Genomic DNA, 54,336 nt, shown 5'->3' with positions numbered 1-54,336 from the left:
CCAACGCACCGCGGACTCTTCGCGCCTCCATCGATACCACGTGACATGGCACACATCACATGAGATGATCCCCGGGTGATCCTGCACGAGAAGGCGCAGCGCTTCTGGAGCGCGCTCGGCGCTGCCTTCTGCGACGGCCTCTACCAGTCGATCCCTGCGCCCTTCCCGCAGGACCCCCAGGAACTCCCTCCAAGCACCCCGGCCGAGGACTCCCTCAGCCACTCCTGACCCACCTCATGGCCCGTTCTCCCCACGGCCCTTGACGCCCACTTTGTGCCATGTAACATTGCACTGAGCGTGATGCCGGACACAGCAGATGCTGGACGGCAGCCCGGTTTCCATCTTCATCCACCAGGGAAGACGACCATGACTCTCTCTCAACCAGCTGGCGCCAAGCTTGTGCCGCACCTCGGCATCTCGCTGGACAACATCTCGAAGCGGTACGGCGACCACGTGGTGCTGGACGACGTCTCGCTCCACGTCGAGCCGGGCACGGTGACGGCGCTGATCGGGCCCTCGGGGGCGGGCAAGAGCACGTTCCTGCGCTGCATCAACCTGCTCGAGCGCCCGGACTCCGGCACCATCCGCGTGGCCGGGCACACCATCGAGACCGGCCGGACCGTCGGGGCGAGGGACCTCGCCGCGCTGCGCAGCACGGTGGGCATGGTCTTCCAGTCCTTCAACCTCTTCCCGCACATGAGCGCGCTCAAGAACATCAGCTACCCCCAGCAGAAGGTCCTTGGCCGCAGCCGGGAGGAGGCCGACGCCCGCTCGATGCAGCTCCTCGAGCGCGTCGGGCTCAGGGACAAGGCCAACCAGCACCCCGGCCGCTGCTCGGGCGGCCAGCAGCAGCGCATCGCCATCGCCCGGGCCCTGGCCCTGAACCCGAGCATCATGCTCTTCGACGAGCCCACTTCCGCCCTCGACCCCGAGGTCGGCCTCGAGGTCCTGGCCGTCATGCGCGAGCTGGCCGCCGACGGCATGACCATGATCGTGGTCACCCACGAGATGCACTTCGCCCGGGACGTCTCGGACACCCTCGTCGTCATGGCCGACTGCCGGATCATCGAGCAGGGCGACCCCCGGGCGATCATGAGCGACCCCCAGCAGGAGCGCACCCGCCGCTTCCTGCGCGCCGTCCTGGAGCGCTGAGATGGACGCCCTCACCGCCGTCCTGCAGGGCCTGCCGATGACCCTGACCCTGACGCTCTCGGCCTTCGCCATCGGCATCGTCGGCGCCGTCCCGCTCGCCCTGGCCCTGTCCTCCCCCGTCGCGCCGGTGCTCTGGGCCGCGCGCCTGTTCGTCGACCTCGTGCGCGGGGTGCCGATCATCGTCTGGCTCTTCCTGCTCAAGTTCGGCATCCAGATCGGGACCTTCAAGTTCAACCCGGTCAGCGCCGCGATCGTCGGGCTCGGCGTCGTCTCGATCGCCTACCTCGCCGAGATCTACCGCGGCGGCCTCCAGGCCGTCCCCCGCGGGCAGATCGAGGCCTCCAGCGCCCTGGGCCTCGCCAACCGCACGGCGTTCTTCGGCGTCGTCGTCCCCCAGGCCTTCCGGATCGTCTCGCCGTCGATCGCGACCTACCTCGTCGGCCTGCTCAAGGACTCCTCGATCGCCTCGACCATCATCGTCGCCGAGATGGTCTTCCAGTCCCAGTCCTTCGCACGCCAGCACCCCACCGTGGAGGGCATCCTGCCCTACATCATCGTCGGCGTGCTCTACATCGCCCTGAGCCTGCCGGTGGCCTACCTGTCCCGCAGCCTCGATGCCCGCATGAGGAAGGCGGTCCACGCATGAACTGGCTCGCAGAATGGGCCGCCTACCTGCCCCAGATGATGTCCGGCCTCGGCGTGAGCCTCACCATCGCCGGCGTCTCGATCGCGGCCGGCTACCCCCTCGGCCTCGCCCTGAGCCTCATGGTCTCCGCCAGGAGCCTCGCCCTGCGCTCCATCGGCCTGGCCGTCGTCGAGATCGGCCGCGGCGCCCCCGCGCTCGTGATCCTCTACCTCTTCTACTACGGCCTGCCCAAATTCGGCATCGCCTTCGAGAGCATCACGGCCGCCTGCCTCGCCCTGACGTGGAACGCAGCTGCCTACTCCTCCGAGATCATCCGCGCCGGCCTCCAGTCCGTAGCCCGCGGCCAGCACGAGGCCTCGAGCTCCCTGGGCCTGTCCTGGCGCGACACCTTCTTCGGCGTCATCATGCCCCAGGGCATGCGCTCCGCGATCCCCGGCCTCATGGGGGTGGCCATCCAGATGTTCCAGGGCACCTCGCTCGCCTACGCCATCGCCGTTCCCGAACTCATGAAGTCCGCCTACAACATCGGCTCCCAGGACTTCAACTACCTCCAGATCTTCACCCTCGCCGGCCTCTGCTACGCCGCCATCTCCATGCCCGCCACGTGGATCACGGTCCACTTCGAAAAGCGCCTCTCCCGCCACGCCTGACCCCCACCACCCCCACACGGAGGAACGATGAAGAAGCAGCACCTCAAGCCCGCGGGCGCCCTCGCCGCGGCGGCCCTCGCCGTCGGACTCGGAGCGAGCGCCTGCGGCAGCCCGTCGACGGCCGCCCCGTCCGACTGCACGCCCAAACATCCCGGCGTCGAGACCATCACCCCCGGCAAGCTCACCGTCGGCGTCATCGACATCCCGCCCTTCAGCAGCTACAACAGCGGCACGCCCGCCGGCATTGACATATCCATCCTCGAGAAGATCGCCAAGGACGAGTGCCTCGAGCCCGTCTACCAGCAGGCCACCTACGCCGATGCCGTCCAGTCGATCTCCGGGCGCAGCATCGACCTCGCCCTCGGGACGATCGACGCCACGGAGAAGCGCCTCAAGGCCGTCGACTTCTCCGCCTCGACCTACCTCGACGGCATGGGCATCGCCTCGAAGACCGGCGCCACGACCGTGGCTGACCTCGAGAAGATGACCAAGGTCGGCACGATCGACGGCTACCTCTGGGTCGAGGACCTCAGGAAGATCCTCGGCGACAAGCTCGTGACCTACCCGAGCAGCGTCGAGCTCAAGGCCGACTTCGACGCCGGCCGCCTCCAGGCCGATGTCGATGCCTACGGCGTCCAGGTGCTGCAGTTCAAGGGCGCCGAAGGCGTGACCGTCGCGCTCGCCAATGAGAAGCCGGACCAGCGCGTTGGCGCCATCACCCAGGCGCCCGAGGCCGCGTTCCCCCTCACCAAGGGCAACACCAGCCTCAAGCAGGCGCTCGACGACGGCATCGAGGCCCAGCGCGAGGACGGCACGATCGCCAAGCTGCTCACCGAAGCGGGCCTCTCCGAGGGCCTCGGCAAGGTGGCCCCGCAGCAGTACGTCGTCCCCGCCTCCTGACCCGGCGCGAGGCCCCCTCGCGACCGTCCACCCTCATGTGCAATGTCACATGGTAGGATCAACCAGTGACGCCGGTCACAGGCTCCGCCCCGGGCCGGCCTTCTCGAAAGGAATGAACATGACCGCCAACAACAAGCCCTGGCACGGTGTCCTCGTCGCGACGGCGCTCCCCTTCACGGAGGACCTGAGCGTCGACTACGACGCGTTCGCGGAGCACGTCCGCTTCCTCGCGGGGGCCGGCTGCGACGGCGTGGCCCCGAACGGGTCCCTCGGCGAGTACCAGACGCTCAGCGACGAGGAGCGGGCACGCGTCATCACGACGGCGGTCGAGGCCGCTCCCGCGGGCTTCTCGGTCATGGCCGGCGTCGGGGCCTACGGCGGCCTGCAGACGCAGAAGTGGGCCGAGCAGGCGGCCGAGGCAGGCGCCCACGCGCTCATGCTCCTGCCGCCGAACACCTACCGTGCCAACGACGACGAGGTCGTGGACCACTTCCGCCGCGCCGCCGCCGTCGGCCTGCCGATCGTGGCGTACAACAACCCGATCGACACGAAGGTGGACCTGACCCCGCAGATGATCGCGCGCCTGCACGGCGAGGGCCTGATCGTGGGCGTCAAGGAGTTCAGCGGGGACGTCCGTCGGGCCTACGAGATCAAGGAGCTTGCCCCCGAGGTGGACCTGCTCATCGGCACCGACGACACCGTCGTCGAGATGGGCCTCGCCGGCGCGGTCGGCTGGGTCTCGGGCTACCCCAACGCCCTCCCGGAGTCCACCCTCGAGCTCTACCGCCTCTCGACCTCGGGCGACGTGGCGGACCTCGAGCGGGCCCGCGAGATCTACCGGGACCTGCACTCGCTCCTGCGCTGGGACTCCAAGACCGAGTTCGTCCAGGCCATCAAGCTGTCGATGGACATCGTGGGCCTGCGAGGCGGCGCGTGCCGCCCCCCGCGAGGCCCGCTCTCGGCCGAGGCCCGCGAGGAGATCATCCGCGCCACCGAGGCGGCCGTCGCCAAGGGCTACAAGTAGGCCCTGTCTCCCCTGCTGGCCGGGGTCCCGGCCCCGGCCAGCGCCAGCATCCTGCATCAGAAAGGTCCGCGAGCCATGCGCACGAGCCGCATCTTCCACGCCGTCGACTCCCACACCGAGGGCATGCCGACGCGCGTCATCACCGGCGGCGTGGGCACGATCCCCGGCACGTCCATGGCGGAGCGCCGCCTGTGGTTCATGGAGCACAGCGACTGGATCCGCACGCTGCTCATGTACGAGCCGCGCGGGCACGCCTCGATGAGCGGGGCGATCCTGCAGCCGCCCACCCGCCCGGACGCGGACTTCGGCGTCCTCTACATCGAGGTCTCCGGGCTCCTGCCCATGTGCGGCCACGGGACGATCGGCGTCGCGACGGTGCTCGTCGAGACGGGCATGGTCGAGGTCGTCGAGCCCGTCACGACCGTCCGGCTCGACACCCCCGCCGGGCTCGTGATCGCCGAGGTCGCCGTGAAGGACGGCCATGCCGAGTCCGTCACGATCCGCAACGTGCCCTCCTTCGTGGACCGCCTCGACGCCGTCGTCGACGTCCCCGGCCGCGGGGCGGTCCGGTACGACCTCGCCTTCGGCGGGAACTTCTACGCAATCGTCGACCTCGACGGGCTCGGCCTCCCCTTCGAGCGCTCCCGCAAGGACGACCTGCTCAGGGCGGGGCTCGAGATCATGGACGCGATCAACGCGGCCGGCGAGCCCGTGCATCCCGAGCGCGGAGACATCCGCGGCTGCCACCACGTCTACCTCACGGCGCCCGGCTCGACGGCGCGGCACTCCCGCCACGCGATGGCGATCCACCCCGGGTGGTTCGACCGGTCGCCCTGCGGGACCGGAACGAGCGCGCGCATGGCGCAGCTCCACGCGAGGGGAGAGCTGCCGCTCGGGACGGACTTCGTCAACGAGTCCTACATCGGCTCCCGCTTCGTCGGCCGCCTCGTCGAGGAGACCGAGGTCGCCGGCCGGACCGCCGTCGTCCCCACGGTCACGGGCCGCGCCTGGCTGACCGGCACGGCCCAGTACTTCCTCGACCCGACGGACCCCTTCCCGCGGGGGTTCCTGCTGTGACGTCTTCAACCCCGGGCCTTCCGTTCTTCGATGCCACGGCCGTGCGCGGCGCCGCACCGTGGACGACGGCGGTCGCGGCCCTCGAGCGCGCCCTCCTTGACGGGGTGGACCCTGAGGAGGACAGCCCACGCCTCTTCAGCCCCGCGCCCGGCGGCGACTTCCTGATCATGCCCGCAACCGGGCGCCGCTACAGCGGCGTCAAGGTCCTCACCGTCGCGCCCGGCAATCCCACGCGGAACCTCGAGAAGATCCAAGGGCTCTACCTCCTCATCGACTCGGACACCCTCGCCCCCGTCGCCGTCCTCGACGGCACGGCGCTCACCGCGGTGCGCACGCCCGCGACGACGCTCCTCGCCGTGACCCACATGCTCAGGGCCTCCCCGGGCGGAGCGCCCGCTTCCCCAGAGATCCTCGTCTTCGGCACGGGAGTCCAGGCCCTCAACCACCTCCGGGCCGCCCACGCGGTCATGCCGGCGGCGCGGCTCGCGGTCGTGGGACGCCGCGCCGAGCGCGTCCGCGAGCTCGTCGCGACGCTCGCCGCCGAAGGGATCGACGTCCGCGAGGGGACGACCGCCGAGGTGGCGGACGCCGACGTCGTCCTCTGCACGACGTCCTCCGTCTCACCGCTGTTCGACGGCGGGCTCGTCGCCGACGGCGCGGTGGTCGCCGCCGTCGGCCAGCACGGGCTGGACGCGCGGGAGGTCGACGCGGCGCTCGTGCTGCGCAGCGACGTCGTCGTCGAGGGCAGGGCCTCGGCGCTGCGCGAGGCCGGAGACCTCATCCCGGCGCGCAGCCGCGACGAGTGGGAGGCCATCCGCCCGGCGAACCTGCGGGACCTCGTGCTGGGAGACCTCCATCGGGTCCCCGGCCGGCCGTGCCTCTTCGCGGGTGTGGGCATGGCCTGGGAGGACCTCGTCATGGCCGCGCTGGTGTATGAAGGGGGCACCAGAGAATGACGCCCGTCCTAGGAGTGTCCGCCGTGCCAACGAGCCACAACCTTCCGATCGCCCCGCTCAGCCCCCAGCGGAGCCTGCGCGAGTCCGTGACCGAGTCCCTCCGGACTGCGATCATCGCCGGGACCCTGCAGGAGGGGACTCTGTACTCGGCGCCCGCGCTGGGGGCGGCCTTCGGCGTCTCGGCGACGCCGGTGCGGGAGGCCATGATGGACCTGGCCCGCGAAGGACTGGTCGAGACGGTGAAGAACAAGGGCTTCCGCATCACGCGCATGAGCGAGCGGGAGCTCGACGAGCTGGCCGCGATCCGCATCCTGCTCGAGCCGCCCGTCGTCGCCGAGGTCGCCGGGACCATCCCTCCTGCCGGCCTGCGCAGGCTGCGCTCGATGGCGGACGCGATCGTCGAGGCCGCCCGCGCGGGGGACCTCGCCGCCTACCTGATCGCCGACCGCGACTTCCACGCCGAGCTCCTCCGCCACAGCGGCAATGAGCAGCTCGTCGACCTCGCGACGAGCCTGCGCATGAAGACGCGCATGTACGGCCTCAAGAGCCTCAGCGAGTCCAACCAGCTCGCCACGTCAGCCCAGGAGCACCACGAGCTGCTCGACCTGGTCGAGGCCGGCGACGGGCCCGGCGCCCTCGACCTCATGCGCCGCCACATCGGCCACGCCCGCGGCCTGTGGGCCACCGGCAAGCAAGAGCCACCACCTCAGGAGAACCCATGACCTCTCGCAGCGACGTCGTCGTGATCGGGGCCGGCGTCGTCGGTGCCGCTACGGCCTACTTCGCCGCCCAGCAGGGACTCAGCGTCACGGTGCTCGACAAGGGCCTCCCCGCCGGCGGCACCTCCTCAGCGTGCGAGGGGAACATCCTCGTCTCGGACAAGGAGCTGGGGCCCGAGCTCGAGCTGACCCGGTACTCGCTCGGCGTCTGGCACCGCGACCTGGCCGAGCACCAGCGCCTCTGGGAGTTCGAGTCCAAGGGCGGCATCATCGTCGCCTCCCGCGAGTCGAGCCTCGCGTCGCTCCAGCGTGTCATGGCCGTCCAGCGGGACTTCGGGGTCAGAGTCGAGGAGCTCGACCGGCAGGCCCTGCGGGAGGCGGAGCCCCATATCTCGCCGGAGGCCCTCGGCGGCGCGACGTATCCCGAGGACTGCCAGGTCCAGCCGATGCTCGTCGCGGCCCACCTCCTCCGGCTCGCCGCCCGGGCAGGGGCCCGCTTCCACGCGGACACGGCCGTGACCGGGATGCTCCGCTCCGGGGACCGCGTCACGGGCGTGCGGACCACGCGCGGGGACTTCTCGGCGTCCGCCGTCGTCAACTGCGCCGGCACTTGGGCGGGCGATGTCGCCGGCCTGGCCGGCGTGAGCGTTCCCGTGATGCCCCGCCGCGGCTTCGTCATGGTCACGGAGCCGCTCCCGCCGATGGTGCACCACAAGGTCTACGCCGCCGAGTACATCGACAACGTGGGCAGCTCCGACGCGGGCCTGCAGGCCTCACCCGTCGTCGAGGGGACGCCCAGCGGGACGATCCTCATCGGCTCGACCCGCGAGCGCGTCGGCTTCGACCGCCGCGTGAGCACCGAGGCCCTGGGCACCCTGGCGCGCAACGCCGTCGGCCTCTTCCCGTTCCTTGGGGACGTCAAGGCCATGAGGCACTACCACGGCTTCCGCCCCTACTGCCCGGACCACCTGCCCGTCATCGGGCACGACGAGCGCGCCCCCGGCCTCTGGCACGCCGCGGGCCACGAGGGCGCCGGGATCGGACTGTCCGCGGGCACCGGCAAGCTGCTGGCCCAGGCGCTCGCGGGCCTCACGCCCGAGCTCGACCTCTCCCCCTTCACTCCGGCCCGCTTCGGCACGGCCCAGACCCCACCGCCAGCCGCCGTGCGGCGGGAGGAGGCGACAGCATGACCAGCCCCGGCAGGGACGGCGACGAGGCCGTCCCGTTCACCTTCAACGCCGCGCAGTTCACCGCCCGGCCGGGCCAGAGCGTCGGCGCGGCCCTCGTCGGCAACGGGATCACGGCCTGGCGTGCGACCCGCAGGGACCAGCGCCCGCGCGGGCTGTTCTGCGGCATCGGCGTGTGCTTCGAGTGCCTCGTGACGGTCGACGGCGCGCCCAGCCAGCGCGCGTGCCTCGTCGAGGTGCGGGCGGGCATGCGCGTCGAAGGGGACCGATTCGAAGGCGACCGCTTCGAAGGGGAGACAGTATGACCGGCCCCAGCACGCCCCTCGCGTGGGCCGCAGACGCGGCCGTCGTCGGCGCCGGGCCCGCGGGCCTGGCCGCGGCGGTGGCCGCCGCCGAGGCGGGGGCGAGCGTCGTCGTCGTCGACGCCGCCGCGCAGCCGGGCGGCCAGTACTGGCGGCACCGCCCCGAGACGGCCGCCCCCGAGCCCGACGGCCGGGGCCACCACGACTGGGGCGTCTACCTGGACCTGCGGGCCCGGTTCGACGCCGCCGCGCGCCGGGGCCTGCTCAGCTATGCGCCGGGCCGGCAGGTCTGGATGGCGCAGCAGGACGACGCCGGCTTCACGCTGCGCACGACGCCCGCCGTCGACGTCGCGGCCTCCCGGGCACCCGCCGGAGGGACCGTGACCGCTGCGCGCCTCGTGCTGTGCCCGGGCGGGTACGACCGCCAGCTCCCGGTTCCCGGGTGGGACCTGCCCGGGGTCATGGCGGCCGGCGGGATCCAGGCGTTCATCAAGGCCAACGGCGTCCTGCCGGGCCGGCGTTTCATCCTGGCCGGGACCGGGCCCTTCCTCCTGCCCGTCGCCGCGAACATCGCGGAGGCCGGGGGGCGCGTCGTCGCGGTGCTCGAGTCGTCGTCGCCCGCCGCGTGGCTCCCCCACCTGCCGGCCGCCGCGGGCGTCCCGGGGAAGGCCCTCGAGGGGGCCGGGTACGCCGCCGTCTTCGCCCGGCACGGGATCCCGTACCGGACCCGCAGCGTGGTCACCGAGGTGCTCGGCGGCGACCGGGCTGCGGCCGTGCGGACGGCCCGCGTCGACGCGCGGGGCCGCGTGCGCCCCGGGACCGAACGCCTCTACGACTCGGTGGACGTCGTCGGATTCGGCTGGGGGTTCACCCCCCAGCTCGAGCTGCCGCTCTCCCTCGGCGCCCGGACGCGCCTCGACGCGGACGGGTCGCTCGTGGCGACCGTCGATGATCGGCAGGAGTCCAGCGTCCCGGGACTGTTCCTCGCGGGCGAGGTGACCGGGGTCGGCGGAGCCGGCCTCGCGGTCCTCGAGGGCCTCGCCGCGGGGGCCGCGGCCGCCGGCGTCCCGGGCCCGCCGCTCCCGCACCGCGATGCAGCCCGGGCCGCCCGCTACCGGCGCTTCGCGCAGGCCATGCACCGCGCCCACCCGATCCCCGCGGCGTGGGCGGACTGGCTCACCCCGGAGACCACGGTCTGCCGGTGCGAGGAGGTCAGCGCCGGGCAGATCGCCGAGGCGCGGGAATCGCTCGGGGCCGCCGACTCCCGCAGCGTCAAGTCCTTCACCCGTGCAGGGATGGGGTGGTGCCAGGGCCGCGTCTGCGGCTTCGCCGCCTCCTGCCTGTCCACCGGGGGCGGCGCGCAGCCGTCCGAGGCATCGCTCGCCGCCTCGGCCAAGCGGCCGCTCGCCGCGCCGGTGAGCCTCGGCGAGCTCAGCGAGCTCCCCGCGCTCGAGTCCCCCGGCCACTGACCATCCACGACGTCATCCCCTGCTCAAGGAACGAGACCATGACCTCTGTACTCCCCGCCGCGCCCGCCGAGCCGACCACCGAGTCCGAGCTCGAGTCCCTCCTGGCGGCGGCCCACGCCGCGTCCGCCCCGCTCGCCGCCCTGAGGCCCTCGGAGCGGGCCATCCTCCTCGAGGCGGTGGCGGACGCCCTCGACGCCGCCGCCCCGGACCTCGTCCCCATCGCCCAGACGGAGACCCACCTCCCGGAGGCGCGCCTGAGGGCGGAGCTCACGCGGACCACCTTCCAGCTCCGCCTGTTCGCGGACGCGCTCCGCGACGGGGGCTACCTCGATGCGCGCATCGACCACGCCGATCCCGAGTGGCCCATGGGGGCGCCGCGGCCGGACCTGCGCCGGGTCCGCGTCCCGCTCGGCCCGGTCGTCGTCTTCGCCGCGAGCAACTTCCCGTTCGCCTTCTCCGTGGCAGGGGGCGATACCGCCTCGGCCCTCGCGGCCGGCTGTCCCGTGCTGCTCAAGGCACACTCCGGGCACCTCGGGCTGTCCCGGAGAACCTCCGAGGTCGTGGCTGCTGCCCTGGCCGAGGCGGGGGCGCCCTCCGGCACCTTCGGGCTCCTCGTCGGGACCGCGGCCGGCGCCGCCGCACTGCAGGATCCCCGGATTGCCGCCGGCGCCTTCACCGGGTCCATCCCGGGCGGGCGTGCCCTCTTCGACATCGCGAGCTCGCGCCCGGTGCCCATCCCCTTCTACGGCGAGCTCGGGAGCAACAACCCCGTCTTCGTCACCACGGCGGCCGCGGCCCAGCGGGGGGCGCAGATCGCCGAGGGCTTTGTCGGCTCGTTCACCCTCGGCGCGGGCCAGTTCTGCACGAAGCCCGGCACGCTCGTGGTCCCCGCCGGCTCGGGCCTGGTCGAGGCGCTCAGGCACGCGGCCCTGCCTCCGGCCGCACGGCTGCTCAACGAGCGCATCCAGGCCGGCTACGTCGAGGTCCTCGAAGGGCTCGAGGCCCACCCCCGGATCGAGGTCCTCGCGCAGGGCCCGCACCCGCTCGCCGACCCGCCGAGCCCGACCCTCCTGCTCACGACGGTCGAGGACATGCTCGCCGATCCTCACGCGCTCCAGGCCGAGTGCTTCGGGCCGACGGCCGTCGTGGTGACCTACGACGACGAGTCGCAGCTCCCCCAGCTCGCCGAGGCCTTCGAGGGCCAGCTCACGGCGACCATCCACGGGACCGACGCGTGCGAGGTCGCCGGGCTCGTCGAGGTGCTGGCCCGCAAGGCCGGCCGGGTGCTCTGGAACCAGTGGCCCACGGGCGTCTCCGTGACCCATGCCCAGCAGCACGGCGGCCCGTACCCGGCGACCACGTCGGCGGGCTCGACCTCTGTGGGCACCGCCGCCGTCGAGCGTTTCCTCCGTCCCGTCGCGTACCAGGGCTTCCCGCAGCATCTCCTCCCCGAGGCGCTGCGGGAAGACAACCCCCTCGACGTGCCGCGGCTCGTGGACGGGCGCCGGCAGGGCTAGGCACCGCCGGCGCTCGGCCCCGCCGCATCCGCGGCACGCGCGGTCAGGTTCTGCGGGCGCGAGGTGCCCCCATGGTCCTCCTGAGTACATACGTCGAGGCGCCAAGTAGTCGCCCCGAAAGACCTCCCCAGATTCGAGTACCGAATTCGCATCACACCGCCTTTCGCGGCTGCCACAGTGAAATGACAAGGCAGCAGACACAGGAGGGGGCGGGGACGATGGTAGGTGTCGATGAAGTAGTCCGGATCTGGAGCTTGGGCGGCATCCTCGCGACCGCCGAGCGCCTCGTCCGCTACGCGCAGGCCCTCATCGCCGATCGGCCGATCGGCGCCTACCGGGTCCTGGACGACGAGCAGGAGGACCGCGCGATCCTCTGCCTGTACCGGGTGGACCGCCCGCACGCGACCATCGCGGACCTCCATCAGGTTCCCCCGCTGGCCCTCTCCGGCTACCACCAGATGCTCCACGACCTCGCGCGCGAGGGGCTCGGGCCCCTTCCGGCCCGGGGCTGAACTATCCCGCCAGCGCGCCCTCGGCGTGCCGCCGCGCGGGCTCCTCGAGCTTGGCCCGCAGGGCGGCGAAGAGCTCCTGCGCCACGATCCCGTGCCAGGTCGGCGGCAGGTACTCGGCCGGCAGCCCCGGGTCGAGGTACGGGAGGCGCCGCCACTGGGTCAGGAGGGAGACGTAGTCGGCGAACGCCGCGGCGTCCTCGGACGCGGACGACGGCGCGGCCGCGCCCTCCCAGCGCTCGCGCACCTCTCGCTGGCCCTCCACGAAGTCGACGTACGTCGCCTCGAGCGCGTCCAGGTCCCACCACTCGGCGACGCGCTCGCGCATCCCCGGCCCCTCGCCGTCGTCCGCGTACTCGGCGCGGAAGAACTCCACGTACTGCGCGGCGCCCGCGCGGGCGAGGCGTCGCCGGGCCTCCTTCTCGAGGCCCACGGGGGCGATCCAGAGACCGGGCGAGACGGCGCCGAAGCCGAGCCGCGTGAGCGAGGCGCGGATCTGGTGGCGCAGGGCCCGCTGGGACTCGGGGACCGAGAAGGCGGCGAGGAGCCAGGGGTCCTCGGGCCGGGCGCGGCGCGGGGAGAAGATGCGCTCGTCGCCCTCGCTGAAGACCTCCTCGAGGCCGGGGCCGAGCCGGTACGCCGCGGAGTTGCCGAGCTTGACGCTCTCGAGGACCCCGCGCTTCTTGAGCCGGGACACCGCCGAGCGGACGCCCGCGCCCTCGACGCCGAGGTCGCCGAGCAGCCGCACGAGCGCGGCCACCGGGAGGGCCCCGCCGTGCTCGCGGGCGTAGAGCCCGAAGACCGTGACGATGAGCTGCTGGTGCCGCGGGGAGGCGGCCGCTGCCTTCTGATCCGCTGCGGCTACTGTGGACATCCTCCGAGCCTACCGCCGCATGGGTCCGCGGGGCCCGGGCCGCCGGGTCGGGCTAAGCTCCGGCCGGGGCCTTGGGGATCAGGATCCAGAGGATGATGTAGACGAGTTCGCCGGCCCCCACGAGCCCGAAGATCACGAAGGCGAGCCGGACGAGGAACTTCGGGATCCCGAACCGTGCGGACAGGCCCGCGCAGACGCCGGCGATCATCTTTCCCTCGCGAGGACGCACAAGAGCTCCAGTCATGCGGCCACGCTACTCCCGGGGGCCAGTGGTCTCCAGAGACCGCGGCGGGATGCGCCAGGCTGGCTGACCGAACTCTGGCCCTGCCCCGCCCCCGGCCCTACGATGGGTTCATTGCGTACGCGGGCTTCATTGCGTACGCGGCCCTGAGCCGGGGGAGGTGGGGCAATGGCATCGGCTTCCGTGGCGCGCTCTCGCGCCCTGGTCCTCCTGCGGCACGCCATCGCCGCCGCGGGCCTCGGGCTCGGGTGGCTCCTCCTCTCCGGCACCGCGGCCTCGGCCCTGAGCGATCCGCTCGGGATGGAGCCCCTCCTGGGAGCCCCGCTGTCCTCCTCGGTTGCCGCACCCCTTGCGGAGTCGGGGGCGGAGTCCGCGCCGTCGGCCCTTGTGGAGAGCACGACGATGACGCTCGCCGAGACCGTGGAGGCGGTGCCGCCCGCTGTGGCACCCGTGCTGACGGGGCCCCTCGAGCCGCGGGCGCCCGTGGTGAGCGGCGCGACGTCGGACGTCGGGGACACGGTCGGCTCGGTGAGTGACACGGTGGGTGACGTGGTCGGCGCCGTCGTCCCGACCGTGCTCCCCCTGCCCGAGCCGCCGCCGGTCCTGCCGGATCCGCTGCCCGGGCCCGTCGCCCCGCCCGTGCCGGCCCCCGCCCCGGAATCTGCGCCCGTCCACGACGCAGTGGCTCCAGCAGCCTCGCCGGCGCCCCCCGGAGGCCTGGCGCCGGTCGATCCCGCGAGCATCGTCGACCTCGGCGTCACGGCGCGCGCCATGCTGGCCTGGGGCTGGTCGATGCCGGGCCAAGCCGCGACTCCGCCGGCCGTGACCGGTTCGGCGCCGGGCGGACCGCCGGACGACGCCCCCGACGGACCCTGGACCTTCCCCCTGTTCGACCGGCAGCTCTGGCTGGGCTCGGGCCTGACGGGCTCGTCCGGGGGCGGGTTCACGACCACCGCCATGCTTTCGGCCGCCCTCGTGCTGCCCGCACTCCTCCTGCTCACGGTCAGGAAGCGGCCGTATGCCGGCAACGTGCCGGCATCCCCGGCGTTCGATCCAGGATCCACCCCCGACTGAGGGGACGAGTCTGCCCAAACGACGCTTTCTGTTCAGACTGCGTTTCCTCGCGTCTGATATTCGTCAGAAGCAAGACTCGGGACGAAGGATCCACGACATGAAGACCATCGGCAACTGGCCCGATCCCGTCTAGAAACCAGCCGTCCTATCCCCGCTCGGCCGCGATCCGGGCCATCCAGTCCACGACATCGCCCCAGTGGTCCCAGGCCGGGTCGATGACGACGAAGTGGTCCGTCCCCGCGTACACCTCGAGCTGCACGGAGTCCCCCGCCATCTCGGCGGCCGAGGCGTACGCGAGGGAGTGGTCGAGCGGCACGCGGTCGTCGGCGTCGCCCTGGACGACCAGGACGGGCCGGCGCAGTGGGAGCCGCGCTTGGGGGGACGCTGCGGCATAGACCTCCGGCTCGTCCTCGGGCGAGGCGTTGAAGTACCGCTGCGCCGCGTCCTGCCCGAGGCCCTCGCGCCACACCCGCGGCACGTCCGTCACGGGCGCGAGCGCCACGACGGCGTCGACGGCCTCGGCGGTGAGCAGCGCGAGCTGCCCGCCCACCGAGTGCCCGAGGGACACGCGCGGCCCGGCGTGGCCGCGGCCCCACTCGCTCGCGAGCACCCCGGCGATCCCCGCCCGGACGTCCTCCTCGGGGACCGGCCACCGGCCCTCGGCGTCGCGGCGGTACTCGACATTCGCCACGGCCCAACCGCGGGCGGCGAGGTCGGCGGCGATGGGCCGCATGAGGTCGAGCGTGTAGGGCGCCTGCCAGTACCCGCCGTGCACGAGCAGCACGAGGCCCAGGGCCCGGCCCTCCCCCGCGCCGGCTCCCGCAGGGTCCCAGCACTCGACCCACTGGTCCGGATGGCCGCCGTACCTCAGGGCGGGGCGCGGAACGCCGGGAACGTCTGGGCGGATGGCGGCGGCGGGCTGGTCGGTCACTGTGCCTCCTCAGCGGCGGTGATCTCCTCAGGGGTGATCGGCACCGGTGCGACCGGCAGACGCGCGGTCAGCGCGGGGGCGGCACCCGCGGAGGCGAGCACCTCGCGGACGAACTCGGCCGCCGGCCCGGCATGGGCCTCGCGGATCCGGCGGAAGAGGGCGATGCACGCCGGCCCCGGCCAGTCCTCGGGCAGGAGCTCGGGCGGCAGGCCGGGATCCAGATAGGGGATGACCCGCCACGCGTCGATGCACGAGACGTAGGCGGCGAAGCTCTCCGCGGCCCCGGCGCTGCGCGCGGGCACGCCGGACTGGCCCGCGATGAACCCCCGGTGCAGCTCGGCGATCGCCCCGAGGTCCCACCACTGCGCCACCTGTCCGGCCGCGACCGGGCCCGCGGGCAGGCCGCGGGCGGTGAACAGCACGACGTGCTCGGCGAGCCCAAGCCCCGCGACGACCTCCTCGACCTCGCTGCGCAGGAAGTCGGGGCAGATCCACACGCCGGCCTCGACGGTCCCGCAGCCGATCCACGTGAGCTGCTTCCTCAGCTGGTGCCGCGCGTCCCGCATCGCCTCGGGGATGGAGAAGACGATGAGGCACCACTCGCCGTCGGCCGCCATGCTGCGCGGCTCGTGGATGCGCCGGTCGCCGCGGGCGAGCATCGCCTCCGCGCCGGGCGCGAGCGCGAGCCCGGCGACGCCGTCGTGCGCCACGGCCTCGAGGAGGCCGCGCTGCTTGACCCGGCTCAGCGCGGTGCGCGCCTGCGGGACCGGGACGCCGAGGGCGCCGAGCAGGGCGAGGAACGCCTCGGCCGGCATCCAGCCCCCGGCCTCGCGCAGGTACAGGCCCACAACGGTGCGCAGGAGCGAGACCGCGCTGCCGGGGCGCGAGACCATGTCGTCGGCGACGCGGGGCGGGGCGTACGAGGGCGGAGTTTCGGGATGGACGATGTCCACCGGCCCCGTGCTGGCCGCCGACCGCGCGTGGCCGGCGTCGGCAGCGCCCACACCTCGCTGTCGGGCCATCATGCGAGCTCGGTCAGCGCGTCCCGGATCGCCTCGATCCCGGCCCGGACCTCGGCGAAGGACGTGCTCAGCGGCGAGAGCCCCACGCGCAGCCCGTGCGGCGGCCGGAAGTCCGGGATGACGCCGCGCTCCCACAGCGTCGCCGTGACCTCACGGAAGCGCGGGTGGTTGAGCGTGATGTGCGAGCCGCGCACGGCCGAGTCGCGCGGGCTCGCGAACTCGACGCCGAGGGGGGCCAGGAGCTCATCGCTCAGGGCCGCGGCGAACTCGGTGAGCAGGATCGACTTGGCCCGGATCGCGTCCATGCCCGCCTCGGCGATGAGCTCGACCATCGCGGCGAGGGGCTGCATCGCGAGGATCGGCGGGGTGCCGGTGATGAAGCGGCGGATCCCGGCGGCGGGCGTGTAGGACTCGGTCATGCCGAATGGGTCGGCGGCCCCCATCCAGCCCCAGATCGGCTGCTGCAGCCGGTCCTGCAGCCCGCTGCGCACATAGGCGAACGCGGGCGAGCCCGGGCCGCCGTTGAGGTACTTGTACGTGCAGCCGACGGCGAGGTCCACGCCCCACGCGTCGAGCTCGAGCGGCACCGACCCCGCCGAGTGGCACAGGTCCCACACGACGAGCGCGCCGGCACGGTGCACGGCGTCGGTGATCGCGCCGGCGTCGGCGATGTACCCCGAGCGGTAGGCCACGTGGGAGAGGAGGACGACGGCGGTGCTCGCGGAGAGCGCGGCCTCGACGTCCGCGGCGGTCACCCCGGTGTCAGGGTCGGGCTCGATCCAGCGGATCTGGGCGCCGCGCTCGGCGGCGACGCCCTCGACGAGGAAGCGGTCGGTGGGGAAGTTCTCCCGGTCGATCACGATCTCGTTCCGGGCGGGGTCCTGCGCCATCTGGGCGTCGAGGGCCGCGCGGACGAGCTTGTAGATCAGGACCGACGTCGAGTCGGCCACGATGGTCTGCCCCGGGCCCGCGCCGAGCACGGCCTCGGCGAGCCGGTCGCCGAGCGCCACGGGCAGGTCCATCCACTGCTCGTCCCAGGCCCGGATGAGGCGCTGGCCCCACGGGCCGGCGGCGAAATCCGTGAGCCGGGCGCCGACGTCGGCGAGAGGCCGGCCGAGGGAGTTGCCGTCGAGGTACGCGACGACCGGGCCGCCGTGGTCCTCGTCGGGCACGAGGAAGCGGTCGCGGAACGCGGCCAGCGGGTCGGCGGCGTCGAGGGCCGCGGCGTCGAGGGTCACTTGCTGCGTCATGTCAGCGTCCTCTCGGGCTCAGGAGCCGATCGCCGTGCGGACGGCGTAGAGCTCGGGGAAGAAGGTCAGGTCGAGGGCGCGCTTGAGGAAGTCGACGCCGGAGGAGCCACCGGTGCCGCGCTTGAAGCCGATGGTCCGCTGGACGGTGCGCAGGTGGCGGAACCGCCAGGCCTGGAAGTTGTCCTCGAGGTCCACGAGGTCCTCGCACGCCTCGTAGAGGCCCCACGGCGTCGCGTCCTCCTCGTAGATGCGCTGGAACACGGGCACGAGGTCCTCGCGGAGCGTCCACGGCTGGGTGACGTCGCGGGTGAGGATGTCCTCAGGGACGGCATAGCCGGCGCGAGCGACGAGGCGCAGGAACGCGTCGTAGACCGTCGGCTCCTCGAGGATCCGGGCCAGGAGGGCATGGGCCTCGGGCTCGCTCGAGAACACCTCGAGCATCCGGGCGTGCTTGTTGCCCAGCACGAACTCGATCGCGCGGTACTGGTACGACTGGAAGCCCGAGGAGTTGCCGAGCGCCCCGCGGAACTGCGCGTACTCGCGAGGGGTCAGCGTGCCGAGGATGGACCACTGCTCGGTGAGCGTGCGCTGGATGGCCTTGACCCGGGCGAGGCACTTGAGGGCCTTGCCGAGGTCGTCGGCGTCCATGAGCCGGCGGGCCTCGAGCAGCTCGTGCAGAACGAGCTTGAGCCAGAGCTCGCTCGTCTGGTGCTGGACGATGAAGAGCAGCTCGTCGTGGTGCTCGGGGCTGCTCTGCGGGTGCTGCGCGTGCAAGATCGCGTCGAGGTCGAGGTAGCGGCCGTATGACATGGCGCCGCGGAAGTCCGTGCGGACGCCCTCTTCGATCGTGCGGACGCCGGCCTGCGGGGTTGCCGTCTGGGTCATGCCGTCAACGATATCACTGGCATGACGAGCGTCAAGAGCGTGAAATCAGGTTCTCGTTCCCGTGGACCCGGCCACAGCACGCACGAGCGGATCGCGCCACGCTGCCGCGACGGCGTCGAACGCCTCAGCGGAGATCCCCCGGAGCATGGGGGCGTCCAGCCAATGCATCCGGTCGCCGAAGAGGAAGGGGACGTCGAGGCAATAGGCCGCCCCGGCGCCGTCCACCCCCGCCTCCACGTCGAGGCGGGACACATGCACGGCGATGCCAACGGAGCGCAGCTCGGCAGCGAGCTCCCGGGCGGCCGAGGCGAACTGGTGCTCGGTCGTCCGCAGTCATCCGCTCCCACGCGCTCCCGGAGACCGGACGGTCACCAGGCTCGGCGAAGTGGGCGGCGCGGAACCCGTCGGCCACGGAATCGGGCAGCCCAGCAAGCGGAGGCGCCGAAGAGGCAAAGAACGGGTGGCCTCCACCATCAGGTAGATAGACGGGAACGATGAATCCGGGCTCCCCATTGCCCCAGCAATCCCACAACAACTATCAGGGCTCCGGAAACGATCAAAGCAGGGCCGGCTCCGGCGCCGGCAAGCAGCGCGCCAAGAGCCGCCCCAAGAAGAAGCACAACAATCGCAGCACTTCTCCTGTTCAGCAATCCCTTGTGCCCCGTTACGAGGAAAAGCTCACCCGACAACGCGGTTAAGGTGGAGGTGACGACCACGGTCGTCATTTCCCGGACCGCGAGCTTTCGGGCTACACATGCCTGAATTCCCATAGCAACTGCCGCCAATGAAGAGATGATCACTCGGGCGTCGGTGGTGAGGTTATTATCGACCAGGGAGGCTAGGGTCCCGACGGAGCAAAGAAGGAACCCTGCGACAAGCAGCAGCACCGTGATTGGCAGGCGCCATTCCGCAGATCGTTTTCTCAGTACCAGCCCGGTCACCGCGGCGCCGATTGAGAAACACACCATCGCTGTCAGAGGACCTAGCACTGGAAGGCCATCTGCTCCCGCCATGGCCATGCCCAGTATCACCACGTTCCCCGTCATGTTTCCGATGAAGACGTGGTCAAGGGCGAGATAACCGACTGCATCGACGATCCCCGTCCCAAAAGTCAGGACCATTAGGAGCCCAAGCAACTGCACATTCCAGCGCTTCTCGGCCAGGACCTGTGCTTCGTCTGCTTGATTACCAAGTCCGGCACTGGGTGCGGCAGATAGGGCATGCGGGGATGTGGTCATTTTTGAATCTCCTGAATGATTCTGAAGGGCTACAGCCTGGCGGGAGGTGTGACCGTCGTTAATTTTCCAAAGAACTCTGGACAATTACGCCGTTATAACGCTTTCGGTGGGAGCTTCTCGAGGGCGAACCGAAGTGTCGCATGCGTGTAGAACAGGGCTGCGTCCGAGCCATTCAGGAAGTCGACGGACGCTCCGATGTTAACGAGGACGACGGTGGGAGTTGTGCTCCCGCCGTCGTGAGCCGTTCGGCTTGCTGCCTGGCATTTTTGGCGCGGCGCTCAGCCTTCAAGCTTGGAATCTTCGCCCAGACGGTGCCATGAACGGTTGTGGTAGACCAGCGCGTCGCCGGGTTCGCCCGCTTGGACGTCACGCATCACGCGGGACTCCAGGGCGTGAACGGCGATGATTGTGGAGGTCCCCACCTCCATGCGATCGATGACGGCGCAGCGCACCCAGGCGCGGACATCGTCATACACCGCTTCGCCGGTTGCAAGCTGCGACCAGCGGTGCGTCTGGTCAAAGCGGTCGGCGCCTGGGGTCGCTCCAAACTTAGCCAAGTCGACGTCGTGCGCGTCCAGCAGGTGCACGACGACGGTTTCGGCCCGCGAAAGCACCTCGGACGCAGAAGACAATGCCGAGACCGAGAAAATCAGCAACGGAGGTTCCGCACTCACAGACACGACCGACGATACCGTCAGTGCCACCGGTCCTTCTCCGGCATCCGCCGTGATGACGGCGACACCTCCCGGATGGCCACGGAACAGTGCTTTGAATTCGTCGGCCGAGAGGGAGGATGGGAAGCTTCGCTTCGGAGCCTCGAGCCAAGTCTCTGCGGGGTAGGCGTGAAACATCGTTATGACACCGCGGGTGCGGAGCGGTCGAGTTCCTCGCGAACGATGTCTGTCCCTGCGCTGAGAGCACTCAGCTTGGCCAGTGCGACGTCCCGGGGGAACGGTGCCATGCCGCAGTTGGAGCTGGGGATGAGCTTGTCCGCATCCACGAACTGCAGGGCCTTGCGGAGGGTGTCGGCGACCTCCTCCGGCGTCTCGATGGCCTCGCTTGCGACGTCGATTGCCCCGAGCATGACTTTCTTGCCGCGGAGGAGCTCGATGAGGTCCATAGGCACGTGGGAGTTCTGGCATTCCAGCGAGATGATATCGATGCTGGAGCTCTGCAGCAGCGGGAACGATTCCTCGTACTGCCGCCACTGTAAGCCGAGCGTCGCCTTCCAGTCAGTATTCGCCTTGATCCCGTAGCCGTAGCAGATATGCACGGCGGTCTCCACACGCAGTCCTTCTGCCGCTCTCTCGAGCGCGGCCACGCCCCAGTCCTTGACCTCATCGAGGAAGACATTGAACGCGGGCTCGTCGAACTGGATGATGTCCACGCCGGCCGCCTCGAGTTCTTTCGCCTCTTGGTTGAGGATCGTGGCGAACTCCCAGGCCAGCTTCTCGCGGCTCTTGTAGTGGTCATCGTAAAGCGTGTCCACCATCGTCATGGGACCGGGAAGAGTCCATTTGATCGGCTTGTCGGTGGTTGCGCGGAGGAACTTTGCGTCTTCGACGAATACTGGCCGCTCGCGGCGCACCGGTCCGACGACGGTCGGTACGCTCGCGTCGTAGCGGTCGCGGATGCGCACGGTCTTGCGCTGTTCAAAGTCGACGCCGCTGAGATGCTCGATGAAGGTCGTGACGAAGTGCTGGCGGGTTTGCTCGCCGTCGCTGACGATGTCGATGCCGCGTCGGCTCTGCTCGTGGATGGCGATGCGCAGCGCGTCCTGCTTGCCCTCGAGCAGCGTATCTCCCTCCAGCTTCCACGGGGACCAAAGAGTCTCCGGCTGTGCGAGCCACGATGGTTTCGGCAGGCTTCCGACAACGGTGGTGGGCAAAAGTGTGTTCATGATTGGCGATTCTCCGTGGGTCAGTTGACGAGAGCGGGGTAGTTGGCAGTCCACTGGTCCAACAGATCCTTGTGGGGCGTGATGAAGTGCTCCTCCGTGTACTTCGCCTGCATGACCGCGAGCTGACTACGTTCCACGCGGTCGTAAGCGATCTGGGTCCGCGAGTAATCCTGCTCTCCCAGGCTCGGCTGGTAGACGGCGGCGGCGGCGGAGTTCGCGTTGTAGATCTCCGGGCGGTAGATCTTCTGGAACGTCTCCATGGTGCTGATCGTGCCGATGAGCTGCAGGTTGGAGTAGTCGTTGAGCAGGTCGCCGCGGAAATAGAAGGCGAGCGGCGCAACGCTGCCGCGTGGCATGAAGTAGCGAACCTGCAACCCCATCTTTGCGAAGTACGCGTCCGTCAGCGAGAACTCGTCCTGCTGGTACTCGACGCCCAGGACAGGGTGATGGTTCCCGGTTCGCCGGTACGTCTTGCTCGTGGAGACGCTGATGCAGACCACTGGCGGCTGCGGGAAACGTTCCTGGCCTTCCGGGGAGTTGAGGAAGTGCTGGAACAGTTTGCCGTGAAGATCGCCGAAGTCCTCGGGAACGGTGGGCTTGCCTGAGTCCGCTGCTGCCGCTGGCAGTACGACGCTGAAGTCGAAGTCGCGGACGTAGGAGGAGAAGTTGTTCCCTACGATCCCCTGGTGGCGGACCCCGTTGTGCAGGTCGACGATCTGGATGTCGAGAACCTCGAACAGCGGGAACCGCTGATCCGTGCCTTCCGTCGTGAACTGTATCTGCACGGAGACGATCTCAAGCTCGACGGTATAGCGGTCCCGGTTAGGGTTGTCCCAGTCTGCGAGATCGTTGAAGCGGCGCCGCATCATGGTCAAGGCGTTGCGGAGATTCTCCTGACGGTGCTCGCCGCGCGCGAGGTTGGCGAAGTTCGTCGTAATCCGGGAGTCTGCCGACGGGGTGTAGTCCTCATCGAAGCGGGTGGTGGTGATGCTGAAGGTGAAGTCGTCTGCCATGCGCTGCCAATCTATCGATGATGGGCCGGAGACGGCCTTCCAGAAGAGGATGCATCCATGGTGCAACCCTTCCGGAGGTATCGGGTAACTAGGCGTCACTATGTATTCATATAGACTTTGCCTATGCCACAGCTTTCGAGCGGTCTGACCCTGCAGCAGCTCCGCTACTTCATAGAAGTTGCAGCTGAGGGATCGATCTCCGCGGCTGCCGATCTTCTCTACGTAGCGCAGCCGACAATGTCCGCAGCGATGAAGGACCTTGAGGCCCGGGTGGGCCGTGCGCTCCTGGTTCGCTCCGCCCGCGGGGTCACCCTCACCGCCGACGGGGCAGAGTTCCTCGGCTATGCAAGGCAGGTCGTCGAGCAGTTCGCTCTCCTCGAGCAGCGCTACCTTGGCAGGCCACCGACGCGACGTCTGCTCGGGGTGTCTACGCAGCACTACTCGTTCGCGGTGGACGCCTTCGTCCGGATGGTCAAGGCCGCTGAGGTAGCCGAATACGAGTTCTCGCTGCGTGAGTCCCGCACCTGGGACATCATCGAGGATGTCCGGACGCTCCGCAGCGAGATAGGCATCCTCTACCGGAACGATTTCAACCGGAAGGTCATCGACAAGCTGCTCCGGGATTCCGGGCTCGCGTTCACTCCGCTTTTCCTCGCCGATCCACACATTTTCATTTCACGGAACAACCCGCTCGCCTCAAAAGAGCGTGCCACTCTCGCCGATCTTGCCGGCCTGCCGCGGCTAACCTTCGATCAAGGTGCGAACAACTCTTTTTACTTCGCCGAGGAGATTCTCTCCACGTTGTCCAGTAAGCAGGAGATCCGGGTCTCAGACCGTGCGACGATCTTCAATCTCATGATCGGGCTCCACGGCTACACGATCTCGACGGGCATCATCAGCGGGCAGCTCGACCCGGAGATCGTCGCCATCCCGCTCGACGTTGATGAACGCATCGAGATCGGCTGGATCGGCCACGCCGTGATTCCGCTTACCGACCAAGCGCAGCGCTACCTGAGGGAATTGCGGGCCGTCGTCGCTGAGTTCGGCGTAGCGCTACTCGACTGACTGCAGTTGAGCGGGCGGTCTTTACCCCTTCGGTGATTGGACGTGTTGTTGCAGCCGTGCGGGTTCCTGGTATCGAACATGCCCGTCGCCGTCGTTGGCATGGCCGGGGCGGACGCCAGCGAGGAAACCGGCCTGTTCCAGGTGGTGACGCTGCTCGTCTTGTAGTGCTCGGAGAGCGCCGTCAGCTGCAGCTTGGCGCCTGGAGCCCAGCGTCCGGCGAGGATGTCTTTGCGCAGGGCACCGCGGAGATGCTTAGAGAGCGTCTCCGCCTCGGTTCGCTTGGCCATGATCGAAATTCCATCAATGGGCCCATAAAGCACAGAGGGTCACTAAATATACAGTTCAGGACGTAGCCCACCGCAGCCGGTCGATGACGCCGAGCAGCTCCTCGAGGCTTGTGCCGAAGGACTTCTCGGGCCAGGCCCCGGCGAGGGACGAGTAGTGGTAGAGCCCCTCGCCCATGAGCATGACGGCGGTCGCGAGCGCGGGATCCTCGATCTCGGCCCGGATGAGGGCGAGCCACGCGGCGTCGAGCTCCTCGAGGGCGGCGAGCGCGCCGGCGTGCCCGGCCTGGGCGAGCCGGACCGCGGCGACGAAGAACGCGTCCATGTCGGTTCCCGAGTTCACGGACGTCCTCACAAAGTACTTCGACGGCCCCTCGGGCGCCTCCGCCATCTGCCGCCGGTCCTCGGCCGCCGCGGCGCGGAGGGCGTCGAGGAGCGCCTCGGCGAGCGCGTCCTTGCTCTTGAAGTGGTAGAGCAGCCCGCCCTTGGAGACGCCGGCCCTCGCGGCGACGGCGTCCATGGTCGCCGCTCGCTCGCCGTCGCTCACCACGAGGTCGCGGTAGGCAGCCAGGAGGGCGTCGCGGGCCTTGGGAGGTCTGGGCATACGGCCACTCTACGTCGCGTTGTATCTATACCGTCCAGCCGGTACAGTTAACGCGAACCCCCAAGGAGCAGCCATGACCCAGACAGCACCCCGCGGCACCGCACCCCAGGCCACGGCGAGCCGGCAGCGCACGGCGACGCCCGCCGTCGTCCGTCCCGCCGGCGCAGGTGCTGCCCGCCGCTGGCTCGCGCTCACGGCGCTCATGTTCCCGGTGTTGCTCATCGCCGTCGACAACACGGTGCTGAGCCTCGCCGTCCCCTCGATCACGCTCGCGCTCTCCCCGAGCGCGACGGAGGTCCTGTGGATCATCGACATCTACTCGCTCGTGCTCGCGGGCCTGCTCGTGCCGATGGGCTCGATCGGCGACAGGATCGGCCGGCGCCGCATCCTCCTCATCGGCGCGACCGGCTTCGCCGCCGTCTCCGCCGCCGCGGCGTTCGCCACGAGCCCCGCGCAGCTCATCGGCGCGCGCGCGCTCATCGGCGTGTTCGGCTCGATGATCATGCCCGCGACGCTCTCGCTCATCCGGAACATCTTCGAGGACGCCCGCGAGCGCCGCCTCGCCGTCGCGATCTGGGCCGCCGTCTTCGCCGGCGGCGCGGCGTTCGGGCCGCTCGTGGGCGGGGCCCTGCTCTCGCAGTTCGCATGGGGGTCGGTGTTCCTGATCGCCGTGCCGATGCTCGTCCCGGCCCTGCTCCTCGCCCCCGTGCTCGTGCCCGAGTCCCGGGACCCCGCGCCGTCGCCCGTCGACCCGGCGAGCATCGCGCTCGTGGTCGGCGCCGCCGTCGGCGTCGTGTACGGGATCAAGGAGCTCGCGCACGACGGCGGGGCCTCCGCCGCTGCCGTCCTCGCCGCGGGCGCGGGGCTGGGCTGGGCGTTCGTGCACCGGCAGCTGCGGCGCGAGCGGCCCATGCTCGACCTGCGGCTGTTCCGCATCCCGGCGTTCGGCGCGGGGCTGCTCGCGAACCTCTTCAGCATCTTCTCGCTCGTGGGGTTCCTGTACTTCCTCTCGCAGCACCTCCAGCTCGTGGCCGGGAAGGCGCCGTTCGAGGCGGGCCTGCTCATGCTCCCCGGCCTGGCCCTGACCGTCGCGACGGGGCTCGCGGCAGTGCGGCTCGCGGCGCGGTTCCCGGCCCGGTCGGTCATGGTCGCGGGGCTGCTCCTGAACGCGTCCGGCTACGGGGTCGTGCTCGCCTTCGGGCGGGACGGGTCGATGCCGGCGCTCCTGGCGGCGTTCGCCGTCGTCGGGGCGGGGGTAGGCCTCGCCGAGACCCTCTCGAACGACCTCATCCTCGCCTCCGTCCCGCCCGCCAATGCCGGCGCCGCCTCGGCGATCTCGGAGACGGCGTACGAGCTCGGGGCCGTCCTCGGAACGGCCGTGCTCGGCAGCATCCTCGGCGCGGCGTACCGGCTCGGGGTCGAGGTCCCGGCCGGGCTCCCCGCCGAGGCCGCGGACGACGCGCGGGAGACCCTCGGCGGCGCCGTCGAGGCCGCGCGGCTCCTGCCGGCCGACGCCGCCAGGCAGCTCCTCGGCTCGGCGCACCGGGCCTTCGACTCGGGGATCACGTATACGGCCGCGATCGGGGCCGCGCTCATGGTGGGCGCCGCCGCCGTCGTGCTCCGCGCCCTCCGCCGCCGTTAGCCCGACGCGGGGTCACCTCCCTACGTTGCGGGGTCACGTCCCAGCGTTGCGGGGTCACGTCCCTACGATGCGGGGTCACGTCCCTAGGATGCGGGGTCGATGACAGGACATTGACCAGCCATCTCAGGGAGGTGAGCCCGGATCCTTGAGACGTGACCCCGCAACGTTGGAAAGTGACCCCGGATCCTTGAGACGTGACCCCGCAACGTTGAGAGGTGACCCCGCATCGCAGGGTGGTTCGCCTCAGGTGGGGGCGCCGGCCAGGGCGAGGCCCACCAGTGCCGCGGCGAGGCTCGCCGCGAGGGTGCCCAGGCCGTTGACGGCGGCGGCGCCCCACCTCCCGCTCAGCGCGAGGCTCACGCTCTGGTAGCTCGCGGTCGAGAAAGTCGTGTAGCCGCCGAGGAACCCCGTGCCGAGCACGGCCTGGACCGCCGGGTCGGCGACGCCTCCCAGGACGAGCCCCGCGACGAGCCCGAGCAGGAGCGACCCCGTGACGTTGATGCCGATCGTCGCGAGCGGCAGGGGCGTCCGGACGCGGGCGCTCACGGCGGTGTCGAGCATGTACCGCACGACCGCGCCCACTCCCCCCGCCGCTCCAAGCAGCAGCACCTCGGCCGGGCTCATCGTAGGCCTCCATCCGGAGGCGGCTTCGGAACGGACGACGGCGCCGGGCCGGGAAGAGTGCCCCCCGTTTCGGAATCTGCCCCGTCCCGTGGCATGGGGCGATGACCGAAACCCGGGGCACTGTCCGGCGCCGGGCCGGCGCCATGCGGGTGGACCGCGGCCCGGGCCTCGGCCGCGAGGCCGCGCCGGTCCCCGCGGTGCAGCCACGCGGCCCCCGCGATGCCCGCCAGCGTCGCGGCGGCGCCCCCGAGGACCGTCGCGGCAAGGTACCCCGCCGCCTCGGCCGCCCGCCCGTCGAGCAGGAGCCGCGCCCCGTCGAGCGCGAAGGCCGAGTAGGTCGTGAAGCCGCCCAGGAAGCCGGTGCCCACGCCGAGGCGCACGAGCCGCCGCGCCCCGGCGTCGGGCCCCCGCCGCGCGAGCGACTCCAGCAGCGCGCCCAGCGCGAGGGCCCCGGCGAGGTTGATGAGCAGCGTCGCCAGGGGCCAGCCGCCCGGCGCGGGGAGGGCCTCGCCGAGGGCCCAGCGGCACAGCGTCCCGGCCGCCCCGCCCGCGAACACGAAGGCCAGGACGCCCGCCCCCGCCGCCCGGGCACCCCGCGCGGGCGGGGGGAGGCGCGACGGCGCGTGCGACCCCGGCGGCGCGGCGCCGCCGTCGTGCGCGGTCCCGGCATCACGGGGGGACCGCTCGTCGCGGGGTCGGGGCTGGGAGTCTGTCACGGCGGATCGAGCGTATCGGGTCCGGCCCTGCTTATGCATCGGCGGGACGGGTAGCGATGAGGCGTGGAATGGACCGGCTGGTTGGCCGAGGCCTTCAGGGCGTGGTTCGCCGCCGAGGACTACGAGATCGCGCGGACCGTCCTCCAGCGCGGGGTCGCGGCGCTGTTCTTCGTCGCGTTCCTCTCCTCGCTCAACCAGTTCCCGGCGCTGCTGGGCGAGCGGGGGCTCCTCCCGGTGCCGGAGTACGTGCAGGGCTTCCACCGCCTGCACCGGCCGAGCCTCTTCCGCTTCCGATACTCGGACGCGCTGTTCCGCGGGGTGTGCGCCGCGGGACTCGTCATTTCGGCGCTCCTCGTGCTGGGCCTGCCGCAGCTGGGCCCGTGGTGGGTCCCGCTCGTGGCGTTCCTGGCGCTGTGGGGGCTGTACATGTCGATCGTGAACGTGGGGCAGACGTTCTACGGCTTCGGCTGGGAGATGCTCCTGCTCGAGGCCGGGTTCACGGTCGCGTTCCTCGGCTCGGACCAGGTGCCGCCGCCGGCGCCGATCCTGATCCTGCTCGTGTGGCTCGTGTTCCGGCTCGAGTTCGGCGCGGGCATGATCAAGATCCGCGGCGGCCAGGAGTGGCGCGACCTCACGGCGCTGTACTACCACCACGAGACCCAGCCCATGCCCGGCCCGCTGAGCCGCCAGTTCCACCTCCTGCCGAAGTGGATGCACCGGGCCGAGGTCGTGGGGAACCACTTCGCGCAGCTCGTCGTCCCGTTCCTCCTCTTCTTCCCGCAGCCCGTCGGCACGGCCGCGGCGGCGGTCGTGATCGGGACGCAGCTGTGGCTCGTGGCCTCGGGGAACTTCGCGTGGCTCAACTGGTCCGCGATCGTGCTCGCGTTCGCAGCCGTGAGCGACCGGGTCGTGCACGCCGTTTTCCCGTTCATCCCAGAGGACCTCTCGCCCGCCGTCGGACAGTGGCGGACGACGGCGTGGCCCGCCGAGGGCGACATCGTCGCCTGGGCGGGGGTCGCCGTCGTGCTCGCGGCGTCCGTGCTGCTCGTGGTGCTCTCGTGGTGGCCCGCGAAGAACCTCGTCTCGAGGAACCAGCTCATGAACGCGGCCTTCAACCGCTGGCAGCTCGTGAACACCTATGGGGCCTTCGGGTCGGTGACGAAGAACCGGATCGAGATCGTGGTCGAGGGCACGCTCGACGAGGTGCCCGCCGAGGACGCCGAGTGGCGCGAGTACCGCTTCCGCGGCAAGCCCGGCGAGCCCCGCCGGATCCCGCGGCAGTGGGCGCCGTACCACCTGCGGCTCGACTGGCTCATGTGGTTCCTGCCCCTGCGCACCGTGCACGAGGAGTGGTTCTACGAGTTCCTCGTGAAGCTCCTGCAGGCGGACCGGGCGACCCTCAAGCTCCTCCGCAAGGACCCGTTCGACGGCGAGCGGCCGCGGTGGGTGCGGGCCCGTGCTGCCCTGTACGAGTTCTCGACGCGCGAGGAGTTCCGGGCCACGCGCGAGCGCTGGGTCATCACGCCCCTGCGCGAGGTCATCCGGCCGATCGCGCTCAAAGATGTTGGGTGACGTGGGGTAACGCGAAAGGGCCCCGGTTGTGAAAACCGGGGCCCTGCCTGTGCGCGAGGCGGGATTTGAACCCGCACGCCCTTTCGGACACTGGCACCTGAAGCCAGCGCGTCTGCCGTTCCGCCACTCGCGCGTGGCACTCCCGCAGTCCGCACGAATCCCTTGCGAGGCCCGTGGGTGCGAAAGCAGCGAGAACCAGCATAGCCGAGCCCTCAGCCGATTGCGAAATCGGCGCGGGCCGCGAGAAACCCGTCTCCCGCGCGGGCACTGGGCCCCGGCATCCATCGTTACCGGGACGGTACAGGCGCATTCGGCTCTGACCCAGACGCTCCGACTACTATCGTCACAGGACTGCGCACGGCCACGGCGGCCCGCGCGGACGCTGAATCACGTCTACAGGCACGAACGAGCAACGCGTGGGAACGCGAAAGACAACGCCGAGAGGAGGGGCCATGGGACTGCTCGACAGGCTCGAGCGCGGCATCGAGAAGGCCGTCCACGGTGTCTTCTCCACCGGCTCCAAGGGCCAGGTCCAGCCCGTCGAGATTGCGAGCCGGCTGCGCCGCGAGATGGACCACAAGGCCTTCGCCATCAGCCAGGGCCGCACGCTGGCCCCCAACGTCTTCGAGGCGCACCTCTCGGATGCCGACTTCGAGCGGGCCCGCGAGTGGGGCGAGTCCCTCGCCGAGGAACTGTGCGACGTCGCGGTCAAGCACGCCCGCTCCCAGGGCTACACCCTCCAGGGCCCCGTGCGGTTCTCCTTCCGGAACGACTCCGCCCTGCGCGCCGGCGAGTTCGAGGTCGCCTCGCGCACCGAGAAGGGCGAGGTCCGCCGCCCGTCCGCGCCGCCGGCGCCGAGCCGGGCGCCCGTCCGGCTGACCCCGGTCCTCGAGATCGAGGGGCAGCGCTACTCCCTCAATTCCGAGTCGGTCGTCCTCGGACGTTCGTCCGAGGCGGACATCGTCGTGGACGACACGGGTGTCTCCCGCCGCCACCTCGAGATCCGCGTCGAGGGCGGGGAGGCCCGCGCCGTCGACCTCGGCTCGACCAACGGCAGCTTCGTCAATGGGCAGCGCGTCCAGGGCAGCGCCGAACTCCGGGACGGCTCGACCATCAGCATGGGCCGCACCAAGATCGTCTTCCGCATGCTTCCGGCACCCCGGGGAGGAACCGCGTGAACGAGCTGACGCTCACCGCCCTGCGGCTGGGCTTCCTTCTGCTGCTGTGGCTTCTGGTCTTCAGCGTGGTCGGCGCCATGCGCCGCGACCTCGCGATCGGGCGCCGCAACAAGACCGGCGCCCCGAGCGCGCGGGAGATCCGCCGCAATCCCGAGCTCGCCGAGCCCCCGGCGCGGCAGCAGGCCCGCCAGCTCATCGTCGTCGAGGGCCCCCTTGCCGGCACGATGATGCAGCTCGCCGACAGTCCGATCCTCCTCGGCCGCGCGCAGGAGGCCACGCTCGTCCTCGAGGACGACTACGCCTCGGGCCGCCACGCGCGCCTGTTCCCGCAGGGCAGCCGGTGGTTCATCGAGGACCTCGGCTCGACGAACGGCACCTACCTCGCCGACCAGCAGCTCACCCGCGCCCAGCCGGTCGACCTGGGCGTCCCGATCCGCATCGGCAAGACCGTAATCGAGCTGAGGCCCTGATTTTGGCTGACCCCGAGCTTGTCCTCCGCTTCGCGGCCCGCTCCGATGTGGGCCGGCTCCGCTCCAAGAATGACGACTCCGCCTACGCGGGCCGTCATCTCGCCGTCGTGGCCGACGGCATGGGCGGGCACGCGGGCGGAGACGTCGCGAGCGCCTCGACGGTCCTGGACCTGATCCACCTCGACCGCGGCGACTACACGGGCGACGAGGCCGAGACCCAGCTCGCGGACGAGATCCAGACGGCCAACGCGCTCCTCTCGGAGCTCGTCGCGTCGAACCCCCTGCTCGCGGGCATGGGCACCACTGTCACGGCGATCCTGCTCTCGGGCGGGACCTTCGCCTTCGCGCACATCGGCGACTCCCGGGCGTACCGGATGCGCGGCAACAACCTCGAGCAGGTCAGCACGGACCACACCTTCGTCCAGCGCCTCATCAACGAGGGCCGCCTGCGGCCCGAGGAGGCCGAGACCCACCCGCACAAGAACGTGCTCATGCGCGTCCTCGGCGACGTCGACGCGAGTCCCGAGCTGGACCTCGACACATTCGACGCCGTCGAGGGCGAGCGCTGGCTCCTGTGCTCCGACGGGCTCAACTACGTCCCGCTGCCGATCGTCGAGCGCACCCTGCGCGAGACCGAGGACCTCGCCGAGTGCGCCGACCGCCTGATCGAGCTCACGCTCGCGGCCGGCGCACCGGACAACGTGACCGTCATCGTCGCCGACGTCGTGGCCGCGGAGCCGGACGACGGAGCCCGCCCGGCTCCCGCGCAGCCGCCGGCCGCCGCGCCCCTCACCGCCGCGGCCGCCGCGCGCACTCCCGTGACCTCGGCGGGCTCCGCGACGCCTGCCCCCGCGATCAAGCACGACGGCGGGGCGGAGCCGGCGGCGGGCGGAGGCGCGCCGGCCAAGGCAGGGGCGGCGGCCCCGGCGGCGGGCAAGGGAGCGCCGGCGGCCCAGACCGTGGCGACCGCCCAGGCAGCGCCGGCAGCCCCGCCAGCGGCGGGTGCTCAGGCAGCACCGGCAGGGAAGGGGGCCCCCGCAGGAGCCCCGGCGACCACTGGTGCCGCGACGACCGGTGCCGCGGCCCAGGCCGATGCCCCCGCCGAGGCCCTCGAGAAGGGCGAGGACACCCTCGAGCCCGTGCGCGAGGAGCCGGCCACCGACCCGAATCTCGGCGCGCACCTGTCCGCCGAGGTCCTGCGGCGTGAGCTCGACAGCCGCCCGCATGAGCTCGTGGGCGCGGCGGCAGCCGCCGCGGAGTCCGGCTCGCTGCCGTCCGTCGCGAGCCGCACGGCGGCCCGCCGGGCCGCGGCCCTGCTCACGCACCGCAGCCCCGAGGCCGAGGCGGAACTCGAGGAACTGACGGAGTCCGAGCGCCCGGCCCGCAGCTGGCTCCGGATCGGGCTCGTCGCCTTCGCGGCCATCGCGGTCATCCTGGGCCTCTGGTTCGGCTATGCGTGGACCCAGACCCGCTACTACGTGGGCGCGTACGACGGCCGGGTCGCGATCTACAACGGCGTCTCGCAGCAGCTCGGCCCCATCCCGCTCTCGCACGTGCACACCGTCTCCGCCATCAGCGTCGACTCTCTGAGCCCCTACACCCAACAGCGCCTGCGCTCGGGCGTGCCGGCGGACGGCCTCGAGGGGGCGGAGGAGATCGTCCGGAGGATCCAGGAAGACCCGCAGGGCTGCCTCCCCGGATCGGGCGGAACGCCGAGCCCCGGCGGCTCCGCGCCGCCGTCGTCCGCCCCGCCGGCCGCCGAGGGAAGCCCGGCCCCCGAAGGCAGCCCGGCACCCGAGGGAAGCCCGGCGCCCGAGGCCACGGCGAGCCCGACGACCACCCCCGACCCCTGCCTGGGAGGCACTCGATGAGCGGCGTGGACACCGTGCAGAGGTCCCGGCGCAACGCGGAGCTCGGGCTCCTGCTGCTCGCGCTGGCTGTGGCCGTGGGCGCGAACGCCATGATCGGCCTGCACAACGGCACGTCCTTCGAGGGCGACTTCTGGCTCCAGGCGTCCCTCCTCACGGTCGCATCCCTCGCCGTGCATGTCGTGCTGCGCTTCCGCGCGAAGTATGCCGATCCGCTCATCCTTCCGCTCGTCGTGACGCTCAACGGGCTCGGGCTCGCCATGATCCACCGGCTCGACACCGCCCAGACCGAGTACGGCAACGCCCAGGTGCGCTGGACCCTCCTCGGCATGGCCCTGGCCGCGGCCGTCATCTGGTTCCTGCGCGATCACCGGCACCTGCGCCGGTACACGTACATCTCGCTCATCGTCAGCGCGGTGCTGCTCGTCATGCCGCTTGTGCCCGGCCTGAGCGCGGGCGAGATCAACGGCGCCCAGGTGTGGATCAAGCTCGGGCCGGCGACGTTCCAGCCGGGCGAGGTCGCCAAGATCACCCTCGCGGTGTTCTTCGCGGGCTACCTCTCCACGAACCGGGACCTCATCCTGCTCGCGGGCCGGCGGATCGGCCGGCTCCAGCTTCCCCGCTTCCGCGACCTTGGCCCCATGCTCGCCGCGTGGCTCGTGAGCATCGGCGTGCTCGTCTTCCAGCGCGACCTCGGCTCCTCGATCCTGTTCTTCGGCCTCTTCATGGTCATGATCTACGTGGCCACGAGCCGCGTGAGCTGGGTGCTCATCGGCCTCACCCTCGTCGCGGTCGGCGGGTTCGCCGCGGGCCGGATCTTCCCGCACGTCGCCGCGCGCCTGGACTCCTGGCTCAACGCGTTCTCAGAAGAGGTGTTCGGACGCGACCCGGGCGGCAGCTACCAGATCGTGCAGGGGCTTTTCGGCATGGCCAACGGCGGCCTCCTCGGCACGGGCCTCGGCGAGGGCCGCCCCGACCTCGTGCCCTTCCCGCACTCGGACATGATCATCGCCGCGTTCGGCGAGGAGCTCGGCCTCGTGGGCCTGTTCGCGATCGTGCTCTGCTACGGGCTGCTCATCACGCGCGGCTTCCGCGCCGCCCTCGGCGCCCGCGACTCGTTCGGCAAGCTCCTCGCGTGCGGCCTCTCGGCCGCCATGGGCCTGCAGTGCTTCGTCGTGATCGGCGGCGTCACGCGCCTGATCCCGCTGACGGGGCTCACGACGCCGTTCCTCGCTGCGGGCGGCTCGTCCCTCCTCGCGAACTGGATCATCGTCGCACTCCTGCTCGTCATCTCGAATGCGGCCCGGCGCCCCGTGGACACCACCCCGTGGAGGCCCGACGAGGCACCCGGGCACGCGTCGTCGTCCACCCCTGCGACACCGGGGCGCGGCCAGCGGAGGGGGATCGAGGACACCAAGACCGAGGCGGTGAGGATCAAGTGAACCAGGCCATCAGGAACGCATGGATCGCCGTCGCGGCAATGTTCGCCCTCATCCTCGGCGCGATCAGCTACGTCCAGGTGATCGGGGCGGACGAGCTGACGAACAACCCGTGGAACAACCGCGCGATCCTGCAGACCTTCTGCCAGGACCGCGGCGCGATCCTCGTGGCTGGCAAGCCGATCGCCCAGTCGGTCGAGAGCGGCTCGGACCAGTGCGAATTCCAGCGCACGTATCCGACCGACCCGGCGCTGTACGCGGGCATCACGGGGTACTACTCCAACGTGTTCGGCTCCACCGGCCTCGAAAACACCATGAACCAGACCCTCACGGGCAAGTCCGACCAGCTGCTCATGGACCGCCTCCGGCAGCTCTTCCTCGGCCAGCAGCCCAAGGGGGCCTCGGTCGAGCTCACGATCGACCCGGACATCCAGGCGCTCGCCTACAGCCTCATCCCCGACGGGCAGCGCGGCTCGATCGTCGTGACCAACCCCAAGACCGGCGCGATCCTCGCCATGGTCTCCAAGCCGAGCTACGACCCGAACTCCGTGGCCACCCACGACCGCGCCGCGGCGCAGGCCGCCATGGGGGAGCTGCAGAAGGTCCCGGGCATCAACCTCAACCAGGGCGTGAGCGGCCCCACGGGCGGGCTCCTCGCCCCGGGCTCCGTGTTCAAGCTCGTCGACACCGCCGCAGCCCTCGCCTCGGGCAAGTACAAGGCGGACTCGACCCTGCCCAACCCCGCGGAGATGCCGCTCCCGGGCAGCACCGCGAAGCTGCCGAACTATGCGGGCGGCAACTGCTACACGCGCAACGAGGCCAGCTTCTCCTTCGCCCTCGAGCAGTCCTGCAACACCCCGTTCGCCTCGATCGCCCTCGATCTGGGCGAGGACGCAATCGCCAAGCAGGCCGCCGCCTTCGGCTTCGGCCAGGACGCCGGGGACCAGCTGCACCTCGACTACTCGAGCGGCGTGTTCCCCGAGGGCCTCGACCAGGCGCAGCTCGCCCAGTCCGCGATCGGCCAGTTCGACGTCAAGGCCTCGCCCCTGCAGATCGCCCTCATGACGAGCGCGATCGCCAACGGCGGCGTCCAGATGAAGCCCTCGCTCGTACGGAGCGTGCGGGCCCCGGACCTGCGGGTCATCGACGAGCCCAAGCCCGAGGTGCTGCGCACGTCCACGAGCCCCGAGATCGCGCGGCAGATCACCGAGTGGATGACCAACGTGGTCTCCTCCGGGATCGGCTCCCGCGCGGCGGTGCCCGGCGTGAAGGTCGCCGGCAAGACCGGCACGGCAGAGCTCGGCGCCTCTGGCCGGAACAACTCGTGGTTCACGGGGTTCGCCCCGGCGGACGACCCCCAGGTGCAGGTGACCGTCGTCATGGAGGGCGTGGACGTCCAGACGGGAGCAAGGTTGACCAGTCCGAGTGCTAGCAAGATCTTTGAGGCGGTGTTGAAGAAGTGAGACCGACGTCGGGCATCACCTTGGGCGGCAGGTACCAGCTGCAGAGCCGGATCGCTATCGGCGGCATGGGCGAGGTGTGGAAGGCGCGCGACGCGGTGCTGGGACGGATCGTCGCCATCAAGATCCTCAAGGAGGAGTACGCGGGCGACCCGGGCTTCCTCGAGCGCTTCCGCAACGAGGCCCGGCACACGGCACTGCTCAACCACAACGGGATCGCCAACGTCTTCGACTACGGCGAGGCCGACGCGTCGGCGTACCTCGTCATGGAGCTCGTCCCCGGGGAGCCGCTGAGCGCGATCCTCGAGCGCGAGCGCGTGCTCTCCCCCGACCGGACGCTCAACATCATGGCCCAGACCGCGCGCGCCCTCGCGGTGGCCCACGGCCAGGGCCTCGTGCATCGCGACGTCAAGCCGGGCAACCTGCTCATCACGCCGGACCACCGCGTCAAGGTCACCGACTTCGGCATCGCCCGCCTCGCCGACCAGGTGCCGCTGACCCAGACCGGCCAGGTCATGGGCACGGCGCAGTACCTCGCGCCCGAGCAGGCAACGGGCCAGCAGGCCACCGGCTCGAGCGACATCTACTCGCTCGGCGTGATCGGCTACGAGTGCCTCACGGGCCACCGCCCGTTCTCCGGCGAGAGCCAGATCGCGATCGCGCTCGCCCAGGTCAACGACGCCCCGCCACCCCTGCCCGAGCAGCTGCCCGCGCCCGTGCGCGCCCTGCTCATGTCGATGCTCGCCAAGGACCCGCGCAACCGCCCGGCGAACGCGATCAAGCTCGCCGAGGCCGCTGAGGCGATCCGCCACGGCGACATCGCGGCCGCGCGCGCGGCGGTGCCGGGCATGCTCCTGCATGAGGACGCGACGGGGGCGATGACTGCGCCGGTGGCCCAGCAGACGGCACCGACCGCCGTCGTCGGCGGCGCTGGGCTCGCGGCGGGCGCCACTGCAGCACACGCAGCGCGTCCCGCGGTGACGTCGGCGCTGCCGGTCGTCACCGCCCAGGGGCACGAGGGCGACGACGACGGCGCGCGGGGCCGTCAGGCAGGGTACGGCGCCACGGGCGCCGCGCAGCTGTACACCGCGGACGACGACGAGGAGATCACCGAGCAGCCGCGCCGGGCCGAGCGCAAGCGCAGCCCGCTCACGTGGCCGCTCGTGGCGCTCGTCCTCCTGCTGCTGTTCGTCCTGATCGGCGTCTGGCTCTCGAACGCGGGCCTGTTCAGCCCCTCGCCGCTGCCCACGAACTCGCCGAGCCAGTCCACGGCCGCGTCCCCGACGACCACGTCGGCGAGCCCGACGACGACCGCGGCGCCGACCCGGACCACGCCGACGGTACCGGCGAAGGTGAACGTCATCGAGGCCGCGTACCTCGGGCAGAACTACGCTACGGTGAAGAGCGATCTCGAGGCCCTCGGGATGAACGTCTTCCTCAACCCCGTCGCCGCCCAGACGGGCACGATGGGGGCCGTCACCGGGGTCACGCCGAGCGGTCCGCTCGATCCGGGATCCACGATCACGGTCACCTACCTTGTGGTCCAGCCACCGGCCACCGCGACGACTGCCCCCACCAAGACCCAGCCCGGGTCGCCGAGCCCGTCGCCGTCCCTGACCCTCCCCACGACGCTCGGCGGCAGCTGACCCCATGACGAACTCCACCCATCCGCGCCTGCAACGAGAGGACGACAACATGCCACGTCCCCTCACGCTCTCGGGCCGCTACGAGCTCGGCAGGCTCCTGGGACGCGGCGGGATGGCGGACGTCTACGAGGCCCGGGACCTGCGGCTCGGCCGGACGGTCGCCGTCAAGATGCTCCGCCCGGACATGGCCCGGGACCGGCAGTTCCGCGTCCGGTTCGAGCGCGAGGCGCGGGCGGTCGCGGGACTCAGCCACCCCTCGATCGTGGCGGTCTACGACACGGGCGAGCACGAGTCCGACGCGGGCGGGCCGCAGCCCGTCGAGGTGCCGTACATCGTCATGGAGCTCGTGACCGGCGAGACGCTGCGCGAGCTCGTGCGCGCCGGGACGCTCAGCATCGACGAGTCGGTCGAGTACGTGCTCGGCGTGCTCTCGGCGCTCGAGTACAGCCACCGTCAGGGCATCGTGCACCGGGACATCAAGCCGGCGAACGTCATGGTTCATCGGGACACGGGCGAGGTCAAGGTCATGGACTTCGGCATTGCCCGCGCCACCGCGGACTCCTCGGCGACCATGACCCAGACCCAGGCGGTCGTGGGCACGGCGCAGTACCTCTCGCCCGAGCAGGCGCAGGGCGAGGTCGTGGACGCGCGCAGCGACCTGTACTCGGCCGGCTGCCTGCTCTACGAGCTCCTGGCCGGGCGGCCGCCCTTCATCGGCGACTCCCCCGTCGCCGTGGCCTACCAGCACGTGCAGTCCACGCCGCAGCCCGTCGCGGACTTCAACCCCGAGGTCAGCGACGCGCTGCAGAGCGTGCTCGACAAGGCCCTCCGCAAGGACCCTGCCGATCGCTTCCAGGACGCCGGCGCGTTCCGCCGCGCCCTGCGCGCGGCCCGCGCGGGTGTGCCCGTCCCGGCGCAGGGTTCTGTGACGGATGCGGACGCGGACGACGCCGGGATCCCCGCTGCGGCGCTCGGCGCCGCCGGCGCGGGGGCCGCCGGTGCTGCCGCCGCCGGCGCTGCCGCCACGGCCGGGTCCCTGGCCCCCGACGCCGCCGGCGCCCCCACGGTCGCGACGGCCGCGGTCCCCGAGGCTGGCCCCGCGGGAGCCCCCGGCCCAAACGGGGACGTCGCCACAACGGGCCGGCACGCGGCCCTCACGCACCTCGGCGACACCGGGGAGATCCCCGTCGTGCCGCCGCCGGCCGCGGGGCTCATCGACTTCGACGACGCGCGGGACGAGGAGCGGGCCCGTCGGGGCCGGGGACGCCGGCGCACGTGGATCGCCGTCTTGCTCATCATGGCGCTCCTGCTCGTGGGCGGCGGCGGCCTGTGGCTGTACAACTACATGAACCAGCCGCCCGCCGTCGCCTCGGTGGAGGTTCCGCCAGTCGAGGGTCTGAGCGAGACCGAGGCAGCGCTGAAGCTCCAAGGCCACGGCCTGGAACTCAACCCCATCCAGTACGTCAACCATGCCACCATTCCCGCAGGGCGCGCCGTTCGGACGGTCCCGGCTGCAGGCTCGGAGCTCGACAAGGGCTCGAAGATCACGCTCGAGATCTCGAAGGGGCCCTCGAGCCAGACGATCCCCGAAGACCTCATCGGGGCCACCGAGGCCGGCGCACGCTCGACCCTCGAGGGCCTCGGTCTCAAGGTCTCCCCGCGCTCAGTGCTCGCGAACAGCCCCACGGCGCCCTTCGGCACGGTCATCAGCACGAACCCCGGCGTCGGGCAGACGGTCGCGATCGGCTCCGAGGTGGTCCTCACGGTCTCGACCGGGAAGGTCACCGTCCCCGAGCTGCGGGGCAAGACGGTTGAGGAGGCGCAGAAGGCCCTCACGGACCTCGGGCTCAAGGCGGACGTGCGCCAGCAGGAGAACTCGGTCGCGGCCCCCGGTACCGTCACGGGGCAGAGCCCCGGGGCGGACGGCAGCGTGGACCAGGGCGGGACGGTGGTCCTCACGGTCGCCGTGGCGCCCCCGCCGCCGAGCCCCAGCCCGACCGAGACGTCAGGATCGCCGTCGCCGAAACCCTCGAACACCCGGGGCAACCAGGGAAATTGATCACCCTCCCCTGAAGAGGGCATCGACTGCTCCGAAATCGCCGTTCTGAGGGTTCAGAACGGCACGTACGGAGCAGTCGATGGCGGGGGAGGGTGCGCGGTCAGCCTGCGCTGATCATCAGCTCGAGGCGCTCGTGATGAGCGGGCTCAGCGTCGCCGCGGTGGCCGCCGCGCCCTTGAGGCCGAGCGACTCGAGCCAGTTGCCGAGCATCTGGTAGCCGCCCTCGGTCAGGACGCTCTCGGGGTGGAACTGGACGCCGTGCAGCGGCGCGCTCTTGTGCGCGAGGCCCATGATGACCCCAGAGTGCGTGTGGGCCGTGACCTCGAGGACGTCCGGGATCGTCTCGGCGACGGCCGCGAGCGAGTGGTAGCGCGTGGCCGTGAACGGGCTCTTGAGGCCCTGGAAGACGCTGCGGCCCTCGTGCTCGACGAGCGAGGTCTTGCCGTGCATGAGCTCCGGGGCGTGCGTCACGGTGCCGCCGTACGCCTCAGCGAGGGCCTGATGCCCGAGGCACACGCCGAGCATGGGCTTGGCGTTCTCCCCGCACCAGCGGATGAGCTCGATGCACACGCCCGCCTCGGCCGGGTTGCCCGGCCCGGGGGAGATGAGGACGCCGTCGCGCGCGGCAGCGAGCTCGACCGCCTCGGCGAGGGAGACGTCGTCGTTCCTCACCACGGTCGTCTCGGCGCCCAGCTGCTGCAGGTAGCCGACGAGCGTGTAGACGAACGAGTCGTAGTTGTCGATGACGAGGATGCGTGTGGTCATAGCAGGATGAGGCCAATCGTGTTGCTGGAGGCGTTGGTCAGCTCGTTGATCCAGGGGAACAGGTACTGGAACATGAGCACGAGGGCGCCGGCTACGAGGAGCGCGGACGTGAGGATGCGCACCCACAGGGGGCCCGGCAGGTGCCGGAAGATCCAGGCGTACATCAGGAACCTCCCATGGCCGCAGCGACGCGGGCGGCGATCTCCGCGGGCGGGCCGGCCGACGCCGGCTGCCAGGACTCGAGGACGGAGTAGGCGATGAACCGCTCCTGGTTGCCGTACCGCGGGTGGCACGTCGTGAGCGTCAGGAGGCTCTCCGTCGGTTTCGCGTTGGGCTCGTGCGGCACGGGGAGCAGGACGTCGGTCTGCCGCGGGAGCACGATCTCGCTGTCGCGGAACACGTACGTGTAGTAGGCGTCGCGGGTCTGCAGGTAGATGCGGTCCCCCGGCTTGAGCTGGTCGATGTTGTCCAGCACGGCCCCGTGGGTCTGGCGGTGGCCCGCGAGGGCGAAGTTGCCGGGCGCGCCGGGCATCGCCGTCGTCGGATAGTGGCCGAGCCCGAGGGTGTCGAGGACGTCCCGCCCCACGCCCTCGAGCACGGGCCGGGCGTAGTTCTCGCCGAAGCGCGGGATGTACATGACGCCCAGGACGTCCCCGTTCGAGAGGCCCTCCGGGACCGGCGGCGGGCCGTAGTCCGTGGGGGTCGGGGCGGGCGCGGCGGACGGCTGGGGCGGGGCCGGGGCCTGGATCTCCTGGGCGAACTCGCGCACGACGGCGCCCTGCCGCGCCTCGGCCTCGACGTTGGTCCACCACAGCTGCCAGACGACGAACAGGACCACGATCGCCCCGACGGTCAGGAGCAGCTCGCCGAACACCTGGAGCGCGAACGCCCCCGGCGACGGTCGACGCCCCACGCCGCCCTGCGGACGGTCGTGAGGTCCCCGTGCAGCCCTGCGGGCGGTTGTACGCGTTGCGGCCACGGCCCCTCCCTTCGTGAACGCGAAGGCCATCCGCCCCTTGGCTGCGCCCTGGCCACAGGGGCAGCGTCTAGAATGACAGCCGAGAACACCCGAAGCGTCGGCACGCCTGCGCTCGACGCGCGCGTGCCAAACGTCAGCAGGATATCAAGCGGGCCCCGGCGCAGCCGACGCGGCCCAAGGAGGACCAGTGCCCGAATCCAAGGAGCGCCGCCCCGCCAGGACCCGTGCTGCGCGCACCGCGAAGCCCGCGGGACCCACGCCGCAGTGGTACAAGTACGTCATGTTCGGGCTCATGGTCCTCGGCCTGCTGTGGATCATCGCCTTCTACATCACGCAGGGCAGGTTCCCGCTCCCCGAGCTCGGCAACTGGAACATCCTCATCGGCTTCGGCATCGCGATCGCGGGGTTCCTCATGACCCTGCGCTGGCGCGGCTGACCGGCCTCTGCTCACCTACACGCCTTCCCGCCCGCTCACACGCTGAGGCCGAGCCCTTCGGCGACCACGCGCGCCGTCGCGTCCCAGCCCGGCAGGAGCGGCCTCGCGGCGCGCGCGGCCTTCCGCCACCGCTCCCGGAGCGCCGCGTCCGTCAGCCAGGCCCGCAGGACGTCCGCGAGCTCGCCCTCCCCCGTGCCGCACGCTGTGCCCGCGAGGCCGAGCCCGCCCGCGAGCGAGAGGCCCAGTGCCTCCTCGGCCCCCGTCCCCGCGCCGACGACGGCGGGGATGCCCCGCGCGAGCGACTCCACGACCGAGAGCCCGAACGTCTCCGACACCGACGGCAGCACCGTCAGGTCCGCCCGATCCCAGGCCTGCCCGAACGCCGCACCGCGCCGCTCCCCCGGCACCTCGACGCGGCCTTCGAGGCCCAGCCGCGCCACCTCTCCGCGGACGAGGGCCGCGTAGGCCGGGTCGGCGCCGTCGTGCCCCGCGAGCTCGGCGGTCCATGGCGCCTCACGCAGGCTCCCGAGCGCGCGCACGAGCCCGAGCTGGCCCTTGCCGGGCAGGAGCGCCGCGAAGCACACGATCCGCGGCTCGCCGGACGCCGCGAGGCTCCCCTTGGCCTCCGGCCCGCGCACGACGCCGGGCCTCGCGACGCGCGCGTCCGTCCCGTACCGCCGGGCGAGCCCCGCGGCGGCGAAGGCGCTCGGGTTGAACACTACGTGGGCGGCGCCGAGGGCGGCCGCCTCGAGCCGCGCGAGCCGCTCGGCCTCGGGCCCGCCGAGCCCGGGGGCGTCGGGCAGCGACATGTGCACGAGGATGCCGAGACGGGCCCCCCTCTCCCCGGCCTCGGCCGCCGCGCGCGCGGTCTCCTCGGGGGCGCCGCACGCGACGAGCCCGTCGACGAGGACCGCCCCGCCGGGAAGCCGAGCCCCGCCGTCGTCCGTGCCTTCTGCGCCCGCGGCGCCTGCCAGCGCCGCCGCGAGCCGGGCCCGGTCCTCGGCGCTGCCCACGGGCCACTCGCCCGGGACGCCGCGGACCTCGACGGCGAGGCCGAGGCTGCGCAGGGCCTCGGCGATGCGCGCGTTGTAGACGTTCCCGCCCGAGGCGTAGCCGAGCCCCTGGGCGACGACGAGCCGCACCCCGGCTGGCGCACCCGCCCCCGGGCCAGTGCCCACTAGGACCGCCGGCGCCGCCCCTTCGGGCGGCCGCCGAGCTCCACGGCGCACGAGGCCCACGCGTCCGGATGTTCCCGCAGCGTGGCCTCGACCGCGGCGAGGTGTTCCCGGCCGTTGAGGCGCCCGGCCACGGCCTCGGCCACGTGCTGGGCGATGGCCTCCGTCGTCGTGAGCCGGCCCTCGAACTCGGGGTGCTCGTCGAGGTTGCGGTAGCGGAGGGGGTCGAGGACCTCCGCGAGGATCTGGGACGCCTCGCCGATGTCCATGACGATCGAATTCTCGTCGAGTGCGTCGGCGCGGACGGTCAGCTCGACGACGAAGGTCGCCCCGTGCAGCCCCTGGGCGGGCCCGAAGGCCTCGCGCGGCAGGCTGTGGGCGATCATCGCGTGGTCACGGACGGTCAGGCTGAACATGCCCCTCCTCGGGTTGCGGGTAGCGGATCACGTGGCACAGGCCGGGCAGCTCGCCCGAGGCGAGGCGGTCCATCGTCGCGGGCAGCTCGGCGAACGCCGTCTCCCCGCCGAGCAGGGCGTCGAAGGCTTCGTCCTCGAGGAGGCCGACGGCGAGGGCGAGCCGCTGCGCCGTCGTGCGCCGGTGCCGGCGCGGGAGGGCGACCTGGCCGACCTGGCTCGCGCGCAGCGAGAGGCGCCGGGCGTGGAAGTCCGCGCCGAGCGGGACGCTCACGCCGCCGTCGCCGTACCAGGACAGTTCGATGACGTCGCCGTCGTCGCCGGCGATCTCGAGGCAGCGCGCGAGGCCCTCGGGGCTCGCGGAGGCGTGGAAGACGAGGTCGCAGTCCCCGGCGGCGTCCTCGGGGGACGCGAACGGGACGCCGAGCGCCGCAGCGAGCCGGGCCTTCGCCGGGTCCCGGTCCACGGCCTCGAGCCGGGCGAGCGGGAAGCGGGCGAGCAGCGCGGCGAGGGCCGCGCCGATGAGCCCGCAGCCCACGACGGCGACGCGGTCGCCGAGGCGCGGGCCGGCCTCCCACAGCGCGTTGACGGCGGTCTCGACGGCGCCGGCGAGGACGGCGCGGCGGGGAGGGACGCCGTCGGGCAGCGGCACGAGGTCCCCCACGGGGACGACGTAGCGGTCCTGATGCGGGTAGAGGCAGAAGACGGTGCGGCCCTCGAGCCCCGGCGGGCCCTGCTCGACGACGCCGACGGAGAGGTAGCCGTACTTCACGGGCGCCGGGAACTCGCCCCCCTGGTGCGGGGCGTGCATGATCCCGGCGACGCGCTCGGGCACGTGGCCCGTGTGCACGAGGGTCTCGGTGCCGCGCGAGCACCCCGAGTAGAGGGCGCGCACGAGGGCCTCCCCGGGGCCGGGCTCGGACAGGCGCTCGCGGCGGAGCTCGCCCCGGCACGGACCCGTGGTCCAGTAGGCCGTTGCGGACAGGTCTGTGCTCTCGTGCGGCGTCGGCATGGTCTCCCGACCCTACCCATGGGGGCGGGGGCGAAACCAGAGGGGCTGGCCGTTGATGACGGCAGCGGGCGGGGGCTGCGTTCGGCTACGGCCGCAGCAGCGCGACGTCCGAGACGAGCTCGATGTGCTCTTCCATGGCCCGTGCGGCGCCCTCGGGATCCTGGGCGCGGATGGCCTCGACGATCGCGCGGTGGGACTCGAGGGACTTCTCGGGCCGGCCCTCCTGGCCGAGGGACTCGATGCGGGTCTCGCGCACGAGGTCCGCGATCTGGCCCATCATGCGGGCGAGGACCGAGGAGTGCGCGGCCGCCGTGATGGCGGCGTGGAAGAGCTCGTCCCCCTCGAGGCCCCGGCCGCCGACGGCGATGTCCTCGCCCATGACGCGCAGGGCGTCCTCGATCCGCTCGAGGTCCTCGTCGGTGCGGCGGGACGCGGCGAGGGCGGCGATCTTCGTCTCGACGGCGCTGCGGGCGTCCACGATGTCGGGCAGCCGGTCCGCGTGCTCGCGCAGCCCGCGCAGGACGGCGGCGTTCGAGGGGCGGTAGAGCAGGACGGCGCCGTTGCCGTGCTGGACGTTGATGACGCCGAGCACCTCGAGGGCGACGAGCGCCTGGGCGACCGTGGCCCGCGAGACGCCGAGGTTCTCCGCGAGGTCCCGCTCGGGCGGGAGCCTGTCGCCCGGCTCGAGGTGCTGGGCGATCACGTGGTCGATGAGCCGCTCGACGACCTGCTCGTAGAGCCGCGGGCGCTCTACCCGGTCGATCCTGCCTCCAGCCATGCTTCCCCATCGCCTTCCGGTGACTGCGGGCCTCGCCTCTCGAGCCCGGTCTTTATCCTACCGAAGGATTGACAAGGAGGCCCAGTGTCCTATTGGCTAGTCCAATCTGCGGGACAGTGATCCACACCACGCCACGTCAAGGGCGACGAGGTGGTGAACCGTCTGGCAAAGGACCATTCCCCCGTCCGAAGGAAGACCCATGGGCCCTGAAGTCCTGTCGATCGTCATCCTCGCCGCGATGTTCATCGTGGCGACCGTCCTGCCCGTCAACATGGGCGCCCTCGCCTTCGTGGGCGCGTTCGTCCTCGGCGTGTTCGTCCTCGGGATGGACACCGCCGAGATCCTCAAGTCCTTCCCCGGCGGCCTGTTCCTCACCATCGTCGGTGTGACCTACCTCTTCGCGATCGCGCAGAGGAACGGCACCGTGGACCTCCTCGTCCAAGGCGCAGTCAGGCTCGTCCGGAGCCGCGTGGCCCTGATCCCCTGGATCATGTTCGCCATCACGGCCCTCATCACCGCGGTCGGCGCGCTCTCCCCGGCCGCCGTCGCCATCATCGCCCCGATCGCGCTGAGCCTCGCCGGGAAGTACAAGATCAGCCCGCCGCTCATGGGCATGATGGTCATCCACGGCGCCCAGGGCGGAGGCTTCTCCCCGATCTCCGTCTACGGCGTGACCGTCAACGGCATCGTCGCCAAGGCCGGCCTCGACGTGAGCCCCACGGCCGTGTTCCTCTCGAGCCTGATCTTCAACGTGCTCATCGCCGTCATCCTCTTCGTCGCCCTCGGCGGGAGGGGCCTGCTCTCCGCCCGGGCCGAGGACTTCGTCGAGCGTGCCGCCGAGGCCCGCATGAACCGCAGCAGGATCGCCGTGGCCGCCGCCGCGGCCGGCCGTGACGTCGACTTCAAGGGCTACGGCTCCGGCATGTACGGCCCCGCCGACCCGGCCGGCTCCTCGGCACCGCCCCCAACGCGCACCGGCTCGGGCTCCGCCGGCTCCGACGGCTCGGGCTCCGGCGAGCGCCGGCTCCCCCAGATCGTCACGATCCTCGGGCTCGTGGTGCTCGCCGTCGTCGCGCTCGGCCTGAGGGTCGACGTCGGCTTCGTCGCCCTCACCGTCGCCGTCGTCCTCGCGCTGTTCTCGCCGAAGGCGCAGAAGGGCGCGGTCAACAAGATCGACTGGTCCACGGTGCTGCTGCTCGGCGGGATGCTCACCTTCGTGGGCGTGCTGCAGGAGGCCGGCACGATCGAGTACGTCTCGAACGCCGTCGCCGGCATGGGCGTCCCGCTGCTCGCGGCGCTGCTCATCTGCTACATCGGCGCCGTCGTCTCGGCCTTCGCCTCCTCGACCGCGATCCTCGCCGCCCTGATCCCGCTGGCCGTGCCGTTCCTCCTGGCCGGCGAGGTCGGAGCCACCGGCCTCATCTGCGCCCTCGCCGTGGCCTCGACCATCGTCGACGTCTCACCCTTCTCGACCAACGGGGCCCTCGTGCTCGCCAACGCTCCGTCCGGCGTCGACCGCGACGCCTTCTACAAGAAGATCCTCGTCTACTCCACCGGAGTCGTGGTGATCGGACCGCTCCTGGCCTGGGCCGTCATGGTTGCTCCCGGCTGGCTCTGAGCCTCTCTCCCTTCTCGCCTCCTCTTCCATCTTCTCTTCCACCCCGAAGGACCCTCCGTGACTCGCTTCCGCGATACCCCCTTGCCCGAAACAGGAGAACCCGCCGCCGCCCCGCTCGCCGGCACCGTCGTCGTCGACCTCTCCCGCGCCCTCGCGGGGCCCCAGGCCGGCATGATGCTCGGCGACCTCGGCGCCCGCGTCATCAAGGTGGAGGCGCCCGGCACCGGCGACGACACGCGGGGCTGGGGCCCGCCGTTCGCCGGACCCGAGGACGATCCGCAGGCCACGTACTTCCTCTCGTGCAACCGCAACAAGGAGTCGGTGGCGCTGGACCTGAAGTCGGACGACGGCGCACGCGTCCTGCGCGGGCTCATCGCCCGGACGGACGTGCTCGTCGAGAACTTCCGGCCCGGCGTCCTCGACCGGCTCGGCTTCTCCACCGCCGAGCTTCATGCGCTCAACCCGCGCCTCGTCGTCCTGTCCATCACGGGCTTCGGGCACGACGGGCCCGAGTCGTGGCGCAGCGGCTATGACCAGATCGTCCAGGGCGAGGCCGGGCTCATGTCCCTCACCGGCTCGGGCCCGGATGATCCGCAGCGCGTCGGCGTCCCCATCGCGGACCTCCTCGCGGGCATGAACGGGGCCTTCGGGGTGCTCGCGGCGCTGTACGAGCGCGAGCGCACGGGCCGGGGCAAGATCGTGCGGACGTCGCTGCTCTCCTCGGTCGTAGGCGTCCATGCCTTCCAGGGCACGCGCACCACCGTGGCCCACGAGGTGCCGCAGGCGCAGGGGAACCACCACCCCTCGATCGCCCCGTACGGGCTCTTCCCATGCCGTGGGGGGCATGTGCAGATCAGCGTCGGGAGCGAGAAGCTGTGGCGCTCGTTCGCGGTCGCCTTCGGCCTCGACCCGGACCGGGCCGAGTTCGCCACCAACGCCGAGCGCGTCCGGAACCGACCCGCGCTCCTGGCCGCGATCGAGGAGGCCTTCGCCGGCTACGGGCCGGAGGAGCTCCTCGCCCGCCTCGCCGAGCTCGGCGTCCCAGCAGGAAAGGTCCGCTCGCTCGACGAGGTGTACGCGTGGGAGCAGGTGCGCTCCCAGGGGCTCGTCGTCGCCGTCGAGCACGAGATCCTCGGGCGGGTCGAGCTGCCGGGGCCCGCCGTGCGGTTCTTCGCCCCGGGCGACGCGGGCGAGACGACCCGCACCGCGCACACGGCCCCTCCCCTCCTGGACCAGCACGGCGCCGCGATCCGGGAGTGGCTCGGGGCCCGCGAGCTCGAGGCCGTGCGATGAGCGCCCCCGCGCAGCTCCGCCCGCGCACGACGCCGGCGATCGACGTCGTCGGGCTTCTCGCCGACGGCGGGACGTTCGTCCCGTGGGACCCAGCGCCTGACGTCTCCGGCCATCCCGCCGCCTACCGGGAGGAGCTCGAGCAGGCGCGCCTCCGCTCGGGGGCCGACGAGGCCGTCCTGACCGGCGAGGCCCGGATCGCCGGGCGGCGGGTGGCGCTCATCGTGAGCGAGTTCGCCTTCCTCGCCGGGTCGGTCGGGGTCGAGACCGCCACGCGCATCGCCGGGGCGTTCCGCCGGGCCGCGCGCGCGGGGCTGCCCGTCGTCGCCGCGCCCGCGTCCGGCGGCACGCGGATGCAGGAGGGGACGGCGGCGTTCGTGACGATGGTCGACGTCGCCTCCGCGCTCGACGAGTTCCGCGCGACCGGCCTGCCGTACCTCGTCTACCTGCGGCACCCCACGACCGGCGGGGTCATGGCCTCGTGGGGCTCGCTCGGGCACGTCACCGCCGCCGAGCCGGGCGCGCTCCTGGGCTTCCTCGGCCCGCGCGCGCACCGGGCGATCACGGGCGAGGACTTCCCCGGCGGCGTCCAGCGGGCCGAGAACCTGCACGCCCACGGGCTCGTCGACGCCGTCGTGCCCCCCGGGGAGCTGCGCGGCTTCCTCTCCCGCGCGCTCGGGCTCCTCGCGCCGTCGTCCGCGTCCGCGTCCGGCACGGCGCGCGCTGCCGCCCGGCCGCCGGCCGCGGCCCCCGCCCGGCGGGACCCGTGGGCCGCGGTCCTCGCCACGCGCGAGCCAGGCCGGCCCCGGCTCGCGGAGCTGCTCGCGGCCGGCGGGGCCGAGGTGCTGCCGCTCACCGGCAGCGGCGAGGGGGAGCACGACGCCGGGACGCTCCTCGCGCTCGCGGCGTTCGGGGCGGCGCGGTGCGTCGTCGTGGGCCATACGGGGAGCGCGGGTCAGCCCTTCGGGCCCGGCGGGCTGCGTGTCGTGCGGCGGGCGGTGCGGCTCGCGCGGGACCTGCGGCTGCCGCTCGTGACCGTCATCGACACCCCCGGGGCGGAGCTCTCCCCGGCGGCCGAGGAGGCCGGGATCGCCGGGCAGATCGCACGCTGCCTGCACGAGCTCGCGACCGCCCCGGTCCCGACGGTGTCCGTCCTGCTGGGCCAGGGCACGGGCGGCGGGGCGATCGCGCTCCTGCCGGCGAGCCGCACGGTCGCCGCCGAGAACGCGTGGCTTGCGCCGCTGCCCCCGGAGGGCGCGAGCGGGTTCCTGCACCGGACGGCCGCCCGGGCGCCCGAGCTCGCCCGGGCGCAGGGCATCACGGCCCACGACCTCCAGGCCCTCGGCGTGGTCGACGAGATCGTGCCCGAGGGGTCGCTCGAGGGAGCGGGGCGGGAGACTTTCTGCCGGCGGATGTGCGACGCCGTCGAGCGCCACGTGCTCGAGCTGCGCGCCGGCGAGCGCCCGGCGTGCGGCTTCGCCGCGGCCCGCGCGAAGAGGTACACCCCACGCCGCTAACCAGCGATGCGGGGTCACGTCCCAACGATGCGGGGTCATTGAGCTGACATTGTCCCCTCAGCCTTGAGAGGTGACCTCGCATCCTTGAAAGGTGACCCCGCAACGTCGAGAGGTGACCCCGCAAGGCTGGGTGGGGGACGGCGTTAGGCGCGCGCCGCCGTCGTCCGTTCGGGGGCCTCGCCGTCGAACTCCTCGAACTCCTCCGCGTCGACATCCATCCCCGTCGGGTCCCAGCGGATGAGCGCGAGCGCGAGCACGCCGAGCAGCGGGAACAGCGCGACGACCCAGAACACGCCGGTCGCGAGCGCGGCCGAGAGCACGGGGAAGAACACGAGCGAGACGATCGAGAAGACGCGCTTGACGGCCTCGTTGAAGCCCACGCCCACGCCGCGCAGCGAGGTCGGGTAGCTCAGGGTCGCGTAGTTCATGAGCTGCGCGCCCGGGCCGCCGGCCTGGGCGAAGATGAACAGCGCGAGCATCGCGACCGCGAGCGCGACGAGGGCCCCGGTCGGTGCGCCGACGAGCGCGAGGACGATAAGCGCCGAGGCCTGCAGCGCGAACCCCGTCAGGGCCATCTTCCGCGCGCCGACGCGGTTCACGAGCGCGACGCCCAGCAGCCCGCCGCCCACGCCGACCACGAGGTTGATCACGAGGGAGGACACGATGGTCACGAGCGGGCCCTGCTTGAACAGGGTCGAGATGATGAGCGGCGTGCCGTACGCGACGGCGTTGTAGCCGAAGGTCGAGAAGACGCTCACGCACAGACCGGCGACCGTGCGCAGCCGGTACCGCGGGGAGAACAGGCGGCCGAACGACGCGAGGGACGCGGTCGCCGTCGGGCGCTTCGGAGCTGCCCCTGCGGCGGGGTCGACGGCGGCGTCGATGCCGTACTTGTCGCGCAGGATGTCGACGGCGCCGCGCAGGTCGCCCTGGTTGGCGAGCCACTGCGGCGACTCGGCGAGGTAGCGGCGGCGCACGATCAGGACGACGATCGCGGGCACGGCGCCGAAGCCGACCACGAAGCGCCACAGCTGGTCGTTCACGGTCGCCGGGAGCGTGAGGAAGAAGACGAGCACGATGATGTAGCCCACGCCGGTCGCGCCGTACCAGGCCGGCGACCATGCGTTGACGGTCTGCGACTTCGAGCCGCGGCCGCGCAGCTTCGAAAACTCGGCGAGGAACGCCATGGCGACGGGCAGGTCGAGGCCCACGCCGACGCCCATGACGAACCGGAAGAGGATCAGGACCCACTCGTTGGGGGCGAGCGCGCAGCCGATCGCCGCGATGACGAAGAACACCATGTCCGCCATGAACAGCCGGTACCGGCCGAAGCGGTCCACCAGGTACCCGCCGGCGGAGGCGCCCACGACGGCGCCGATCATGATCGAGGCGTTGACGAAGCCGGTCATGAACGGGTCCAGCCCGAACTGCTGCTTGATGGCGGTGATGCCGAACGCGAGCGACGAGAAGTCGTAGGCGTCCATGAAGATCCCGCCGAGGGCGAGGATGACGACGGCGAACGCACCGGGGGTGCGGCCCTCGCGGTGGGACAGGAGCGCGGCGACGTCCCGCGCGCTGCGCACGAGCGGGCGGCTGTCCGGGCCCGCAGGCACGGTGGAGGAAGGGCTAGACGTGAGCATGCGCCCACGCTATGCATCAGACATCCGACCACCAAGGCGCGGGTCGCCCCGTGACGAACCTAGACTGGAAGGATGACTCAGGCCTCCCCCCAGCCCACGCAGGCCCAGCCCGGCGCGCGCCTGTGGGTCAAGATCTGCGGCCTCTCCACGCCCGAATCCGTCGAGACCGCCGTCGCCGCGGGCGCGGACGCGCTCGGCTTCGTGCTCGCGGAGCGGAGCCCCCGCACGGTCGACGCCGGCCGGGCGGCCGAGCTTGTCGCCGTGGCGCGGGCCGCGGCGCGCCTCGCGGGGCGCGACGTCGAGACGGTCGCGGTCGTGCGGGACCAGGCGCCCGACGTCGTCGAGCGGCTCGCGCGGCAGGCCGGCGTCGACACGGTGCAGCTGCACGGCGACGAGCCGGACTCCGCCGCGGACGGCCTGCGCGCCGCCGGTTTCCGCGTGATCCGGGCCCTCGCCGCGGGCGACTACTCGGCCCGCCGCGCCGCCGGCTGGCAGACGCCGGACCGGCTCCTGCTCGACGCCGACGTCCCCGGCTCGGGGACGCGGATCACGGACGAGGAGCTCGCCGAGGCGCCCGAGGGCTTCTGGATCCTGGCCGGCGGGCTCTCCCCCGCCAACGTCGCCGAGGCGGTCGCGGCGCTGCGGCCCGGGGGCGTCGACGTCTCGAGCGGGGTCGAGTCCTCGCGCGGGGTCAAGGACCTGGGGCTCATCCGCGAGTTCATCGGGAACGCGCGCCCGGCCTGAGGCAAGCGGGCCTGACGCCCGCCCGGCCGGGGACACGCCAAGGGCCACGTCCCGCGGCGCATGCCGCGAACCGTGGCCCTCAGAGGCTGCCCGAGATGACCCCGGGCCGAGGTGCGGTGCGGGTCAGCGGCGAGCGGCCGCCGTCGTGCGCCCGAGCACGAGGCCGAGGCCCAGCATCCCGACGCCGAGGAGCAGGTGCAGCACGTTGTCCGCGGCATTGAGCGGGACGAAGTTGGCCGCCGAGTCCATGCCACCGAAGATGAGGCCGTACACGAACAGCACGAGGTAGATCGCGCCGCCGTACACGAGGTAGCCCTTCGCCCCGGAGGACGTGCGGCCGAGCGCGAGGCCGGCGACGCCGAACAGCAGGTGGACGACGTTGTGCAGCACCGAGACCTGGAACACGCCCAGCAGGTACGCGTCCGAGTGGTGCCCGGCGAAGCTCGGCCCAGAGCCCGCCGTGATGCCGGGGATGAAGCCGAGGATCCCCACGAGCAGGAATACGGCCCCCACCCCCATCGCCGCGATCTCGAGCGGCGTGCGGTGCGAGATGGCTGATGTGGACATGGTGGCTCCTTCAGTGTCGGCCGCGGCGCCTGGCGACGCCTGCGGTGCGGTGTGCCCGCACCTTCACTTCGGAGCCGGGCGCGGGGGCGGATTGGTCCACTCTGGGCGGCCCCGGCGCCCCAGCTCCGCGCGCCTCAGCTGAGCGCGCGCCTCAGCTGAGCTCTGCGACGACGATCGGCTCGGTCGTCGGCGCGGGCGAGCCGCCCGCCGGCTCGACCGACACCCCCAGCGCCTTCGAGGAGCCGAGGCCGCCCCTGATCTCGTTCCACGTCGCCCCGTCGCCGCCCGGCATGATGCCCGCGGGGTGCATCGCGCCGGCCTCGTCGGCGAGCCACAGCTCGTAGACGTGGCCCGGGGGCGGGGCCTGCATCCTGACGGCCATGACACCGCCGATGGCCTCGCGCTCCGAGTGCACGATGAGCATGGTCCCGCCGCCGGGCACACTGACCTCGCGCACCTTCGCGTCCGGCGCGGCGAGGATGCGGCCCATGACGGCGGTCGGCGCGTTGGCCGCCTGGGCGAGCTGCAGCAGGGCCTCGTCGCGCTCCTGCCTGACCTGCAGGCCCCAGAGCCCGGCCCCGGCCGCGGCGACGAACAGGGCGGCGGCTGCCGCGGCGAGCCAGCGCGCGGGGGCGGGCCAGGGCGCACGACGGCGCCGCTCGCCGATCGCGGTGACGGTCGCCTCGGGCTCGGGGGCGGGAGGTGACCCCGCATCGCTGGGAGATGACCCCGCACCGCTGGGAGATGACCCCGCAACGGGGGGTTCCTGGGCGGCGTCGAGCTGGGGGGTCGTCGCGATCTGGGCCATGAGCCTGGCCTTGAGGTCCGGCGGCGGGGCCACGGGGGCCGCGCCGGCGGCGAGCAGGGCCGCGGTCTCGGCGAGCTCGCGCGCCTCCTGCGCGGTCGGGTGCCCGTACGCGAGCGAGCCCTCGAAGCGGAGCCGCTCGTCATCGTCGAGCGCGTTGAGAGCATAGGCGCCCGTCAGCAGGTGCAGCTGGTCATCCATGGCTCACTCCCAACACGTCTCTGAGGCGGATCATCCCGTCGCGGATCCTCGTCTTCACGGTGCCCAGGGGCAGCCCCAGGGCGTCGGCGACCTCGCCGTACGTGTAGCCGCCGTAGTAGGCGAGCCGGATGGCCTGCCGCTGGACCTCGGTGAGCGAGTCGAGGGCCCGGCTGACCCGCTCGCTCTCGAGGGCCACCTCGACGCGGTGCTCGACGTCGTCGTAGCTCTCCTGGAAGTCCTTGATGCCCTCGCGCAGGTCCCGGTCGCTCGCGGCCTGTGCGGCCCGGACCCGGTCCACGGCCCGGCGGTGCGCCATGACAGTGATCCACGCGCGGGCGCGGCCGCGGTCGGCGTCGAACCTCTTGGCCTGCTGCCAGACCTCGAGGAACACCTCCTGGGTGACCTCCTCGCTCTGCGCCGGGTCCCGCACCACGCGCAGCACGAGCCCGTGCACGAGCGGCGCGAGCGCGTCATAGAGGTGCCCGAACGCTTCCTGGTCGCCCCGCGCGACGCGGGCCATGAGCCCGTCGAGGTCGGGGGCCGCGCTCGGGGCCCCGCCGTCATGGTCCGGCATGTAGACCACTGTCTCACGGCCGGTCATCCTCCTCCTTCCCCAGGTGCCGGGACGCACGACGGCGGGCGGGCGCCCCCAGCGCCAGCCCGCCGTCGTCCGCGGTGCGGTACCGCGGTGGGAGCGCCTACATCGGGGGCAGAAGCACCGTGTCGATGAGGTAGACCGCCGCCTTCGCGTAGTCCGCGCAGCCCGGACCCACGAGGTCCGCGGCCGGGTCCATGGCGGTGGCGCTGGCGAGGGCCGCGAGGCCGAGGGCGGCGGCGGAGGGGCGCTTGATGCTGTTCATGGCGTGACTCCTGGTTCACCTGTTCCGCCGGAATCCGCCGGCAGTCCGGTGGGCTTGCACGGGTTCTTCGGAGCCGCCGCGGGGTCGGATTGGTCGCCGATGGGTGCGGGAGGGGTCAGCCGAGCATCCAGCGCAGGGTGTGCGCGTTGCGCACGGCGTTCCCGCCGCCGTCGTTGTTGAAGTACGCGAAGACCTCGTGGCCCGCGGCGTCCCACTCGCGGATCCGCTCGGCCCACCAGCCGAGGTCCGCGTCGGAGTAGGAGCCCGCGTAGAGGTGCCCATGGTCGGGGCCGTGGAGGCGCACGTAGACCGTCCGGGCCGTGGCCTCGAGGATGCACGGCAGCTGGGCCCCGCTCATGATGCAGTATGCGGC

General features: G+C 71.9%; 57 protein-coding genes and 1 tRNA gene (1 of these 58 running past the window's edge). 30 read left to right on the top strand and 28 right to left on the bottom strand.

Going from position 1 to position 54,336, the window contains the following annotated elements; genetic code table 11:
• The first annotated feature begins 75 nt into the window (after positions 1-75).
• The 14 genes from ACUYMY_RS01080 (at position 76) to ACUYMY_RS01015 (ending at position 12,111) form a co-directional block, all read left to right on the top strand.
• A complete protein-coding gene (locus tag ACUYMY_RS01080) occupies positions 76-228 on the top strand; it encodes a hypothetical protein (protein WP_481701800.1) in 153 nt (50 codons plus the stop codon).
• 138 nt (positions 229-366) lie between these two features.
• Positions 367-1,152, top strand: a complete 786-nt coding sequence (locus ACUYMY_RS01075; RefSeq protein WP_481701799.1) for an amino acid ABC transporter ATP-binding protein — start codon at positions 367-369, stop codon at positions 1,150-1,152.
• Position 1,153: 1 nt separating this feature from the next.
• Complete coding sequence (locus ACUYMY_RS01070; protein WP_481701798.1) at positions 1,154-1,798, top strand: amino acid ABC transporter permease; 645 nt, start codon at positions 1,154-1,156, stop codon at positions 1,796-1,798.
• Positions 1,795-2,448, top strand: a complete 654-nt coding sequence (locus ACUYMY_RS01065) for an amino acid ABC transporter permease (RefSeq protein WP_481701797.1) — start codon at positions 1,795-1,797, stop codon at positions 2,446-2,448. Before ACUYMY_RS01070 ends, ACUYMY_RS01065 begins: the two co-directional genes overlap by 4 nt.
• Before the next feature lie 27 nt (positions 2,449-2,475).
• Positions 2,476-3,348 (top strand): substrate-binding periplasmic protein, encoded by an 873-nt coding sequence (locus ACUYMY_RS01060; RefSeq protein WP_481701796.1) that lies wholly within the window; start codon positions 2,476-2,478, stop codon positions 3,346-3,348.
• Positions 3,349-3,466: 118 nt separating this feature from the next.
• A complete protein-coding gene (locus ACUYMY_RS01055; RefSeq protein ID WP_481701795.1) occupies positions 3,467-4,372 on the top strand; it encodes a dihydrodipicolinate synthase family protein in 906 nt (301 codons plus the stop codon).
• 75 nt (positions 4,373-4,447) lie between these two features.
• Positions 4,448-5,449: a proline racemase family protein gene (locus ACUYMY_RS01050; RefSeq protein ID WP_481701794.1), complete on the top strand. Its 1,002-nt coding sequence runs from the start codon at positions 4,448-4,450 to the stop codon at positions 5,447-5,449.
• Positions 5,446-6,405, top strand: a complete 960-nt coding sequence (locus tag ACUYMY_RS01045) for an ornithine cyclodeaminase family protein (protein WP_481701793.1) — start codon at positions 5,446-5,448, stop codon at positions 6,403-6,405. Before ACUYMY_RS01050 ends, ACUYMY_RS01045 begins: the two co-directional genes overlap by 4 nt.
• A gap of 23 nt (positions 6,406-6,428) precedes the next feature.
• Positions 6,429-7,127 (top strand): GntR family transcriptional regulator, encoded by a 699-nt coding sequence (locus tag ACUYMY_RS01040; protein WP_481701792.1) that lies wholly within the window; start codon positions 6,429-6,431, stop codon positions 7,125-7,127.
• On the top strand, positions 7,124-8,314 hold the full coding sequence (locus tag ACUYMY_RS01035) for an NAD(P)/FAD-dependent oxidoreductase (protein ID WP_481701791.1): 1,191 nt from the start codon (positions 7,124-7,126) through the stop codon (positions 8,312-8,314). Before ACUYMY_RS01040 ends, ACUYMY_RS01035 begins: the two co-directional genes overlap by 4 nt.
• Entirely contained in the window at positions 8,311-8,616 is a 306-nt protein-coding gene (locus tag ACUYMY_RS01030) for a (2Fe-2S)-binding protein (RefSeq protein WP_481701790.1), read from the top strand. The genes ACUYMY_RS01035 and ACUYMY_RS01030 overlap by 4 nt, the downstream gene beginning before the upstream one ends.
• On the top strand, positions 8,613-10,082 hold the full coding sequence (locus tag ACUYMY_RS01025; protein WP_481701789.1) for an FAD/NAD(P)-dependent oxidoreductase: 1,470 nt from the start codon (positions 8,613-8,615) through the stop codon (positions 10,080-10,082). The genes ACUYMY_RS01030 and ACUYMY_RS01025 overlap by 4 nt, the downstream gene beginning before the upstream one ends.
• Positions 10,083-10,120: 38 nt before the next feature.
• Positions 10,121-11,599 carry an aldehyde dehydrogenase (NADP(+)) gene (locus tag ACUYMY_RS01020; RefSeq protein ID WP_481701788.1) on the top strand — a complete coding sequence of 493 codons (1,479 nt, stop codon included), beginning with the start codon at positions 10,121-10,123 and terminating at the stop codon, positions 11,597-11,599.
• Positions 11,600-11,817: 218 nt separating this feature from the next.
• Positions 11,818-12,111 carry a hypothetical protein gene (locus tag ACUYMY_RS01015; protein WP_481701787.1) on the top strand — a complete coding sequence of 98 codons (294 nt, stop codon included), beginning with the start codon at positions 11,818-11,820 and terminating at the stop codon, positions 12,109-12,111.
• 1 nt (position 12,112) lies between these two features.
• Here ACUYMY_RS01015 and ACUYMY_RS01010 read toward each other — a convergent pair whose 3' ends face one another.
• Positions 12,113-12,982, bottom strand: coding sequence for a PaaX family transcriptional regulator (locus ACUYMY_RS01010; RefSeq protein ID WP_481701786.1), 870 nt, complete (start codon positions 12,980-12,982; stop codon positions 12,113-12,115).
• 52 nt (positions 12,983-13,034) lie between these two features.
• Positions 13,035-13,226, bottom strand: coding sequence for a PspC domain-containing protein (locus ACUYMY_RS01005; RefSeq protein WP_481701785.1), 192 nt, complete (start codon positions 13,224-13,226; stop codon positions 13,035-13,037).
• Between the two features lie 165 nt (positions 13,227-13,391).
• On the opposite strand from ACUYMY_RS01005, the gene ACUYMY_RS01000 reads away from it, so the two are divergent.
• Positions 13,392-14,297 carry a hypothetical protein gene (locus ACUYMY_RS01000; RefSeq protein ID WP_481701784.1) on the top strand — a complete coding sequence of 302 codons (906 nt, stop codon included), beginning with the start codon at positions 13,392-13,394 and terminating at the stop codon, positions 14,295-14,297.
• A gap of 145 nt (positions 14,298-14,442) precedes the next feature.
• Here the strand turns inward: ACUYMY_RS01000 and ACUYMY_RS00995 are convergent, their stop codons facing one another.
• The 9 genes from ACUYMY_RS00995 to ACUYMY_RS00955 all read right to left on the bottom strand — a co-directional run bounded on the left by ACUYMY_RS00995 (position 14,443) and on the right by ACUYMY_RS00955 (position 22,536).
• Entirely contained in the window at positions 14,443-15,228 is a 786-nt protein-coding gene (locus ACUYMY_RS00995) for an alpha/beta hydrolase family protein (RefSeq protein ID WP_481701783.1), read from the bottom strand.
• On the bottom strand, positions 15,225-16,232 hold the full coding sequence (locus ACUYMY_RS00990) for a PaaX family transcriptional regulator (RefSeq protein ID WP_481701782.1): 1,008 nt from the start codon (positions 16,230-16,232) through the stop codon (positions 15,225-15,227). Before ACUYMY_RS00990 ends, ACUYMY_RS00995 begins: the two co-directional genes overlap by 4 nt.
• 17 nt (positions 16,233-16,249) lie before the next feature.
• On the bottom strand, positions 16,250-17,500 hold the full coding sequence (kynU, locus tag ACUYMY_RS00985) for a kynureninase (RefSeq protein WP_481701781.1): 1,251 nt from the start codon (positions 17,498-17,500) through the stop codon (positions 16,250-16,252).
• An 18-nt stretch (positions 17,501-17,518) separates the two neighbouring features.
• Complete coding sequence (gene kynA, locus ACUYMY_RS00980) at positions 17,519-18,385, bottom strand: tryptophan 2,3-dioxygenase (RefSeq protein WP_481701780.1); 867 nt, start codon at positions 18,383-18,385, stop codon at positions 17,519-17,521.
• 45 nt (positions 18,386-18,430) lie between these two features.
• Positions 18,431-18,643 carry a hypothetical protein gene (locus tag ACUYMY_RS00975; protein ID WP_481701779.1) on the bottom strand — a complete coding sequence of 71 codons (213 nt, stop codon included), beginning with the start codon at positions 18,641-18,643 and terminating at the stop codon, positions 18,431-18,433.
• 215 nt (positions 18,644-18,858) lie between these two features.
• Complete coding sequence (locus tag ACUYMY_RS00970; protein WP_481701778.1) at positions 18,859-19,623, bottom strand: YoaK family protein; 765 nt, start codon at positions 19,621-19,623, stop codon at positions 18,859-18,861.
• A gap of 278 nt (positions 19,624-19,901) precedes the next feature.
• Positions 19,902-20,474 (bottom strand): flavin reductase family protein, encoded by a 573-nt coding sequence (locus ACUYMY_RS00965; protein ID WP_481701777.1) that lies wholly within the window; start codon positions 20,472-20,474, stop codon positions 19,902-19,904.
• Positions 20,475-20,476: 2 nt separating this feature from the next.
• Positions 20,477-21,523 carry a methionine synthase gene (locus ACUYMY_RS00960; protein ID WP_481701776.1) on the bottom strand — a complete coding sequence of 349 codons (1,047 nt, stop codon included), beginning with the start codon at positions 21,521-21,523 and terminating at the stop codon, positions 20,477-20,479.
• 20 nt (positions 21,524-21,543) lie between these two features.
• A complete protein-coding gene (locus ACUYMY_RS00955) occupies positions 21,544-22,536 on the bottom strand; it encodes a DUF1852 domain-containing protein (RefSeq protein WP_481701775.1) in 993 nt (330 codons plus the stop codon).
• A 123-nt stretch (positions 22,537-22,659) separates the two neighbouring features.
• Between ACUYMY_RS00955 and ACUYMY_RS00950 the strand changes: the two genes are divergently transcribed.
• The gene (locus tag ACUYMY_RS00950; RefSeq protein WP_481701774.1) at positions 22,660-23,601 is read left to right on the top strand and encodes a LysR family transcriptional regulator; all 942 of its coding nucleotides are present in this window, start codon (positions 22,660-22,662) and stop codon (positions 23,599-23,601) included.
• Positions 23,602-23,943: 342 nt separating this feature from the next.
• On the opposite strand, the gene ACUYMY_RS00945 is transcribed toward ACUYMY_RS00950, so the two are convergent.
• Complete coding sequence (locus ACUYMY_RS00945; protein WP_481701773.1) at positions 23,944-24,489, bottom strand: TetR/AcrR family transcriptional regulator; 546 nt, start codon at positions 24,487-24,489, stop codon at positions 23,944-23,946.
• Positions 24,490-24,562: 73 nt separating this feature from the next.
• On the opposite strand from ACUYMY_RS00945, the gene ACUYMY_RS00940 reads away from it, so the two are divergent.
• The gene (locus ACUYMY_RS00940) at positions 24,563-26,131 is read left to right on the top strand and encodes an MFS transporter (RefSeq protein ID WP_481701772.1); all 1,569 of its coding nucleotides are present in this window, start codon (positions 24,563-24,565) and stop codon (positions 26,129-26,131) included.
• Between the two features lie 243 nt (positions 26,132-26,374).
• Here the strand turns inward: ACUYMY_RS00940 and ACUYMY_RS00935 are convergent, their stop codons facing one another.
• On the bottom strand, positions 26,375-26,755 hold the full coding sequence (locus ACUYMY_RS00935; protein WP_481701771.1) for a fluoride efflux transporter FluC: 381 nt from the start codon (positions 26,753-26,755) through the stop codon (positions 26,375-26,377).
• Complete coding sequence (locus ACUYMY_RS00930) at positions 26,752-27,471, bottom strand: fluoride efflux transporter FluC (protein ID WP_481701770.1); 720 nt, start codon at positions 27,469-27,471, stop codon at positions 26,752-26,754. Before ACUYMY_RS00930 ends, ACUYMY_RS00935 begins: the two co-directional genes overlap by 4 nt.
• Positions 27,472-27,534: 63 nt before the next feature.
• Here ACUYMY_RS00930 and ACUYMY_RS00925 point away from each other — a divergent pair, with 63 nt between their 5' ends.
• Positions 27,535-29,043, top strand: coding sequence for a lipase maturation factor family protein (locus ACUYMY_RS00925; protein ID WP_481701769.1), 1,509 nt, complete (start codon positions 27,535-27,537; stop codon positions 29,041-29,043).
• A 50-nt stretch (positions 29,044-29,093) separates the two neighbouring features.
• Here the strand turns inward: ACUYMY_RS00925 and ACUYMY_RS00920 are convergent.
• Positions 29,094-29,176, bottom strand: a tRNA-Leu gene (locus tag ACUYMY_RS00920).
• Positions 29,177-29,495: 319 nt separating this feature from the next.
• On the opposite strand from ACUYMY_RS00920, the gene ACUYMY_RS00915 reads away from it, so the two are divergent.
• Genes ACUYMY_RS00915 through ACUYMY_RS00885 form a run of 7 tightly spaced genes read left to right on the top strand, consistent with a single transcriptional unit; the run spans position 29,496 to position 39,163 of the window.
• Positions 29,496-30,221, top strand: a complete 726-nt coding sequence (locus tag ACUYMY_RS00915) for an FhaA domain-containing protein (protein ID WP_481701768.1) — start codon at positions 29,496-29,498, stop codon at positions 30,219-30,221.
• Positions 30,218-30,691 carry an FHA domain-containing protein FhaB/FipA gene (locus ACUYMY_RS00910; protein WP_481701767.1) on the top strand — a complete coding sequence of 158 codons (474 nt, stop codon included), beginning with the start codon at positions 30,218-30,220 and terminating at the stop codon, positions 30,689-30,691. The genes ACUYMY_RS00915 and ACUYMY_RS00910 overlap by 4 nt, the downstream gene beginning before the upstream one ends.
• A 2-nt stretch (positions 30,692-30,693) precedes the next feature.
• The gene (locus tag ACUYMY_RS00905; protein ID WP_481701766.1) at positions 30,694-32,562 is read left to right on the top strand and encodes a PP2C family protein-serine/threonine phosphatase; all 1,869 of its coding nucleotides are present in this window, start codon (positions 30,694-30,696) and stop codon (positions 32,560-32,562) included.
• Positions 32,559-34,001, top strand: coding sequence for an FtsW/RodA/SpoVE family cell cycle protein (locus tag ACUYMY_RS00900; protein ID WP_481701765.1), 1,443 nt, complete (start codon positions 32,559-32,561; stop codon positions 33,999-34,001). The genes ACUYMY_RS00905 and ACUYMY_RS00900 overlap by 4 nt, the downstream gene beginning before the upstream one ends.
• Entirely contained in the window at positions 33,998-35,461 is a 1,464-nt protein-coding gene (locus tag ACUYMY_RS00895) for a peptidoglycan D,D-transpeptidase FtsI family protein (protein WP_481701764.1), read from the top strand. The genes ACUYMY_RS00900 and ACUYMY_RS00895 overlap by 4 nt, the downstream gene beginning before the upstream one ends.
• Positions 35,458-37,104 (top strand): protein kinase domain-containing protein, encoded by a 1,647-nt coding sequence (locus ACUYMY_RS00890; protein WP_481701763.1) that lies wholly within the window; start codon positions 35,458-35,460, stop codon positions 37,102-37,104. The genes ACUYMY_RS00895 and ACUYMY_RS00890 overlap by 4 nt, the downstream gene beginning before the upstream one ends.
• Positions 37,105-37,153: 49 nt before the next feature.
• Positions 37,154-39,163, top strand: a complete 2,010-nt coding sequence (locus ACUYMY_RS00885; protein ID WP_481701762.1) for a protein kinase domain-containing protein — start codon at positions 37,154-37,156, stop codon at positions 39,161-39,163.
• Between the two features lie 117 nt (positions 39,164-39,280).
• Here ACUYMY_RS00885 and ACUYMY_RS00880 read toward each other — a convergent pair whose 3' ends face one another.
• Genes ACUYMY_RS00880 through ACUYMY_RS00870 form a run of 3 tightly spaced genes read right to left on the bottom strand, consistent with a single transcriptional unit; the run spans position 39,281 to position 40,841 of the window.
• Entirely contained in the window at positions 39,281-39,928 is a 648-nt protein-coding gene (locus ACUYMY_RS00880) for an aminodeoxychorismate/anthranilate synthase component II (protein ID WP_481701761.1), read from the bottom strand.
• The gene (locus tag ACUYMY_RS00875; RefSeq protein ID WP_481701760.1) at positions 39,925-40,092 is read right to left on the bottom strand and encodes a hypothetical protein; all 168 of its coding nucleotides are present in this window, start codon (positions 40,090-40,092) and stop codon (positions 39,925-39,927) included. Before ACUYMY_RS00875 ends, ACUYMY_RS00880 begins: the two co-directional genes overlap by 4 nt.
• Positions 40,092-40,841: a class E sortase gene (locus ACUYMY_RS00870; protein ID WP_481701759.1), complete on the bottom strand. Its 750-nt coding sequence runs from the start codon at positions 40,839-40,841 to the stop codon at positions 40,092-40,094. The genes ACUYMY_RS00875 and ACUYMY_RS00870 overlap by 1 nt, the downstream gene beginning before the upstream one ends.
• Before the next feature lie 253 nt (positions 40,842-41,094).
• Between ACUYMY_RS00870 and ACUYMY_RS00865 the strand changes: the two genes are divergently transcribed.
• Positions 41,095-41,343, top strand: coding sequence for a cell division protein CrgA (locus ACUYMY_RS00865; protein ID WP_481701758.1), 249 nt, complete (start codon positions 41,095-41,097; stop codon positions 41,341-41,343).
• 35 nt (positions 41,344-41,378) lie between these two features.
• Here the strand turns inward: ACUYMY_RS00865 and ACUYMY_RS00860 are convergent, their stop codons facing one another.
• The 4 genes from ACUYMY_RS00860 to ACUYMY_RS00845 all read right to left on the bottom strand — a co-directional run bounded on the left by ACUYMY_RS00860 (position 41,379) and on the right by ACUYMY_RS00845 (position 44,721).
• The gene (locus ACUYMY_RS00860) at positions 41,379-42,521 is read right to left on the bottom strand and encodes a glycosyltransferase family 4 protein (protein WP_481701757.1); all 1,143 of its coding nucleotides are present in this window, start codon (positions 42,519-42,521) and stop codon (positions 41,379-41,381) included.
• On the bottom strand, positions 42,521-42,934 hold the full coding sequence (locus tag ACUYMY_RS00855) for a 6-pyruvoyl trahydropterin synthase family protein (protein ID WP_481701756.1): 414 nt from the start codon (positions 42,932-42,934) through the stop codon (positions 42,521-42,523). The genes ACUYMY_RS00860 and ACUYMY_RS00855 overlap by 1 nt, the downstream gene beginning before the upstream one ends.
• Entirely contained in the window at positions 42,912-43,943 is a 1,032-nt protein-coding gene (locus ACUYMY_RS00850) for a zinc-dependent alcohol dehydrogenase (protein ID WP_481701755.1), read from the bottom strand. Before ACUYMY_RS00850 ends, ACUYMY_RS00855 begins: the two co-directional genes overlap by 23 nt.
• Positions 43,944-44,028: 85 nt before the next feature.
• Positions 44,029-44,721 (bottom strand): FadR/GntR family transcriptional regulator, encoded by a 693-nt coding sequence (locus tag ACUYMY_RS00845; protein ID WP_481701754.1) that lies wholly within the window; start codon positions 44,719-44,721, stop codon positions 44,029-44,031.
• Positions 44,722-44,920: 199 nt separating this feature from the next.
• Between ACUYMY_RS00845 and ACUYMY_RS00840 the strand changes: the two genes are divergently transcribed.
• Genes ACUYMY_RS00840 through ACUYMY_RS00830 form a run of 3 tightly spaced genes read left to right on the top strand, consistent with a single transcriptional unit; the run spans position 44,921 to position 49,146 of the window.
• Positions 44,921-46,339 (top strand): SLC13 family permease, encoded by a 1,419-nt coding sequence (locus tag ACUYMY_RS00840; protein ID WP_481701753.1) that lies wholly within the window; start codon positions 44,921-44,923, stop codon positions 46,337-46,339.
• Positions 46,340-46,396: 57 nt separating this feature from the next.
• Entirely contained in the window at positions 46,397-47,632 is a 1,236-nt protein-coding gene (locus tag ACUYMY_RS00835) for a CaiB/BaiF CoA transferase family protein (RefSeq protein WP_481701752.1), read from the top strand.
• The gene (locus tag ACUYMY_RS00830; RefSeq protein ID WP_481701751.1) at positions 47,629-49,146 is read left to right on the top strand and encodes a carboxyl transferase domain-containing protein; all 1,518 of its coding nucleotides are present in this window, start codon (positions 47,629-47,631) and stop codon (positions 49,144-49,146) included. The genes ACUYMY_RS00835 and ACUYMY_RS00830 overlap by 4 nt, the downstream gene beginning before the upstream one ends.
• A gap of 143 nt (positions 49,147-49,289) precedes the next feature.
• On the opposite strand, the gene ACUYMY_RS00825 is transcribed toward ACUYMY_RS00830, so the two are convergent.
• Positions 49,290-50,786, bottom strand: a complete 1,497-nt coding sequence (locus ACUYMY_RS00825) for an MFS transporter (RefSeq protein WP_481701750.1) — start codon at positions 50,784-50,786, stop codon at positions 49,290-49,292.
• Positions 50,787-50,858: 72 nt separating this feature from the next.
• Here ACUYMY_RS00825 and ACUYMY_RS00820 point away from each other — a divergent pair, with 72 nt between their 5' ends.
• Positions 50,859-51,530 carry a phosphoribosylanthranilate isomerase gene (locus ACUYMY_RS00820; RefSeq protein WP_481701749.1) on the top strand — a complete coding sequence of 224 codons (672 nt, stop codon included), beginning with the start codon at positions 50,859-50,861 and terminating at the stop codon, positions 51,528-51,530.
• A gap of 123 nt (positions 51,531-51,653) precedes the next feature.
• Here the strand turns inward: ACUYMY_RS00820 and ACUYMY_RS00815 are convergent, their stop codons facing one another.
• The 5 genes from ACUYMY_RS00815 to ACUYMY_RS00795 all read right to left on the bottom strand — a co-directional run.
• Positions 51,654-52,097 (bottom strand): DUF4383 domain-containing protein, encoded by a 444-nt coding sequence (locus tag ACUYMY_RS00815; protein ID WP_481701748.1) that lies wholly within the window; start codon positions 52,095-52,097, stop codon positions 51,654-51,656.
• 151 nt (positions 52,098-52,248) lie between these two features.
• Positions 52,249-53,103 (bottom strand): anti-sigma factor, encoded by an 855-nt coding sequence (locus tag ACUYMY_RS00810; RefSeq protein WP_481701747.1) that lies wholly within the window; start codon positions 53,101-53,103, stop codon positions 52,249-52,251.
• A complete protein-coding gene (sigK, locus tag ACUYMY_RS00805; protein ID WP_481701746.1) occupies positions 53,096-53,704 on the bottom strand; it encodes an ECF RNA polymerase sigma factor SigK in 609 nt (202 codons plus the stop codon). The genes ACUYMY_RS00810 and sigK overlap by 8 nt, the downstream gene beginning before the upstream one ends.
• Before the next feature lie 97 nt (positions 53,705-53,801).
• Entirely contained in the window at positions 53,802-53,963 is a 162-nt protein-coding gene (locus tag ACUYMY_RS00800) for a hypothetical protein (protein ID WP_481701745.1), read from the bottom strand.
• A gap of 115 nt (positions 53,964-54,078) precedes the next feature.
• Positions 54,079-54,336, bottom strand: the end of a protein-coding gene (locus ACUYMY_RS00795) for a DUF72 domain-containing protein (RefSeq protein WP_481701744.1). 468 nt of this gene lie beyond the right edge of the window; 258 of the gene's 726 nt are visible here — the last part of the coding sequence; its start codon lies beyond the right edge, outside the window — the gene reads right to left on this strand; the stop codon is at positions 54,079-54,081.

The sequence above is a fragment of the Sinomonas sp. T428B genome, assembly GCF_056780155.1.
This window is presented reverse-complemented; position numbering and strand designations above follow the sequence as displayed.

What these genes read in the sequence shown, in the direction of transcription:
- ACUYMY_RS00945 (WP_481701773.1), bottom strand. Translation starts at nt 24,489, where the DNA reads ATGCCCAGACCTCCCAAGGCCCGCGACGCCCTCCTGGCTGCCTACCGC.
- ACUYMY_RS01020 (WP_481701788.1), top strand. Translation starts at nt 10,121, where the DNA reads ATGACCTCTGTACTCCCCGCCGCGCCCGCCGAGCCGACCACCGAGTCC.
- ACUYMY_RS01030 (WP_481701790.1), top strand. Translation starts at nt 8,311, where the DNA reads ATGACCAGCCCCGGCAGGGACGGCGACGAGGCCGTCCCGTTCACCTTC.
- ACUYMY_RS00900 (WP_481701765.1), top strand. Translation starts at nt 32,559, where the DNA reads ATGAGCGGCGTGGACACCGTGCAGAGGTCCCGGCGCAACGCGGAGCTC.
- kynU (WP_481701781.1), bottom strand. Translation starts at nt 17,500, where the DNA reads ATGACGCAGCAAGTGACCCTCGACGCCGCGGCCCTCGACGCCGCCGAC.
- ACUYMY_RS00815 (WP_481701748.1), bottom strand. Translation starts at nt 52,097, where the DNA reads ATGTCCACATCAGCCATCTCGCACCGCACGCCGCTCGAGATCGCGGCG.
- ACUYMY_RS00935 (WP_481701771.1), bottom strand. Translation starts at nt 26,755, where the DNA reads ATGAGCCCGGCCGAGGTGCTGCTGCTTGGAGCGGCGGGGGGAGTGGGC.
- ACUYMY_RS00840 (WP_481701753.1), top strand. Translation starts at nt 44,921, where the DNA reads ATGGGCCCTGAAGTCCTGTCGATCGTCATCCTCGCCGCGATGTTCATC.
- ACUYMY_RS00875 (WP_481701760.1), bottom strand. Translation starts at nt 40,092, where the DNA reads ATGTACGCCTGGATCTTCCGGCACCTGCCGGGCCCCCTGTGGGTGCGC.
- ACUYMY_RS00955 (WP_481701775.1), bottom strand. Translation starts at nt 22,536, where the DNA reads ATGGCAGACGACTTCACCTTCAGCATCACCACCACCCGCTTCGATGAG.
- kynA (WP_481701780.1), bottom strand. Translation starts at nt 18,385, where the DNA reads ATGACCCAGACGGCAACCCCGCAGGCCGGCGTCCGCACGATCGAAGAG.
- ACUYMY_RS00850 (WP_481701755.1), bottom strand. Translation starts at nt 43,943, where the DNA reads ATGCCGACGCCGCACGAGAGCACAGACCTGTCCGCAACGGCCTACTGG.
- ACUYMY_RS01005 (WP_481701785.1), bottom strand. Translation starts at nt 13,226, where the DNA reads ATGACTGGAGCTCTTGTGCGTCCTCGCGAGGGAAAGATGATCGCCGGC.
- ACUYMY_RS01010 (WP_481701786.1), bottom strand. Translation starts at nt 12,982, where the DNA reads ATGTCCACAGTAGCCGCAGCGGATCAGAAGGCAGCGGCCGCCTCCCCG.
- ACUYMY_RS00830 (WP_481701751.1), top strand. Translation starts at nt 47,629, where the DNA reads ATGAGCGCCCCCGCGCAGCTCCGCCCGCGCACGACGCCGGCGATCGAC.
- ACUYMY_RS01070 (WP_481701798.1), top strand. Translation starts at nt 1,154, where the DNA reads ATGGACGCCCTCACCGCCGTCCTGCAGGGCCTGCCGATGACCCTGACC.
- ACUYMY_RS01025 (WP_481701789.1), top strand. Translation starts at nt 8,613, where the DNA reads ATGACCGGCCCCAGCACGCCCCTCGCGTGGGCCGCAGACGCGGCCGTC.
- ACUYMY_RS00800 (WP_481701745.1), bottom strand. Translation starts at nt 53,963, where the DNA reads ATGAACAGCATCAAGCGCCCCTCCGCCGCCGCCCTCGGCCTCGCGGCC.
- ACUYMY_RS00820 (WP_481701749.1), top strand. Translation starts at nt 50,859, where the DNA reads ATGACTCAGGCCTCCCCCCAGCCCACGCAGGCCCAGCCCGGCGCGCGC.
- ACUYMY_RS00965 (WP_481701777.1), bottom strand. Translation starts at nt 20,474, where the DNA reads ATGTTTCACGCCTACCCCGCAGAGACTTGGCTCGAGGCTCCGAAGCGA.
- ACUYMY_RS00810 (WP_481701747.1), bottom strand. Translation starts at nt 53,103, where the DNA reads ATGGATGACCAGCTGCACCTGCTGACGGGCGCCTATGCTCTCAACGCG.
- ACUYMY_RS01065 (WP_481701797.1), top strand. Translation starts at nt 1,795, where the DNA reads ATGAACTGGCTCGCAGAATGGGCCGCCTACCTGCCCCAGATGATGTCC.
- ACUYMY_RS01050 (WP_481701794.1), top strand. Translation starts at nt 4,448, where the DNA reads ATGCGCACGAGCCGCATCTTCCACGCCGTCGACTCCCACACCGAGGGC.
- sigK (WP_481701746.1), bottom strand. Translation starts at nt 53,704, where the DNA reads ATGACCGGCCGTGAGACAGTGGTCTACATGCCGGACCATGACGGCGGG.
- ACUYMY_RS00960 (WP_481701776.1), bottom strand. Translation starts at nt 21,523, where the DNA reads ATGAACACACTTTTGCCCACCACCGTTGTCGGAAGCCTGCCGAAACCA.
- ACUYMY_RS00880 (WP_481701761.1), bottom strand. Translation starts at nt 39,928, where the DNA reads ATGACCACACGCATCCTCGTCATCGACAACTACGACTCGTTCGTCTAC.
- ACUYMY_RS01055 (WP_481701795.1), top strand. Translation starts at nt 3,467, where the DNA reads ATGACCGCCAACAACAAGCCCTGGCACGGTGTCCTCGTCGCGACGGCG.
- ACUYMY_RS01035 (WP_481701791.1), top strand. Translation starts at nt 7,124, where the DNA reads ATGACCTCTCGCAGCGACGTCGTCGTGATCGGGGCCGGCGTCGTCGGT.
- ACUYMY_RS00855 (WP_481701756.1), bottom strand. Translation starts at nt 42,934, where the DNA reads ATGTTCAGCCTGACCGTCCGTGACCACGCGATGATCGCCCACAGCCTG.
- ACUYMY_RS01015 (WP_481701787.1), top strand. Translation starts at nt 11,818, where the DNA reads ATGGTAGGTGTCGATGAAGTAGTCCGGATCTGGAGCTTGGGCGGCATC.
- ACUYMY_RS00825 (WP_481701750.1), bottom strand. Translation starts at nt 50,786, where the DNA reads ATGCTCACGTCTAGCCCTTCCTCCACCGTGCCTGCGGGCCCGGACAGC.
- ACUYMY_RS00950 (WP_481701774.1), top strand. Translation starts at nt 22,660, where the DNA reads ATGCCACAGCTTTCGAGCGGTCTGACCCTGCAGCAGCTCCGCTACTTC.
- ACUYMY_RS00885 (WP_481701762.1), top strand. Translation starts at nt 37,154, where the DNA reads ATGCCACGTCCCCTCACGCTCTCGGGCCGCTACGAGCTCGGCAGGCTC.
- ACUYMY_RS01060 (WP_481701796.1), top strand. Translation starts at nt 2,476, where the DNA reads ATGAAGAAGCAGCACCTCAAGCCCGCGGGCGCCCTCGCCGCGGCGGCC.
- ACUYMY_RS00970 (WP_481701778.1), bottom strand. Translation starts at nt 19,623, where the DNA reads ATGACCACATCCCCGCATGCCCTATCTGCCGCACCCAGTGCCGGACTT.
- ACUYMY_RS00845 (WP_481701754.1), bottom strand. Translation starts at nt 44,721, where the DNA reads ATGGCTGGAGGCAGGATCGACCGGGTAGAGCGCCCGCGGCTCTACGAG.
- ACUYMY_RS00915 (WP_481701768.1), top strand. Translation starts at nt 29,496, where the DNA reads ATGGGACTGCTCGACAGGCTCGAGCGCGGCATCGAGAAGGCCGTCCAC.
- ACUYMY_RS01075 (WP_481701799.1), top strand. Translation starts at nt 367, where the DNA reads ATGACTCTCTCTCAACCAGCTGGCGCCAAGCTTGTGCCGCACCTCGGC.
- ACUYMY_RS00940 (WP_481701772.1), top strand. Translation starts at nt 24,563, where the DNA reads ATGACCCAGACAGCACCCCGCGGCACCGCACCCCAGGCCACGGCGAGC.
- ACUYMY_RS01000 (WP_481701784.1), top strand. Translation starts at nt 13,392, where the DNA reads ATGGCATCGGCTTCCGTGGCGCGCTCTCGCGCCCTGGTCCTCCTGCGG.